55 protein-coding genes and 4 pseudogenes (1 of these 59 running past the window's edge) are annotated in these 57671 nt (G+C 41.1%); 19 read left to right on the plus strand and 40 right to left on the minus strand.

Going from position 1 to position 57671, the window contains the following annotated elements; genetic code table 11:
- From OVN21_RS08535 to blpC, 4 genes are all read left to right on the plus strand, one after another.
- Nucleotides 1-217 (plus strand): hypothetical protein (locus tag OVN21_RS08535; protein WP_267248071.1); only part of this gene is annotated, 217 nt, incomplete at its 5' end.
- A 32-nt stretch (nucleotides 218-249) separates the two neighbouring features.
- On the plus strand, nucleotides 250-2403 hold the full coding sequence (gene blpA / locus OVN21_RS08540) for a peptide cleavage/export ABC transporter BlpA (protein WP_267248072.1): 2154 nt from the start codon (nucleotides 250-252) through the stop codon (nucleotides 2401-2403).
- 10 nt (nucleotides 2404-2413) lie between these two features.
- Complete coding sequence (locus OVN21_RS08545) at nucleotides 2414-3775, plus strand: bacteriocin secretion accessory protein (RefSeq protein WP_267248073.1); 1362 nt, start codon at nucleotides 2414-2416, stop codon at nucleotides 3773-3775.
- 56 nt (nucleotides 3776-3831) lie between these two features.
- The gene (blpC, locus tag OVN21_RS08550; RefSeq protein WP_267248074.1) at nucleotides 3832-3990 is read left to right on the plus strand and encodes a quorum-sensing system pheromone BlpC; all 159 of its coding nucleotides are present in this window, start codon (nucleotides 3832-3834) and stop codon (nucleotides 3988-3990) included.
- A 299-nt stretch (nucleotides 3991-4289) separates the two neighbouring features.
- Here the strand turns inward: blpC and OVN21_RS08555 are convergent, their stop codons facing one another.
- The 3 genes from OVN21_RS08555 to OVN21_RS08565 are packed head-to-tail and all read right to left on the minus strand — an operon-like array spanning nucleotide 4290 to nucleotide 6724.
- Entirely contained in the window at nucleotides 4290-5630 is a 1341-nt protein-coding gene (locus OVN21_RS08555; RefSeq protein WP_267248075.1) for a sensor histidine kinase, read from the minus strand.
- 13 nt (nucleotides 5631-5643) lie between these two features.
- Nucleotides 5644-6381, minus strand: a complete 738-nt coding sequence (locus OVN21_RS08560) for a response regulator transcription factor (protein WP_267248076.1) — start codon at nucleotides 6379-6381, stop codon at nucleotides 5644-5646.
- A 4-nt stretch (nucleotides 6382-6385) separates the two neighbouring features.
- Nucleotides 6386-6724 (minus strand): LytTR family DNA-binding domain-containing protein, encoded by a 339-nt coding sequence (locus OVN21_RS08565; RefSeq protein WP_267248077.1) that lies wholly within the window; start codon nucleotides 6722-6724, stop codon nucleotides 6386-6388.
- 276 nt (nucleotides 6725-7000) lie between these two features.
- Between OVN21_RS08565 and OVN21_RS08570 the strand changes: the two genes are divergently transcribed.
- On the plus strand, nucleotides 7001-7330 hold the full coding sequence (locus OVN21_RS08570; protein ID WP_267248078.1) for a helicase BlpT: 330 nt from the start codon (nucleotides 7001-7003) through the stop codon (nucleotides 7328-7330).
- 167 nt (nucleotides 7331-7497) lie between these two features.
- Here OVN21_RS08570 and OVN21_RS08575 read toward each other — a convergent pair whose 3' ends face one another.
- Both OVN21_RS08575 and OVN21_RS08580 read right to left on the minus strand, forming a co-directional pair.
- Nucleotides 7498-8547: an ABC transporter permease gene (locus OVN21_RS08575; protein WP_267248079.1), complete on the minus strand. Its 1050-nt coding sequence runs from the start codon at nucleotides 8545-8547 to the stop codon at nucleotides 7498-7500.
- Entirely contained in the window at nucleotides 8544-9275 is a 732-nt protein-coding gene (locus OVN21_RS08580; protein WP_267248080.1) for an ABC transporter ATP-binding protein, read from the minus strand. Before OVN21_RS08580 ends, OVN21_RS08575 begins: the two co-directional genes overlap by 4 nt.
- Nucleotides 9276-9342: 67 nt before the next feature.
- On the opposite strand from OVN21_RS08580, the gene OVN21_RS08585 reads away from it, so the two are divergent.
- Both OVN21_RS08585 and OVN21_RS08590 read left to right on the plus strand, forming a co-directional pair.
- Nucleotides 9343-9753, plus strand: a complete 411-nt coding sequence (locus tag OVN21_RS08585; protein ID WP_267248081.1) for an HIT family protein — start codon at nucleotides 9343-9345, stop codon at nucleotides 9751-9753.
- 9 nt (nucleotides 9754-9762) lie between these two features.
- Nucleotides 9763-10050, plus strand: coding sequence for a hypothetical protein (locus OVN21_RS08590; protein WP_267248082.1), 288 nt, complete (start codon nucleotides 9763-9765; stop codon nucleotides 10048-10050).
- Between the two features lie 437 nt (nucleotides 10051-10487).
- On the opposite strand, the gene dnaJ is transcribed toward OVN21_RS08590, so the two are convergent.
- From dnaJ to OVN21_RS08650, 12 genes and pseudogenes are all read right to left on the minus strand, one after another.
- Entirely contained in the window at nucleotides 10488-11624 is a 1137-nt protein-coding gene (gene dnaJ / locus OVN21_RS08595) for a molecular chaperone DnaJ (RefSeq protein ID WP_267248083.1), read from the minus strand.
- 204 nt (nucleotides 11625-11828) lie between these two features.
- Nucleotides 11829-12449 (minus strand): annotated as a pseudogene (locus OVN21_RS08600) (DJ-1/PfpI family protein).
- A 303-nt stretch (nucleotides 12450-12752) separates the two neighbouring features.
- On the minus strand, nucleotides 12753-14576 hold the full coding sequence (gene dnaK / locus OVN21_RS08605; protein WP_267248084.1) for a molecular chaperone DnaK: 1824 nt from the start codon (nucleotides 14574-14576) through the stop codon (nucleotides 12753-12755).
- Between the two features lie 385 nt (nucleotides 14577-14961).
- Nucleotides 14962-15486, minus strand: coding sequence for a nucleotide exchange factor GrpE (gene grpE / locus OVN21_RS08610; protein ID WP_267248085.1), 525 nt, complete (start codon nucleotides 15484-15486; stop codon nucleotides 14962-14964).
- A 26-nt stretch (nucleotides 15487-15512) separates the two neighbouring features.
- The gene (hrcA, locus tag OVN21_RS08615) at nucleotides 15513-16547 is read right to left on the minus strand and encodes a heat-inducible transcriptional repressor HrcA (protein ID WP_267248086.1); all 1035 of its coding nucleotides are present in this window, start codon (nucleotides 16545-16547) and stop codon (nucleotides 15513-15515) included.
- Nucleotides 16548-16707: 160 nt separating this feature from the next.
- Nucleotides 16708-17220 carry a DUF2812 domain-containing protein gene (locus OVN21_RS08620; protein WP_267248087.1) on the minus strand — a complete coding sequence of 171 codons (513 nt, stop codon included), beginning with the start codon at nucleotides 17218-17220 and terminating at the stop codon, nucleotides 16708-16710.
- Between the two features lie 34 nt (nucleotides 17221-17254).
- Nucleotides 17255-17830: a DUF2812 domain-containing protein gene (locus tag OVN21_RS08625; protein WP_267248158.1), complete on the minus strand. Its 576-nt coding sequence runs from the start codon at nucleotides 17828-17830 to the stop codon at nucleotides 17255-17257.
- On the minus strand, nucleotides 17830-18150 hold the full coding sequence (locus OVN21_RS08630) for a PadR family transcriptional regulator (RefSeq protein WP_267248088.1): 321 nt from the start codon (nucleotides 18148-18150) through the stop codon (nucleotides 17830-17832). The genes OVN21_RS08625 and OVN21_RS08630 overlap by 1 nt, the downstream gene beginning before the upstream one ends.
- 112 nt (nucleotides 18151-18262) lie before the next feature.
- Nucleotides 18263-19609, minus strand: coding sequence for a type I glutamate--ammonia ligase (gene glnA, locus OVN21_RS08635; protein WP_267248089.1), 1347 nt, complete (start codon nucleotides 19607-19609; stop codon nucleotides 18263-18265).
- A 36-nt stretch (nucleotides 19610-19645) separates the two neighbouring features.
- On the minus strand, nucleotides 19646-20002 hold the full coding sequence (gene glnR / locus OVN21_RS08640) for a transcriptional repressor GlnR (RefSeq protein WP_267248090.1): 357 nt from the start codon (nucleotides 20000-20002) through the stop codon (nucleotides 19646-19648).
- A 76-nt stretch (nucleotides 20003-20078) separates the two neighbouring features.
- Complete coding sequence (locus OVN21_RS08645; RefSeq protein WP_267248091.1) at nucleotides 20079-20606, minus strand: FUSC family protein; 528 nt, start codon at nucleotides 20604-20606, stop codon at nucleotides 20079-20081.
- 135 nt (nucleotides 20607-20741) lie between these two features.
- Nucleotides 20742-21941 carry a phosphoglycerate kinase gene (locus OVN21_RS08650; RefSeq protein ID WP_267248092.1) on the minus strand — a complete coding sequence of 400 codons (1200 nt, stop codon included), beginning with the start codon at nucleotides 21939-21941 and terminating at the stop codon, nucleotides 20742-20744.
- 236 nt (nucleotides 21942-22177) lie between these two features.
- Here OVN21_RS08650 and OVN21_RS08655 point away from each other — a divergent pair, with 236 nt between their 5' ends.
- A complete protein-coding gene (locus tag OVN21_RS08655) occupies nucleotides 22178-23809 on the plus strand; it encodes a Na/Pi cotransporter family protein (RefSeq protein ID WP_267248093.1) in 1632 nt (543 codons plus the stop codon).
- Nucleotides 23810-23904: 95 nt separating this feature from the next.
- Here OVN21_RS08655 and OVN21_RS08660 read toward each other — a convergent pair whose 3' ends face one another.
- Both OVN21_RS08660 and pepA read right to left on the minus strand, forming a co-directional pair.
- On the minus strand, nucleotides 23905-24201 hold the full coding sequence (locus OVN21_RS08660; protein WP_267248094.1) for a bacteriocin immunity protein: 297 nt from the start codon (nucleotides 24199-24201) through the stop codon (nucleotides 23905-23907).
- A 20-nt stretch (nucleotides 24202-24221) separates the two neighbouring features.
- Nucleotides 24222-25286 carry a glutamyl aminopeptidase gene (pepA, locus tag OVN21_RS08665; RefSeq protein ID WP_267248095.1) on the minus strand — a complete coding sequence of 355 codons (1065 nt, stop codon included), beginning with the start codon at nucleotides 25284-25286 and terminating at the stop codon, nucleotides 24222-24224.
- A 236-nt stretch (nucleotides 25287-25522) separates the two neighbouring features.
- Between pepA and OVN21_RS08670 the strand changes: the two genes are divergently transcribed.
- From OVN21_RS08670 to OVN21_RS08685, 4 genes are all read left to right on the plus strand, one after another.
- Nucleotides 25523-26482 (plus strand): ABC transporter permease, encoded by a 960-nt coding sequence (locus tag OVN21_RS08670; RefSeq protein WP_267248096.1) that lies wholly within the window; start codon nucleotides 25523-25525, stop codon nucleotides 26480-26482.
- A complete protein-coding gene (locus tag OVN21_RS08675) occupies nucleotides 26472-27428 on the plus strand; it encodes an iron chelate uptake ABC transporter family permease subunit (RefSeq protein WP_267248097.1) in 957 nt (318 codons plus the stop codon). The genes OVN21_RS08670 and OVN21_RS08675 overlap by 11 nt, the downstream gene beginning before the upstream one ends.
- Nucleotides 27425-28177, plus strand: coding sequence for an ABC transporter ATP-binding protein (locus OVN21_RS08680; protein ID WP_267248098.1), 753 nt, complete (start codon nucleotides 27425-27427; stop codon nucleotides 28175-28177). Before OVN21_RS08675 ends, OVN21_RS08680 begins: the two co-directional genes overlap by 4 nt.
- 97 nt (nucleotides 28178-28274) lie before the next feature.
- The gene (locus OVN21_RS08685; RefSeq protein ID WP_267248099.1) at nucleotides 28275-29246 is read left to right on the plus strand and encodes a siderophore ABC transporter substrate-binding protein; all 972 of its coding nucleotides are present in this window, start codon (nucleotides 28275-28277) and stop codon (nucleotides 29244-29246) included.
- Nucleotides 29247-29356: 110 nt separating this feature from the next.
- Here OVN21_RS08685 and yidD read toward each other — a convergent pair whose 3' ends face one another.
- The 11 genes and pseudogenes from yidD to OVN21_RS08740 form a co-directional block, all read right to left on the minus strand.
- Complete coding sequence (gene yidD / locus OVN21_RS08690) at nucleotides 29357-29599, minus strand: membrane protein insertion efficiency factor YidD (RefSeq protein ID WP_267248100.1); 243 nt, start codon at nucleotides 29597-29599, stop codon at nucleotides 29357-29359.
- On the minus strand, nucleotides 29599-30321 hold the full coding sequence (locus OVN21_RS08695) for a pseudouridine synthase (RefSeq protein ID WP_267248101.1): 723 nt from the start codon (nucleotides 30319-30321) through the stop codon (nucleotides 29599-29601). The genes yidD and OVN21_RS08695 overlap by 1 nt, the downstream gene beginning before the upstream one ends.
- Nucleotides 30308-30877 (minus strand): SMC-Scp complex subunit ScpB, encoded by a 570-nt coding sequence (gene scpB, locus OVN21_RS08700; RefSeq protein ID WP_267248102.1) that lies wholly within the window; start codon nucleotides 30875-30877, stop codon nucleotides 30308-30310. Before scpB ends, OVN21_RS08695 begins: the two co-directional genes overlap by 14 nt.
- A gap of 18 nt (nucleotides 30878-30895) precedes the next feature.
- Complete coding sequence (locus OVN21_RS08705; protein WP_267248103.1) at nucleotides 30896-31624, minus strand: segregation/condensation protein A; 729 nt, start codon at nucleotides 31622-31624, stop codon at nucleotides 30896-30898.
- Nucleotides 31624-32358, minus strand: coding sequence for a site-specific tyrosine recombinase XerD (gene xerD / locus OVN21_RS08710; protein WP_323744059.1), 735 nt, complete (start codon nucleotides 32356-32358; stop codon nucleotides 31624-31626). Before xerD ends, OVN21_RS08705 begins: the two co-directional genes overlap by 1 nt.
- Complete coding sequence (gene cbpB, locus OVN21_RS08715; RefSeq protein WP_267248105.1) at nucleotides 32355-32816, minus strand: cyclic-di-AMP-binding protein CbpB; 462 nt, start codon at nucleotides 32814-32816, stop codon at nucleotides 32355-32357. The genes xerD and cbpB overlap by 4 nt, the downstream gene beginning before the upstream one ends.
- On the minus strand, nucleotides 32813-33334 hold the full coding sequence (locus tag OVN21_RS08720; RefSeq protein ID WP_267248106.1) for a metallophosphoesterase: 522 nt from the start codon (nucleotides 33332-33334) through the stop codon (nucleotides 32813-32815). Before OVN21_RS08720 ends, cbpB begins: the two co-directional genes overlap by 4 nt.
- Nucleotides 33310-34320: a nucleoside-triphosphate diphosphatase gene (locus OVN21_RS08725; RefSeq protein WP_416370420.1), complete on the minus strand. Its 1011-nt coding sequence runs from the start codon at nucleotides 34318-34320 to the stop codon at nucleotides 33310-33312. The genes OVN21_RS08720 and OVN21_RS08725 overlap by 25 nt, the downstream gene beginning before the upstream one ends.
- Nucleotides 34278-35072 carry a glutamate racemase gene (gene racE / locus OVN21_RS08730; protein ID WP_267248108.1) on the minus strand — a complete coding sequence of 265 codons (795 nt, stop codon included), beginning with the start codon at nucleotides 35070-35072 and terminating at the stop codon, nucleotides 34278-34280. Before racE ends, OVN21_RS08725 begins: the two co-directional genes overlap by 43 nt.
- 198 nt (nucleotides 35073-35270) lie before the next feature.
- The gene (locus OVN21_RS08735) at nucleotides 35271-35519 is read right to left on the minus strand and encodes a YneF family protein (protein ID WP_000364987.1); all 249 of its coding nucleotides are present in this window, start codon (nucleotides 35517-35519) and stop codon (nucleotides 35271-35273) included.
- 144 nt (nucleotides 35520-35663) lie between these two features.
- Nucleotides 35664-35777, minus strand: a pseudogene (locus OVN21_RS08740) (alpha,alpha-phosphotrehalase); the annotation flags it as partial.
- Here OVN21_RS08740 and OVN21_RS11195 point away from each other — a divergent pair.
- A pseudogene (locus OVN21_RS11195) lies at nucleotides 35767-36005 on the plus strand (LPXTG cell wall anchor domain-containing protein); the annotation flags it as partial. The pseudogenes OVN21_RS08740 and OVN21_RS11195 overlap by 11 nt on opposite strands.
- A 94-nt stretch (nucleotides 36006-36099) precedes the next feature.
- Here the strand turns inward: OVN21_RS11195 and OVN21_RS08745 are convergent.
- Together OVN21_RS08745 and OVN21_RS08750 are read right to left on the minus strand one after the other, a co-directional pair.
- A complete protein-coding gene (locus tag OVN21_RS08745) occupies nucleotides 36100-37572 on the minus strand; it encodes an LPXTG cell wall anchor domain-containing protein (RefSeq protein ID WP_267248109.1) in 1473 nt (490 codons plus the stop codon).
- Nucleotides 37573-38041: 469 nt separating this feature from the next.
- Nucleotides 38042-39652, minus strand: a complete 1611-nt coding sequence (locus tag OVN21_RS08750; protein ID WP_267248110.1) for a glycoside hydrolase family 13 protein — start codon at nucleotides 39650-39652, stop codon at nucleotides 38042-38044.
- Between the two features lie 152 nt (nucleotides 39653-39804).
- Here OVN21_RS08750 and OVN21_RS08755 point away from each other — a divergent pair, with 152 nt between their 5' ends.
- A complete protein-coding gene (locus OVN21_RS08755) occupies nucleotides 39805-41289 on the plus strand; it encodes a DUF1846 domain-containing protein (RefSeq protein WP_267248111.1) in 1485 nt (494 codons plus the stop codon).
- A gap of 94 nt (nucleotides 41290-41383) precedes the next feature.
- Complete coding sequence (locus OVN21_RS08760) at nucleotides 41384-41866, plus strand: S-ribosylhomocysteine lyase (RefSeq protein WP_267248113.1); 483 nt, start codon at nucleotides 41384-41386, stop codon at nucleotides 41864-41866.
- Nucleotides 41867-41927: 61 nt separating this feature from the next.
- Here OVN21_RS08760 and OVN21_RS08765 read toward each other — a convergent pair whose 3' ends face one another.
- Together OVN21_RS08765 and pflB are read right to left on the minus strand one after the other, a co-directional pair.
- The gene (locus OVN21_RS08765; RefSeq protein WP_267248114.1) at nucleotides 41928-44033 is read right to left on the minus strand and encodes an AAA family ATPase; all 2106 of its coding nucleotides are present in this window, start codon (nucleotides 44031-44033) and stop codon (nucleotides 41928-41930) included.
- Between the two features lie 392 nt (nucleotides 44034-44425).
- The gene (gene pflB, locus OVN21_RS08770; RefSeq protein ID WP_267248115.1) at nucleotides 44426-46741 is read right to left on the minus strand and encodes a formate C-acetyltransferase; all 2316 of its coding nucleotides are present in this window, start codon (nucleotides 46739-46741) and stop codon (nucleotides 44426-44428) included.
- 370 nt (nucleotides 46742-47111) lie between these two features.
- Here pflB and OVN21_RS08775 point away from each other — a divergent pair, with 370 nt between their 5' ends.
- Both OVN21_RS08775 and dinB read left to right on the plus strand, forming a co-directional pair.
- Nucleotides 47112-47630 (plus strand): hypothetical protein, encoded by a 519-nt coding sequence (locus tag OVN21_RS08775; RefSeq protein ID WP_267248116.1) that lies wholly within the window; start codon nucleotides 47112-47114, stop codon nucleotides 47628-47630.
- An 18-nt stretch (nucleotides 47631-47648) separates the two neighbouring features.
- Nucleotides 47649-48710 carry a DNA polymerase IV gene (dinB, locus tag OVN21_RS08780; RefSeq protein WP_267248117.1) on the plus strand — a complete coding sequence of 354 codons (1062 nt, stop codon included), beginning with the start codon at nucleotides 47649-47651 and terminating at the stop codon, nucleotides 48708-48710.
- Between the two features lie 33 nt (nucleotides 48711-48743).
- On the opposite strand, the gene OVN21_RS08785 is transcribed toward dinB, so the two are convergent.
- The gene (locus OVN21_RS08785) at nucleotides 48744-49589 is read right to left on the minus strand and encodes an undecaprenyl-diphosphate phosphatase (protein WP_267248118.1); all 846 of its coding nucleotides are present in this window, start codon (nucleotides 49587-49589) and stop codon (nucleotides 48744-48746) included.
- 59 nt (nucleotides 49590-49648) lie between these two features.
- A pseudogene (locus tag OVN21_RS11090) lies at nucleotides 49649-51550 on the minus strand (DUF2207 family protein).
- A 101-nt stretch (nucleotides 51551-51651) separates the two neighbouring features.
- Here OVN21_RS11090 and OVN21_RS08805 point away from each other — a divergent pair.
- The gene (locus tag OVN21_RS08805) at nucleotides 51652-53217 is read left to right on the plus strand and encodes an ABC transporter substrate-binding protein/permease (protein ID WP_267248123.1); all 1566 of its coding nucleotides are present in this window, start codon (nucleotides 51652-51654) and stop codon (nucleotides 53215-53217) included.
- Nucleotides 53217-53957 (plus strand): amino acid ABC transporter ATP-binding protein, encoded by a 741-nt coding sequence (locus OVN21_RS08810; protein WP_267248124.1) that lies wholly within the window; start codon nucleotides 53217-53219, stop codon nucleotides 53955-53957. Before OVN21_RS08805 ends, OVN21_RS08810 begins: the two co-directional genes overlap by 1 nt.
- Nucleotides 53958-54049: 92 nt before the next feature.
- Here the strand turns inward: OVN21_RS08810 and OVN21_RS08815 are convergent, their stop codons facing one another.
- The 4 genes from OVN21_RS08815 to ilvC form a co-directional block, all read right to left on the minus strand.
- Nucleotides 54050-54265, minus strand: a complete 216-nt coding sequence (locus OVN21_RS08815; RefSeq protein WP_267248125.1) for a hypothetical protein — start codon at nucleotides 54263-54265, stop codon at nucleotides 54050-54052.
- 105 nt (nucleotides 54266-54370) lie between these two features.
- Nucleotides 54371-55267: an SPFH domain-containing protein gene (locus tag OVN21_RS08820; protein WP_267248126.1), complete on the minus strand. Its 897-nt coding sequence runs from the start codon at nucleotides 55265-55267 to the stop codon at nucleotides 54371-54373.
- Between the two features lie 82 nt (nucleotides 55268-55349).
- The gene (ilvA, locus tag OVN21_RS08825) at nucleotides 55350-56600 is read right to left on the minus strand and encodes a threonine ammonia-lyase IlvA (RefSeq protein WP_267248127.1); all 1251 of its coding nucleotides are present in this window, start codon (nucleotides 56598-56600) and stop codon (nucleotides 55350-55352) included.
- Between the two features lie 76 nt (nucleotides 56601-56676).
- Nucleotides 56677-57671, minus strand: partial view of a ketol-acid reductoisomerase gene (gene ilvC / locus OVN21_RS08830; protein WP_267248128.1) — the 3' portion only. It continues 28 nt past the right edge of the window; the window shows 995 of its 1023 coding nt (coding positions 29-1023); its start codon lies beyond the right edge, outside the window; its stop codon occupies nucleotides 56677-56679.

Raw genomic sequence — 57671 nt, forward strand, 5'->3', positions numbered from 1 at the left:
GTCTTGTTGCAACTTTGACAAGTTTAGTATATCATTATTTTTTAATTTTTTTCATCCAAATCTTGAATTGTCATCGAAACGTCTTGAATTAGCTTTTTTATTTCAAGCCACCTCTAAATGTTTAAAAAAAATAATTTCTAATCACTTTTTTACCATTCAGGAAGTTTTAATGACTATTCAAGATTTCATAAAATATGAACTTAGTTTTATGGCATAATATACCTATCCACTATATGAAAGGAATTGCCAATGACTTCTTATAAACGTACATTTGTTCCTCAAATAGATGCGAGAGACTGTGGTGTCGCTGCCTTAGCCTCGATTGCTAAATTCTATGGTTCAGATTTTTCTCTAGCTCACTTGAGAGAACTTGCAAAGACCAATAAAGAAGGGACGACTGCTCTTGGCATTGTAAAAGCCGCTGATGAAATGGGCTTTGAAACAAGACCTGTTCAAGCAGATAAAACGCTCTTTGACATGAGTGATGTCCCCTATCCATTTATCGTTCACGTTAACAAAGAAGGAAAACTCCAACATTACTATGTTGTCTATCAAACAAAGAAAAACTATCTGGTTATTGGTGATCCTGACCCTTCTGTAAAAATCACCAAAATGTCAAAAGAACGCTTTTTCTCTGAATGGACTGGAGTAGCTATTTTTCTAGCTCCCAAACCCAGCTATCAACCCCATAAAGATAAAAAGAATGGTCTACTAAGCTTCCTTCCTCTGATTTTCAAACAAAAATCTCTCATTGCTTACATTGTCCTCTCAAGCTTATTGGTCACGATTATCAATATAGGTGGTTCTTATTATCTCCAAGGAATCTTGGATGAATACATCCCAAATCAGATGAAATCAACTTTAGGAATCATCTCAGTTGGTCTGGTTATCACCTATATCCTCCAACAAGTCATGAACTTCTCCAGAGATTATCTCCTAACTGTTCTGAGTCAGAGATTAAGTATCGATGTGATTTTATCTTATATTCGCCATATTTTTGAACTTCCTATGTCTTTCTTTGCGACACGTCGTACAGGAGAAATCATTTCACGGTTCACAGATGCTAACTCTATTATAGACGCCTTAGCTTCTACCATTCTTTCTCTTTTTCTTGATGTCTCCATTTTGATTCTTGTAGGAGGTGTCTTACTGGCACAAAACCCTAGTCTCTTCCTTCTTTCTCTTATTTCCATTCCTATATACATGTTCATCATCTTTTCTTTTATGAAGCCTTTTGAAAAAATGAACCATGATGTCATGCAAAGTAATTCTATGGTTAGTTCCGCCATTATCGAAGATATCAATGGGATTGAAACCATCAAGTCACTCACAAGTGAAGAAAATCGCTATCAAAATATAGACAGCGAATTTGTAGATTATTTGGAAAAATCCTTTAAGCTCAGTAAGTATTCTATTTTACAAACGAGTTTAAAGCAGGGAACAAAATTAGTTCTGAATATCCTTATCCTATGGTTTGGCGCTCAATTAGTCATGTCGAGTAAAATTTCTATCGGTCAGCTGATTACCTTTAACACACTTCTTTCTTACTTTACAACTCCTATGGAAAATATTATCAACCTCCAAACCAAACTCCAATCTGCGAAGGTCGCTAATAACCGTTTGAACGAAGTCTATCTAGTCGAATCTGAATTTCAAGTTCAAGAAAACCCTGTTCATTCACATTTTTTGATGGGCGATATTGAATTTGATGACCTTTCTTATAAGTATGGTTTTGGACGAGATACCTTAACAGATATTAATCTCACGATTAAACAAGGAGATAAGGTTAGCCTAGTTGGAGTTAGTGGTTCTGGTAAAACAACTTTAGCCAAAATGATTGTTAATTTCTTTGAACCCTACAAAGGACATATTTCCATCAATCATCAGGATATTAAAAACATTGATAAAAAGGTCTTGCGCCGTCATATTAATTACCTACCCCAACAAGCCTATATCTTTAATGGAGCTATATTGGAAAATTTAACCTTGGGTGGTAATCATATGATTAGCCAAGAAGATATTCTAAGAGCTTGTGAATTAGCTGAAATCCGTCAAGACATTGAAAGAATGCCTATGGGCTATCAAACTCAGCTCTCTGATGGAGCTGGTCTGTCAGGAGGACAAAAGCAACGAATAGCCCTCGCTCGTGCTCTTTTAACTAAAGCTCCTGTTTTAATACTAGATGAAGCTACTAGCGGTCTTGATGTCTTGACTGAGAAAAAAGTTATAGATAATCTTATGTCCCTAACTGATAAAACCATTCTCTTTGTAGCCCATCGTCTCAGTATAGCCGAACGAACCAACCGTGTCATTGTTCTTGACCAAGGGAAAATCATTGAAGTTGGTAGTCACCAAGAGTTAATGCAGGCGCAAGGCTTCTACCATCATCTGTTCAATAAATAAGGAGAATGTCATGAATCCTAATCTTTTTAGAAGCGTCGAGTTTTATCAGAGACGTTACCATAACTATGCGACAGTATTAATTATACCTCTTTCATTACTGTTTACTTTCATCTTAATTTTCTCCCTTGTTGCCACAAAAGAAATTACCGTTACGTCACAAGGAGAAATCACCCCTACAAGTGTCATTGCATCCATTCAGTCAACCAGTGATAATACTATCTTAACTAATCATTTAGTGGCAAATCAAGTAGTTGAAAAAGGGGACTTACTCATCAAATACTCTGAAACAATGGAAGAAAGTCAGAAAACTGCCTTAGAAACTCAATTACAAAGACTTGAGAAGCAAAAAGAAGGACTTGGAATTTTGAAACAAAGTTTAGAAAAAGCGACTGATCTTTTTTCTGGTGAGGATGAGTTTGGCTACCATAATACCTTTATGAATTTTACTAAACAAACTCATGATATTGAACTGGGTATCACAAAGACTAACACTGAAGCTTCAAATCAAGCCAATCTTGCCAATAGCAATTCATCAGCTATTGAACAAGAAATCACAAAAGTTCAACAACAAATTGGAGAATACCAGGAGCTGAGAGATGCTATCGTAAATAAAAGGGCTCGCTTACCAACTGGCAATCCACACCAGTCAATTTTGAATCGTTATCTGGTAGCATCACAAGGACAAACACAAGAAACTGTAGAGGAGCCATTTTTATCTCAAATTAATCAAAGCATTGCAGGTCTTGAATCATCTATCGCAAGCCTCAAAATTCAGCAAGCTGGTATCGGAAGTGTAGCAACTTATGATAATAGTTTAGAAACTAAAATTGAAGTACTCCGCACTCAGTTTTTACAGACAGCTTCTCAGCAACAACTAACCGTGGAGAATCAATTAACAGAATTAAAAGTACAACTAGATCAAGCGACACAGCGCTTAGAAAACAATACCTTAACCGCTCCAAGCAAAGGTATAATTCGTCTAAATAGTGAATTTGAAGGTAAAAATAGAATTCCAACTGGTACAGAAATTGCTCAAATATTCCCTGTCATCACAGATACAAGAGAAGTACTAATCACTTACTACGTATCTTCTGACTATCTACCTCTACTAGATAAAGGACAAACTGTAAGATTAAAACTGGAGAAGATTGGAAATCACGGCATTACCATCATCGGCCAACTTCAGACAATTGATCAAACTCCTACCAGAACAGAGCAAGGAAATCTCTTTAAATTAACCGCTCTTGCAAAACTATCTAACGAGGATAGTAAACTCATCCAATATGGCTTACAAGGTCGCGTCACTAGTGTAACTGCAAAGAAAACATATTTTGATTATTTCAAAGATAAAATTTTAACCCATTCTGATTAATTTTCAGATAACACTCTATAACTATTTATTATCTTATCAAAAAGGAGAATCATAACATGGATAAGAATCAAAACCTAACTTCATTTCAAGAACTAACAACTACTGAACTCAACCAAATTACAGGTGGAGGATGGTGGTTAGATTCAATATTGAATATATTAACATCTAATTTATCAAACCAAGCCAATAGGTCTAGAAATTATCAACAAATGTAATCATACAAAGTGGTATTGGATAAAAAACTTGGCTCTATAATATTTGTAGTGGGTAAATCTCCTATAGATATTATGAAGCCTATTTTGTTGTAAAAAATAAGACAGTAACCTCAGGATGGCTACTGTCTAGTCTCATTTCTTCTTAAAACCTTTATTGACTTAATAAATGGTAGAAAAGAACCTTAAAAATCATAAATACACAACCAATCTTTTCGAAACATTCATATTATAAGTTTTATTGTAAGGTTTTAATATATTTATTCTAGTGTTTGATTTTTCAATGATTCTATTATTTGTTATCATTCAATTGATATCATTGTTAAAACCTGACGAAAGACTTGATCTTGACAGGCGGTATTGAGACTGGCATTGGGATAACTTTCCACAATCTTCATAACAGTATAGAGACCAACCCCTCGGTTCTCCCCTTTAGAACTAACTCCAAAAGAGAAGATTTTAAAAACATCTATGCCCTCTTCTTTGATGGAGTTTTCAATGATGAAGGTCTCCTGTGCTCCATTTTTTATAAAGGCGATTGAAACATGAGGTTGACTAGCCTCTGCGCTGGCTTCAATAGCATTGTCACAAAGGATAGACACAATAGTCAGAAAATCAAGCAGGCTCATCCCCTCAACTTGAATCTCCTCAGGTACTTCGACATTAAAGACAATCTTCTTTTCTCTAGCTTTTATAAATTTTCCAGCTAGGAGACTCTTGAGGGCACGGTCCCGAACATTCACCAATCGTCCAAGGTCATATTTATTGTCCTGCAATTTCTGACTGGAATCCTTTAAGACGGAGCCATAGACCTCTTTTATCTGCTCCATATCCTCCTCTTCAATGCCCAGACGTAAACTAGTCAAGAGGTTGCTATAATCATGCCGAAAACTCCGTACTTCCTTGTAAAGTTCCTCTATATGCCGACTATAGCGTTCCATATCTCTGTAGCGCAAGGTCTGCTCTTGGTTCAGTTTCTCCTGAAGTTTTTCCTTCAAATAGGTATCTAGCTTCTTGATAATCCCCATAAAAAAGAGCAAGTAAAACACTAGGATGAGATGGCGAACAGTCGTTGATTGTATACCTTGTACATATTCAAAATAAGACAGACTTTGCATCACTAGATAGTAAGCCCCCATTATCCAGTTAATCCTAGTCAGGGACTTTTGAAAATCTTTATCGAGAATCTCCTTTCTCAAACTAGTAAAATCATAGTCTAACCATTTCAAAAAGGCTAGAGAAATAAAGCAAATGAAAATTTTTATACATAACCAAATAAAAGAGCGGTCATCATACACATGCCCTTGCCCCAAAAATGGAAGCACAAAATAAGAAATACCTCTATAAAAGAGATTCACCAATATCATTGGAAAGAGACCATAAAAGAAAAGGAGTTTTTTAGGAAGTCCTCTTAACAGTAAGAAAGACAAGCCTATGCCGTACAAGGGTTCCACAAAATAAGATAGGTAATTATTTCCTACTATATAGCTAATTGTTACAAAAACAACTGCCAAAAGTATCTTAAAAAGAAAGGCCTTAAAAACTCTCTCCAGAGTTAGAACAATTCCATCCACCTTAAAAAATATAAACAATTCCAATCCAGATATCAAAAACGCATATACTATCTTCCAAACTAATTCCATTCCATCACCTCACTCAGTGCAAGTTATTGATAGCTTCAGACACTTCCCTGACCTTATAACGCGCGATCAGACAGCTTCCACCATTGGGAAAGAAAAGGAGTTTTTCTTTCTTATCCAAACGCACCACATTAGCTGGATTGATGAGAAAAGAGCGATGACTCTGCAAGAGACGAGGTTCCTGCTTGAGAATCTCCTCCAAACTCGCTGTAAATTCCAGTCTATCTGTCTCGCTATAGAGAATGACATGATGGGGGCTGGGAGACGTTTCGAGATAGTAAACCTCTTTAAAGGGATACTGGAATTGAGCAAATTTTGATTTAAAATAAAAGCAATCTTCAGCTAGACTTTTACTGTCTTGACCATTGGCATAGAGGAGGGCTGTCTCGATACGAGATTCAAACTCCTCTGCCGAAAGGGCCTTATCAATATAGTCTAGAGCAGACACTTGGTAGCGAAAGGACAGGGGCATAAACTCCGAGTGAGTCGTCACAAAGACAATCAGGGCATAGGGGTCTCGATCCCGAATCTTTCTAGCCACTTCCAGCCCCTTCATCTCCTCATTTCGAATCTCAATGTCCAAAAAGAATAGCTGATGTGCTCCCTTCTCATGCACCTCTGCCAGCAGTTGGTCTGGCTTGCCAAAAACTTCAAAAGAACTCGGAATGATATGATGTTCTTTCAAGAGTTTCTCAATCGTCGTTTCAATCCTAGTCTGTTGGGAAAAATCATCTTCTAAAACAAATATTCTCATCTTCTTACTCTCCTTCTTTCAACCATTTTTGACGAATTTCTCTATAACGACGTCTGGCATACTTGACAGCGTATTGACCTTCTTCTCCAAGAAAAAGGATTCTTTCTTTAAAATCAATCGATTTTAATTTATCAAGATTGACCAAACGATTTCTATGACATCTCATCAAGGTTTCCCCATATTGGTTCTCAAGATTACTTAAATTTTGAACCATATTAAAACTAGCTTCTTCTGTAACAATCTGTACGGTATGGGCTTTAGTTGGATGTGTTTGGATATAGTAGATATCGTCGACGTTTACTTTATAGACGGTTTTCTGTGTCTGAATAATCATATGTTTCATTGGATTCTCCTCCTAAGAAAAGAATAACAGAAAAGTTCTAGCACAAGCACACCCAATCCTAAACAGTCTTTGAAAGCTCCTAAAAGGATTATTTTTCTACAACATCATGATAAGCTTACAACTATTTTATCATAAAATTCACTCAGCGCAATTCAAGACATTTCAATGACAATTAAAGATTTGAGGCTAAAAAAAGCCAAAAAAGTGATAGACTGACAGTATCAAAATACAATTGCTAGAAGTAAGACTGGCACCCAGATTAGAGGAGGAATCATCATGACAGATACAGACCCCATCGAAAGAGCTCAGACTTTGATTACGGACTTAAACCAAGCCTACCAAGCATGCAAACAGGCAACAGCTGACGACATCCGCTTTCAGGAGCAATTAAACTCTATTCTTGGCTTTCTAGCCAAGGCTGAGACAGTGGATAATCGATTCTTGATTGAACTGGAAAAATTTTACCAGACTTCCAGTCTTCTCTTGGGACTCAGCGCTCTCAATCCAGATGCTCCTACTCGCGCCGCTTGGCGGGCCTATGACCGCTTCCACTTTGACCAAGTCAAGACCAAGTTAATACTCAATGAAAATCAAAGAGCAAACTAGGAAGCTAGCCGCAAGCTGTACTTGAGTACGGTAAGGCGACGCTAACGTGGTTTGAAGAGATTTTCGAAGAGTATAAGTCTCTACGGACCAACCATTATCCTGTAGAAACTAAAAAGAAGCTGAGAGAGACTGAACTCAACTTCTTTTTAGTGTCATATAAGTACGTTTTATTCCTGCATCTGACGTTTCACCTGATAAGGCAGGTACAAGACTTGTAAAACCAAACCAGCACCCAGCAAGGCTAGAAGGGCCAGTTTTTCTTGGAAGGTCACAAGACCGACGACTAATTCCACTACTAAGACCAAACTGGTCAATCCTCGGACTACAGCCTGCAAGCCTTTTTCCTTTTGCCCCTTGTCCAGTGGAAAGAGTTGGGTCAAATACTGGTAGTCAAAGGCGTGATAGAGGGCTAGTAACTGGAAGAGTAAGAGGTAGTTAAACAGGACTACCACTGCTGTCGCAATCCAAGCTTTCTCGATAAAGACCTGCGCCAACAAAGAAAGCAAGAGAAGACGAAGACTGAGAGCAAAAAGATCTCCATTTCGCAGATAAGAACGCAGATAGAGATTTTGCCAAATCTTTCCAGGCACCTTCTGAACAGCCTTTAGGATAAAGTCCAGATAGGCACGACGCTTGACGCTGTTCGAAATTCCCTTGACCTGGGTAAAGAGAGCAAAGAAACGAAGCAAGACTTGCTTGCGCTTGCTTTCTTGGGAAATGACATAGTCCCAGTCCAGTCTAGTTTCCGTGAAAAATTTGCTAGCCTTTTGACGAAAGAGCAGATATTTCCCTCCCCCCAATAGGAGTACATAGATGAGAAAGACTGGAAAACCATAGCCCATGGCTAAAAATAAGGGCGCAAATAACAGCAAGAAAAGAGTCTGAACAAAAAGCCAAAAAACTAGGGAAATGCCAGTTTGACGCTTGAGATGGAGTTTGATTTTTTCTTCGCCAACCAAAAGAAAGAGCTTATCAGGAGCCTCCATATAGGTGGCAATTCCACCCCAAAGCAAAAGTAAAATAGAAGTAATCCCTACAAACAAAAGGATAGGCCAATGATTTTCAGGAAAATGTTGTAAGAGTTGACTGTACTGGTAGGCTAGAAAGCCCAACAGGACAAGCAGGAACAAAATAAAGTGGTCATTGAGAACATAGCGTAGATAACCGACACACTCCTTACGAAAAGCCTGCTTTCTCTTTAAAAACAAGTCTTTCATAGTTCCTCCTCTTTGGTCAGAGCCAAGTAAATATCATTCAAACTAGCCTCAGGCATGTCAAAGGCTTCGCGCAGTTGCAGGAGATTTCCCTTAGCATGCACCTCACCCTTGTGGAGAATGACAAAGGCATCACACATCTTCTCCGCCGAGTCCAACACGTGAGTACTCATGAGAATGGACTTGCCCTTTTGCTTTTCCACTTCCAAAAGCTGAATCAAGTCTGCAATAGCCAGCGGATCAAGACCAAGAAAAGGCTCATCCACGATGAAGAGACTCGGATCCACCACAAAAGCACAGATAATCATGACCTTCTGCTTCATCCCTTTAGAGAAATGAACTGGAAACCAATCCAATTTTTGATCCAGACGGAACATTTTTAACAAGGGCTCTACTCGATCAAAAGCGACCTTTTGCTCAATACCATAAGCCATGGCAACCGTTTCGATATGCTCTCTGAGGGTTAACTCCTCATACAGGCTGGGCGTTTCTGGAATGTAGCCAATCTGCTTGCGGTAACTTGTCGCATCTTCTTGCAGGGTCAAGCCATTGATATTGATGGAGCCACTATAAGGTGTCAACAGACCAATAATCTCATTGATTGTCGTCGATTTACCAGCGCCATTGAGACCAATCAAACCGACCAACTGCCCACTTTCAACAGTAAAGGACACATCTTTCAAGACAGGGACATGAACATAGCCACCTGTCAGGTTTTTAATTTCTAACATATTTTCTCCAAATCTGGTATAATGTAGCTATATTATATCAAAATTCAATACAGTAGAGGTAGATTTTATGTCAGATTGCATTTTTTGTAAAATCATCGCAGGGGAAATTCCTGCATCAAAAGTATATGAAGATGAGCAGGTTCTTGCCTTTCTTGATATCTCTCAAGTAACGCCTGGGCACACCTTGGTCGTACCAAAAGAGCACTATCGCAATCTTTTGGAAATGGACGCTACTAGCGCCAGCCAACTCTTTGCCCAAGTGCCAACAATTGCTCAAAAAGTCACGAAAGCTACCAAGGCTGCCGGCATGAATATCATTGCCAACTGTGAAGAAATCGCAGGTCAAACAGTTTTTCATACTCACGTTCATCTCGTGCCTCGCTACAGTGCCGACGATGACCTCAAGATTGATTTTATCGCCCACGAACCAGACTTTGACAAACTCGCTCAAGTCGCTGAAACCATCAAAAACGCCTAAGGAGTTGCCATGAAATTATCCAATTTACTGCTATTTGCAGGAGCTGCAGCCGGAAGTTATCTGATCACAAAAAATCGCCAAACCATCACAGATGAAGTCTTGAATACCACTGACCGCGTTCAAGCTATCAAGGACGATGTGGATATTATCCAAAATAGCCTGCAAATCATCAACCAACAAAAAGAACTCACCAAAGAATACCAAGAAGACCTAACTTACAAATTTAAAGTCTTAGAAAAAGATATCCAGACCAGACTAGCTGTGATAAAAGAAATGCAGGAAACTGAAGATAAGTAAAAGAGCCCGACGGCTCTTTTTGAAAACGTAAACAAGTTATATCCCATCAACTATACATCATAATTTAGGCAACTCATACTCAATAAAAATCAAAGAGCAAACTAGGAAACTAGCCGCAGGTTGCTCAAAACACTGTTTTGAGGTTGTAGATAAGACTGACGAAGTCAGTCACAGATATACGACAAGCCGACGCTGACGTAGTTTGAAGAGATTTTTGAAGAGTATTATTCACCGTTTCATAACTAAATCGAATACTTTCCCAGACTTTCCACCGTAATGAAAACAGCTGAAACAGCTTGGTTTCAGGTGTCCGGAAACTTTGAGACCTAGGCTCAAAGTTTAGGTATAGAACTTCAAAGAAGGTCGCTACCGTCCGTCATTACTTAGGAAAGTCTTAAAAAATCTATAAACAAAAAGAGCCACTCGGCTCTTTTTGTTTATTCTCCATCAAAGGCATCTTTTATATGGTCAAAGAAACCTTTTTTCTTTGGATTGACTTTTAAATCACCTGCAGCTGCGAATTCTTTCAAGGCTGCTTTTTGACGGTCGTTCAAACCTGTCGGTGTTACGACATTAACTGTAACGTATTGGTCACCAACTGCACCACCACGAAGGCTCGGCGCTCCCTTACCACGTAGGCGGAATTTCTTGCCAGTCTGAGTGCCCTCTGGGATAACCAATTCAACATCACCATGAACAGTTGGAATATCAACCGTATCACCAAGAGCTGCTTGGACAAAGTTGAGGTTCAGATTGTAGAAGATAGTGGTTCCTTCACGTTCAAACTTATCACTAACTTCTACTGAAACCACCACATACAAGTCACCATAAGGTCCGCCGTTAAAGCCTGCTTCACCTTGACCAGCTAGGCGGATTTGTTGGCCTGTTTCCACACCAGCAGGAATCTTCACATGTACGCTATGAGCTTGTTTTTCATGACCTGTACCGTGACAAGTTGTACATGGATCTTTGATTTCTTTTCCGCGACCATGACAGACATCACAGGTTACTTGGCGGCGCATCATACCAAGAGGAGTCTGCGTATCGACGTTAATAACACCAGCACCATGACAGCGTCCACAAGTGACTGGACTTGTCCCTGGCTTAGTACCAGATCCATTACATGTACGACAGCTTGCTTCACGGTTGTACTTAACTTCTTTTTCTGTTCCGAAGATAGCTTCTTCAAAGGTCAAATTCACACGATACTGGAGGTCATCACCTTGACGAGGGGCGTTTGGATTGCGCGAAGCACCGCCTCCGCCAAAGAAACTTGAGAAAATATCCTCAAAACCACCGAAGCCACCTGCTCCGTTGAAACCGCCGAAACCACCAGCACCGCCAAAGTCACTGTTGGCACCAGCAGCACCGTATTGGTCATAGGCAGCACGTTTTTGGTCGTCACTTAAAGTCTCATAGGCTTCTTGAACTTCCTTGTACTTTTCCTCAGCTCCAGGTTCCTTGTTGATATCTGGGTGGTATTTTTTGGAAAGCTTACGATAAGCCTTTTTGATTTCGTCTGCAGAAGCGTTTTTTGACACCCCCAGACGATCATAAAATTCAGTATTGTTCATTTAAGATACCAAGACCGTAAAATTCGACTGAAAAATAGGAAATCTGACGCAGGAGCGATGCTCCTAGACAGATTTATCTTTTTTCCGAGAATTTAGAGCGAGTTCAATTCCTTTCTTTCATATTATGTCTATTATGTCAAAAATTTAGAACCCGTGTTCAGTTGCGAACACCCTTGTTCCTTTCTATAATTTATAAGTAAATCATTAGAGGGTATGTTTCACTTCATCAAACTCTTCATCTGATAGAGTAAATATCAAATCCTCCTCTGTGTACTCGTTTTGTTCTTTAAAATAGTTGTCCGTATTCTCTGCCAACCCTAAATTTAGAATCACTTTTCTTGCAAACTCTTGATGTGCAAAGCCTATAGCCGTAATGATATTTTTATCTTGCACAACCACTTTGGGTTGGAAATTCTCACGTGGAAGAAATTCAAAATAGTCAAAGAAGTTTTGCCAAATTCCACCTGTAAATTTCGTGTCGTTCAACAAGCCTGCTTTCGCCAATAAAAGAGGCGCTGAAGAAATGGCTGCAATTAGGATATCTTGCTCATTAAGACTTCTCAAAAACGAGATCAATTTCTCATCTTGTAGAGCAGGAACTATATTTACCATTCCTGGCAAAATCACACAAGAATACTCTTCTATACGTACTTGATCCAATGTTTTCGTCGGTTAACAGGACAAACCATCCTCAGAGACCACCATCGAATGATCTGAAGCTGCATAATCAATCGTGATGTCAAAAGACAGAGCTAAAGTACTTGTTAAAGAGGCTATCTCATAAAGAGAAAAATTAGGATAAATGACACAAAGTACTTTTTTCATAAGCTACACCCTCTATTTTATCGAAAAACAGAGGCTGGTTTGCAACCTCTGGATTTCTTACTATCATTACGACGTTCAAAAACAAAGTCGATTATACTTTTTTGAACTAGTAAGGCATTTAGGTCAGTCGCCATAGCGATTGCCGTAGAAGGACAATCACTTTAGTGATTAGTCATTCTTGACGAATTAGGCTTAATCGAGCACGCCCTAACCTCTTGGTGAAAAAGACAAATCTTCCTAGAAGCTAAAGTTTCTGCGTCAGATTTCCTATTTTCACTGTGAGGTTTTAACGGGCTTTGCATCTTATTTCTCAGTAAACTCTCCGTCTACGACGTCATCGCCTGCGTTTCCTGTTGCTTGTGAGCCTTCTGCTCCTGCTTGAGCTTGTTGGGCTGCTGCAGCTTGTTCGTACATTTTAACTGCAAGAGCTTGAGCTTTTTCGTTAAGAGCTTCAAGTTTAGCTTTCATATCTTCAAGATTGTTAGCTTCTTGAGCAGCTTTCAATTCATCAAGAGCTGATTGTGCAGCATCGCGTTCTGTATCGAAGCCTTTACCTTCAGTTTCCTTGATTGTCTTTTCAGTCGCAAAGATTGCTTGGTCTACTTCGTTACGAAGGTCAACTTCTTCTTTACGTTTCTTATCTGCTTCAGCGTTAGCTTCTGCATCTTTCATCATGCGGTCGATTTCTTCGTCAGTCAAACCGGAGTTCGATTGGATGACAATTGTTTGTTCTTTTTGAGTTCCAAGGTCTTTGGCCTTAACAGATACGATACCGTTCTTGTCGATGTCAAATGTTACTTCGATTTGAGGAATTCCACGAGGTGCAGCTGGGATATCAGTCAATTGGAAACGTCCAAGAGTCTTGTTATCTGCTGCCATTGGTCGTTCACCTTGAAGAACGTGGATATCAACGGCTGGTTGGTTGTCTGCTGCAGTTGAGAAAACTTGTGATTTAGATGTTGGAATAGTAGTGTTGCGATCAATAAGTTTTGTGAAGACACCACCCATTGTTTCGATACCAAGTGACAATGGTGTTACGTCAAGAAGGACAACGTCTTTAACATCACCAGTGATGACACCACCTTGGATAGCAGCACCCATAGCAACAACTTCATCAGGGTTAACTGATTTGTTTGGTTCTTTACCAGTTTCAGCCTTAACAGCTTCAACAACGGCTGGGATACGAGTTGAACCACCAACTAGGATAACTTCGTCAATATCTGACAAGCTCAAACCTGCATCTGAAAGGGCTCGACGAACTGGAACTTTTGTACGCTCTACAAGATCACGAGTCAAATCGTCAAATTTCGCACGAGTCAAGGTCATTTCTAAGTGAAGAGGTCCAGATTCACCAGCAGTGATAAATGGCAAGCTGATTTGTGTTGAAGTTACACCAGAAAGGTCTTTCTTAGCTTTTTCAGCTGCATCTTTCAAACGTTGCATTGCCATCTTGTCAGTAGACAAGTCGATACCGTTTTCTTTCTTGAATTCTGCTACCAAGTGGTCGATGATTTTTTGGTCAAAGTCATCACCACCGAGTTTGTTATCCCCTGCAGTTGACAATACATCGAAGACACCGTCACCCAATTCAAGGATAGATACGTCAAATGTACCACCACCAAGGTCGAATACCAAGATTTTTTCTTCTTTGTCAGTCTTGTCCAAACCGTAAGCAAGGGCTGCTGCAGTTGGTTCGTTGACGATACGTTCTACTTCAAGACCAGCGATTTTTCCAGCGTCTTTAGTTGCTTGACGTTGAGCATCGTTGAAGTAAGCTGGAACTGTGATAACTGCTTTGGTTACTTTTTCACCAAGATAATCTTCAGCGTAACCTTTCAAGTATTGAAGAATCATAGCTGAGATTTCTTGTGGAGTGTATTCTTTACCATTTGCAGAAACTTTTTCAGAAGTCCCCATCTTAGATTTGATAGAGATCACTGTATCTGGGTTTGTAACTGCTTGACGTTTCGCAGCATCGCCAACGATGATTTCGCCGTTTTTGAATGATACTACAGATGGAGTTGTACGGTTTCCTTCTGGGTTTGCGATGATTTTGCTTTCAGTTCCCTCAAGAACTGCAACTGCTGAGTTTGTTGTACCTAAGTCAATACCGATAATTTTAGACATGTGTTTTTCTCCTTGTTATTTTAATTCTAATTTTGATTTTTGATATTTCCCTTAAGTGGTGGGGACGTTAGCAACTCCCTTCGGAATTTCATCACTTATTTTTGAGCCTATTGTCTCAAAAATCCCCTGTTTCAGTAGCAAAAGCTACTGAAACTTTCACTACGGCGGGCAATATCTTCCTTGCAAGCCTCTGGCTTGCTTTTTATCTTTCTTTCATAGTTTAGTGTCGTTTCGGACAAGCTTTCTATTATGTATGTTGCAACCGTCAGAATTGCCTAATCGAACACGCCCTAAGCTCTGGGTAAAAAAGATAGATTTTCTTGTGTTCATCGAACACTTCGTCAATCTCCTATTTTTACTGTGAGCTTTCTACGGGCTTTGTATCTTAGTTATACACTACTACCATTGCTGGGCGTAGAATGCGGTCATGGAGTTTGTAGCCTTTTTGAAAGACTTGGGCGATGGTATCTGCTGGGTGGTCATCGTCTGCTGGGAGAGTTTGAATGGTCATATGATAGTTATGGTCAAATTCACCATCAGCTGCGATTTCTTCGATCCCTTCTTCTTTCAAGGCATGTACCAAGCTCTTTTGTACCATCTCCAATCCTTTTTTGACATCGTCTGTCAAACCTTCAACTGCGAGTGCACGTTCAAGGTTATCCAAAGAAGGGAGAATTGCTTTTGCCAAGTCTTGGCTACGATAACGTTGCAAGTTTTGGCGCTCTTCATTGGCACGGCGTTGGATATTTTGCATTTCTGCATGAGCGCGAAGGTATTTGTTTTCGAACTCATCTGCACGTTCATTTGCCAAGTCCAACTCAGATTTTTCAGGAGTTGTTTCTTCAGCTGTTTCCACAACTTCCTCTTCTTGAACTTCTTCTACTTCTTCATTTTTTATATCTTGAGCCATTTTCGCCTCCTTTAATGATTTCAATCTTAATGTACTTCGTAATGATTACTGCTGAGGTAGCGGTAAAAATCTGTCAACTTCATGGTTAAAACACGATTGACTACATTGATTTGGTTGATTAGCTGTTGGTAATCCAGATTGACCGGACCAATAATCGCTAGACTTCCAACTCCCCGATAAGGAATGAGAAACTTGCTACTAATCACCGCTAAGTCAGCTAGACAGGATTCCTGACTGTCCGCAACACGGACATTTTGCATCTGGTCTTCATGCAACCCCTCACGAATCTCCAAGGCCACCTTTTGTGGCTGCTCAAAGAACTGATAGGCTGCCAGATTGGCAAAATTCAAGAGATTGACCTTGCCCGCTACCACGATGTTTTCGTTGAACATTTCTTTAAAAATGTGTTCAAAGAGACCCATGACATTGTCCGTTGTTGTGAAGTAGCGCTGGATAATCTGCGGAATTTCCGTCCGAATCTTGTAGTGAATATCTAGAACGGTGTGACCGAGGAAACGTTCCTGAATAATTGCCTTAAGTTTCAGCAAATCTTCCTGCAAGAAGTTCCTTGGAATCAGAAATTGACTGGTAACCGTTCGCGACTCGTCTAGGGTGAATACTGCCAGGGCTGTATGTTGCCCCAAAACAACGATATCAAAGGCTGTCAAACGTTGCCTGCTTGGCTCAACATCCAGTGCTACTACCGTACAGCCACTCAGGTCTGTCAGTAGATTTGCAGCCTCTTGCAGAACATCCTCCAATTTGAAGAACTCCTGATCAAAGGCTTTGACAATCTCATAGACTTCATTTTCAGCCAGTCGGTCAAAATCCAGTGAGTGTTTCACATAGTACTGAAAACCAGCAACACTTGGCATCCGACCACTTGAAGTATGAGCCTTCTCAAGCAAACCTTGCTTTTCTAGAGCCGCCATATCATTACGAATGGTTGCACTGCTAGAGTTAATAGACTCTTGCAGCACCTTGGATCCGACAGGTTCGTGCGTTTTGGTAAAGATGTCAATGATCAGATTTAGAATATCCTGCTGACGCTCTGTAACCATCTCATCACTCCTCTCTGTCCGATCAATTAGCACTCAATACACTCAAGTGCTAACTCATGATTCTATTATACACCCTTAGAAGAGAATGTCAAGACAAAAACTCAAAAAATTAGCACTCTTTTGCCAAGAGTGCTAAAAATCAGTCTGAAGACCTAGAACCTTACCTTCCATCTACTTGGTATTTCCTTTTAAGTCTGAAAAAACCAAGGATTAGATAAGAAATCAGAAAGGCATATAAAAGAAAAATAATAAAGAAAGACATAGACAGCTCTTCTTTAAATAAACTCATACAAACAACAAGACCACCCGAGAAAGTAGCTGTACAGGAACGAAGTCTAGATTGCATAACTTCCCATCCAAGACTCTTACTCATATAAACTTGATCCTCTGAAAGTATATCAGAAGCCGATTTACGAAGAATTGAACAAGAACCTGCTCCTATCAATCCCCAACCTCTATTTCTAAAATCTTGCAATTCATGCTGATACTTTTTAAGAAATCTAGAATCATAGATACGGTAGATGACATCGTCCGGTTGACATTGGTCAAAATAGAAAAAATCAAAACGACTAGTTCTATACTTCCAGCCTTTCAAGTGCATCTCATGCAAATACTCTTCTTCCTTGTCCAAATCAAGAATAGTGAAAATTCGAAATTGCTTTTTATTTATCATGACTTCTCCTCCAATTTTGAGCATACCTATCCTATCATAAATCTGATAATTCCTTCTTTTTATGCCATAACTTCCAGCTAATATAGGAAGCTATTAACAAAAGGATTAAAGACAAGAAAACATCTAGCCCGACCGCAAGTAAACTCCATAGACCATACGCATTACTTCTATTGAGCAATTTAAGTAAGAATGGTATATGTATGGCTAGCAAAAGTAAAACAGGTACTAATCGCAGTCTTAAAATGCGATTAACCACAGCTAACTTCCCAGCAGCGTCATTATAGATTTCAAATTCTGCATCCGATTCAATTTCAGAATGCGCTTTTCTAAAGTAAGAAAAACTATTAAAGTCTGTAATATGCTCCCAGCCACAGTCTTTAAACAGTTGTAAATAGGAGGCTCTCTCTGATTTTTTCATTGGATAAAAATCCAACTGATAATACACTTGCTCAGGTTGACACTTTTCAAAGGTATACTTAACCGTAAACAACAAGATAGAATAGCTTACTTTTCTAAGTTTCCAGCCCTTGGCATGCATTTCTCTAAAGTATAAATCATCCCTCTCATAATCCGCAATTGTAAAAATTCGGTAAACACTTTTCTTTTCCATCATCCTTCCTCCCGACTATTTCTGTAAAGTCGTTCAATACGTTTCAATTCTATCTCCAAAACCTTTCGTCCCAAGTCTGTGATGTGATAAATTTTCCGTTTTTCCTCTTCTCGGACAAAGGAAATCAAACCATCCTTTTCCATTTTTGACAAGGTTCCATACATAGTTCCAGGACTAATTGAAACTTGCGAACCTGTCATCTCCTTGACCTTTTGTGTGATACCATATCCATGGTTCTCCTTCTGTAGACAAAACAAGATATAAAAACCCGTTTCAGTCATGGGAAAGTAAATACGCCTGATCTTATCTTTTAATTCCATTTAACCACACCTCCTATTTAATTTGATATATCGAACTTCGTTATATGAACTATATCACAGCTCGATATAAAATACAAGAAAAAGACTGCCCTTAGGCAATCTTTCTTCTTTATTAGTAAAGGTCTAAATAATTATCAACTTCCCATTGTGAAACAAAGGTCGCATAGCTAGCCCACTCGATACGCTTAGCTTCAAGGAAGCTAGTATAGATGTGATCTCCTAGGGCAGCCTTAACCACTTCATCTTCAGTCAAAGCCTTCAAAGCGTTGTGAAGAGTTGATGGAAGGTCTGTAATTCCAGCTTCCTTACGCTCTTCTGCTGTCATGATGTAGATATTTTCTTCAATAGGAGCTGGTGCTTCGATTTTATTTTCAATACCATGCAAACCAACTTCCAAAAGAACAGTCATAGCGATGTATGGGTTTGCCATCGGATCCACTGAACGCAACTCAAGACGAGTTCCCATACCACGTGAAGCAGGCACGCGTACAAGTGGTGAACGGTTGCGACCAGCCCAAGCAATGTAAACAGGGGCTTCATAACCTGGAACCAAGCGTTTGTATGAGTTCACTGTTGGATTCATAATGGCAGTATAATTGTAGGCATGTTTAATCAAACCACCAAGGAAATGGTAGGCCGTTTCTGACAACTGCATCCCTTTTGGATCATTTGGATCAAAAAAGGCATTATTTCCTTCTGCATCAAACAAGGACATATTACAGTGCATACCTGATCCGGCAATACCAAATTTTGGTTTGGCCATAAAGGTTGCGTAAAGGCCATGTTTGCGAGCAATGGTTTTAACAACAAGCTTAAAGATTTGAATCTTATCACAAGCACGGAGAACTTCATCATACTTAAAGTCAATTTCATGTTGACCAATCGCAACTTCGTGGTGACTTGCTTCTACTTCAAATCCCATTTTGGTCAAGACATTGACAATCTCACGACGTGTATTGTCCGCAAGGTCAGTAGGCGCCAAATCAAAGTAGCCACCCTTGTCATTTACTTCAAGTGTTGGATCCCCATTTTCATCCAGCTTAAATAGGAAGAATTCTGGTTCTGGACCAAGGTTGAAGGACTTGAATCCGACTTCTTCCATGTGACGAAGAGCACGTTTCAAATTGCCACGAGGGTCACCTGCAAATGGTTCACCTTCTGTTGTATAGACATCACAGATCAAACCTGCAACACTTCCATTTTCATCTCCCCAAGGGAAGACTGTCCAGGTATCCAAGTCTGGGTACAAGTACATATCTGACTCATTGATACGTACAAAACCTTCAATAGAAGATCCATCAAACATCGCCTTGTTTGACAAGACTTTATCTAACTGTTCATCTGTAGCAGGAATTTCGACGTTTTTCATGGTTCCCAAAATATCTGAGAACATGAGACGAATAAAGGTAACATTTTTTTCCTTGACTTCACGACGAATATCTGCAGCTGTGATTGGCATGAGTTTTCTCCTTAATGTATGACTACTTGCGGTTGCCTAACCGCGACCAAAAGGTGACTGTACTAAAGCAAAGCGACCCTGTTGGAGGAGTTCATTGTGAAGTGCACGACGCACCTCAGTCTGACTCACCGCTTTCTTGGATTTCGCTTCACGTTCAGCATATTTTTTCTTAATGGCAGCGATATTATAACCTTCAGAGATATAATCTTTGATTTCAAGCAGACGATCCATGTCATTCAAGGAATACATGCGGCGGTTCCCTTCGTTTCGATCAGGTTTGATCAACTCTTGATCTTCATAATAACGAATCTGACGCGCCGATAGATCGGTCAACTTCTTAACACTGCCGATAGGAAAAACAGCCATATTTCGGCGAAATTCTCTTTCCTTCATTTACAATTTCCCTCTTCCTGTCTATTATAGTCTAAAAAAAGACAAACGTCAACGAATAATGTCATAAAATGTAACATTATTTTCTTTTTTTCTCCCAAAAGAGTTTCAGTTGCTCAATATCATAATTCACAAGGATTGCGACAAAAACTCCCATAAATGTTTCAAATACACGCGCAAATACGTACAAAATTGTTTCACCGATCGGTATTGATAGGGTAATGATTAACATAGCCGCTACACCACCAATAACTCCTGCCTTATTGTTCATGGCAACATTTGTCATAATGGTTAACATGGTGCAGATTGGGACAAGCACCAAGGTCACCCAAAAAGCCTCGTGGAAAAAGGTATTTAATAAGAAGAAGACCAAGGCATAGAGGCCTCCGATACTATTTCCTAGAATACGCGAAGTTCCGAAATGAACACTCTTATCAAAACTCTCTCTCAGACTAAAAACCGCTGTCAAAGCACCGATTTGAAGACCTTTCCAGCCAAAAAAGCCAAAAATCAAGAGAACTAGAAAAACAGCAATACCTGTTTTAAAGGTTCGCATACCAAGTCTGAACTGGGATTTATCGAATTTATATTTTTTAAAATAACTCATAATCTCAACTTTCTATTTCCATTTTATCATAAATCGGTGATTTTTATGAGTAATAGGTGAGAGGAAGCGTTTTTATTTTAAGCCAAAGAAAAGAGGAACTTCCATTCCCCTCTTCTTTGATTCATTTAGTAAATCTTATTTTTCTGTCAAGGCTGCAAGTCCTGGAAGAACTTTACCTTCAAGAAGCTCCATTGAAGCGCCTCCGCCCGTACTAATCCATGAGAACTTGTCTGCGCGACCAAGGTTGATGGCTGCAGCAGCTGAGTCACCACCACCAATGATTGATTTAACGCCTGATTGTTTCACGATAGCGTCCATCACACCGATTGTACCAGCTTGGAAGTCAGGATTTTCAAATACACCCATTGGTCCGTTCCATACAACTGTCTTCGCACCAGTTAATTCTTGATCGAATTTAGCGATAGATTTTGGACCGATATCCAAACCAAGGAAACCTGGATCTACTGCTTCACCTTCAGTGTCTTTCACTTCAGTGTAGTCGGCAAATGCGTTTGCTTCTTTTGAGTCAACTGGCAAGATCAATTTGCCGTCTGCTTTTTCAAGAAGAGCTTTCGCAACATCCAATTTGTCTTCTTCTACAAGTGAGTTACCGATTTCGATGCCTTGAGCTTTGTAGAATGTGTAAGTCATCCCACCACCGATAAGGACTTTATCAGCTTTTTCAAGCAAGTTTTCGATAACACCAATCTTGTCTGAAACTTTTGAACCACCAAGGATGGCTACGAATGGGCGTTCTGGAGCTTCAACTGCTTCTTGGATGTAGGCAATTTCGTTTTCAAGAAGGAAACCAGCAACTGCTTTTTCAACGTTTGCTGAGATACCAACGTTAGATGCGTGTGCACGGTGAGCTGTACCGAATGCATCGTTTACGAAGATACCATCTCCAAGTGATGCCCAGTATTTACCAAGTTCAGGATCGTTTTTAGATTCTTTTTTGCCGTCAACATCTTCGTAACGAGTGTTTTCAACCAAAAGAACTTGTCCATCTTCAAGAGCGTTGATAGCTGCTTCCAATTCAGCACCACGCGTAACACCTGGGATAAATTTAACTTCTTGTCCCAATTTAGCAGTCAAGTCAGCAGCTACAGGAGCAAGTGATTTACCTTCTTTGTCTGCTTCTTCTTTTACACGTCCAAGGTGAGAGAAGAGAATTGCACGTCCACCTTGTTCAAGGATGTACTTGATAGTTGGAAGAGCTGCAGTGATACGGTTGTCGTTTGTAATCACGCCATCTTTAACAGGTACGTTGAAGTCAACACGAACGAGAACTTTTTTCCCTTTCAAGTCAACGTCTTTAACAGTCAATTTTGCCATTAGATATGACTCCTTCTTTTTTTATACGTGTTAATTATATCACACTTTGGAAATATAAGGAAAGATTACACAAGATTTTTCGATATTTAATCTTCATGTCATGCTAGAGTAGATTATTTTTTCCTTTTCTCACGAATTTTCTTTCTAAAATCTTAGCTTAACACTTGTTAGATTTACTTTTATCCTTTAGAATAGAATGGGAGAAATTCCGTTATTATTTTTCGGAGGAAAAAGAAATGTCCATTAATTGGCAGGAAATTTTATTTCACTTTTTAGGTGGTCTGGGACTATTCTTATATAGTATCAAGACCATGGGAGACGGTTTGCAACAAGCTGCTGGAGATCGCCTTCGTTTTTACATCGATAAATATACTAGCAATCCTTTCTTTGGAGTTCTGGTTGGTATCGGGATGACTGCTCTAATTCAGTCTAGTTCTGGTGTAACAGTTATCACAGTTGGCTTGGTCAGTGCAGGTCTCTTAACCTTACGTCAGGCTATCGGGATTGTCATGGGTGCTAATATCGGGACAACTGTCACATCTTTTCTCATCGGTTTTAAACTAGGTGACTATGCCCTACCTATGCTCTTTATCGGTGCTGTCTGTCTCTTCTTTACGAAAAATCGTACAGTCAATAATATCGGACGCATCCTCTTTGGTGTCGGTGGTATCTTTTTTGCCCTCAATCTCATGAGCGGCGCAATGGCTCCACTCAAGGATTTACAGGTCTTTAAAGACTATATGATTGAGCTAAGTAAGAATCCTGTTTGGGGTGTCTTTGTTGGTACCGGCTTAACCTTGCTGATTCAAGCTTCTTCGGCTACCATTGGGATTTTACAAAACCTCTACGCCAGCAATCTGATTGACCTACAGGGAGCTTTGCCAGTTCTATTTGGCGACAATATCGGGACAACCATTACAGCCATCATCGCTTCTTTAGGGGCTAATATTGCAGCTAAACGGGTAGCAGGAGCTCATGTTGCCTTCAACGTTATCGGAACAGTCGTCTGCGTTATTTTTCTAGTTCCTTTTACAGCCCTGATTCATTGGTTTGAATCCACGTTAAATCTAGCACCGGAAATGACCATCGCCTTTGCTCACGGAACCTTTAATATTACCAACACCATTGTCCAGTTTCCATTTATCGGAGCTCTGGCTTACTTTGTAACCAAGATTATTCCTGGAGAGGACGAGGTTGTCAAATATGAACCCTTATATCTTGATGAGCATTTCATCAAACAAGCCCCATCGATCGCTCTCGGAAATGCGAAGAAAGAACTCCTTCACTTAGGAAATTATGCTTCTAAAGCCTTTGACCTTTCATACAACTACATCATTGACCTCAATGAAAAGGTTGCTGAAAAAGGTCACAAGACGGAAGAAGCCATCAACACCATTGATGAAAAATTGACTCGCTATCTCATTACTCTTTCAAGCGAAGCTCTTAGCCAGAAAGAAAGTGAAGTGCTCACCAATATCCTGGATTCATCCCGCGATTTGGAAAGAATTGGGGACCACGCAGAAGCTCTTCTCAACTTGACTGACTACCTTCAACGTAAAAATGTTGAATTCTCTGAAGCTGCTTTGCAAGAATTGGCTGATATCTATCAAAAAACCACCGGCTTTATCAAGGATGCCCTTGATAGTGTAGAAAACAATGATATTGAAAAAGCTCAAAGTTTGATTGAACGCCATAAAGAAATCAACAATATGGAACGTGTTCTCAGAAAGACCCACATCAAACGCCTCAACAAGGGTGAGTGTTCAACGCAAGCTGGGGTCAACTTTATCGATATTGTTTCCCACTACACTCGTGTATCAGACCATGCTATGAATCTAGCTGAAAAGGTCATTGCTGAACAAATCTAAGAACAAAGAAGCTATCCTGAATGGGATGGTTTTTCTTCTCCTAACCAAGAATTGCTTTTCTGTCATATAGAAAAATGCTTTGATTCACAATGGAATCAAAGCATCTTAAAGAGTTCACCAAACATAATAGCAGAAACTGCAGTGCCCCTGTACTTAGCTTCTTCTCTTTTGATAAAGCGAGCTAAGTTGATTAACTCAGGTGCCGGATGTTTGGGATTTAGGAGCAATTCACGATTGACCAGGCCTGAGAGACGAACTGCCAGTAATTGCTCATTTGTAGTAGGCAGTTTTTTAGCAGTCTCTAGGAGAGCAGCAACTAAATCTTCACTTAAGCCCTGACGGGCATGGTTATAAAGATCTTTTATAAGGCTTTCTAAGTTTGGTTCTGCCATCCCTACCACCTCCCTTATGTTTAATAATTTTTAATCAAATCAACAGTTGAACGGTCCAATTTTTTCACCAAGGCTTGCAAGAAAGCTTGAGCTTCTAGGAAGTCATCCATCGCGTAGAGGGTTTGGTGAGAGTGGATATAACGAGCGCAGACACCGATAGTTGTAGATGGGACACCGCCATTTTTCAGATGAGCTGCTCCAGCGTCTGTTCCGCCTTTTCCACAGTAGTATTGGTACTTGATACCAGCTTCTTCAGCCGTTGTCAAAAGGAAATCCTTCATTCCTGGGAGAAGCAAGTGACCTGGATCATAGAAACGAATCAAGGTTCCATCCCCAATCTTGCCTTGCCCACCATAGACATCACCTGCTGGTGAGCAGTCAACTGCGAGGAAGACTTCTGGGTCAAACTTAGCTGTAGAAGCATGAGCGCCACGAAGCCCAACTTCTTCTTGGACATTGGCACCAAGATAGAGTTCATTTCCAAGCATTTGACCTGACAAAGCTTCAGCAAGCTCGCTTACCATGAGGACACCGTAGCGATTGTCCCAAGCTTTTGAGATGATATTTTTTTCATTGGCTGTCAAGATAGCGGAACTATCAGGGACAATCGTATCACCCGGACGGATGCCGAAGCTTTCTGCCTCAGCCTTGTCCGCAAAACCACCATCAAAAACAATATCTGCAATGGATGGTATGGTTGGTCCACCCTTTCCACGAGTCAAATGTGGAGGAACAGAACCTGAAATCACAGGAATTTCATGACCATCACGAGTCAAGAGTTTAAAGCGTTGGCTGCTAACGACCATAGGGTTCCAGCCACCAATTTCAACGACACGGAATGTACCGTCTGGCTTGATCTCGCTGACCATAAAACCAACTTCGTCCATGTGGGAAGCGACCAAAACACGCGGTGCATCGGCAGCTTCTGAATGCTTGATACCGAAAACACCACCCAAGCCATCTGTCACCACTTCATCCACATGCGGTGTCAACTTTTCACGAAGATAAGCACGGACAGGTGCTTCATGACCTGAGATCGCAGCAAGTTCTGTCACTTCTTTGATTTTTGAAAATAATGTTGTCATTTCAGTTCCTTCTTTCTTTCATCCATTTTACCACTTTTTATAGGAGAAAGATAGTGGGAAGGTAGATTGGTTTGTACCCAGTTTTCCAATAAAAGAGAGAGGCAGATATTATTTCAGGAATTTTTCTTTCTTTTTACATTAAATTGTCAGAAAATTTATTGACAGATTAAAGAAATCGTGATACAGTAATATCCGCAGGTATCTTTAGATACCAATTCTGCATGAAAGGACGGGGTATGAAACTTTCTCATTATTTAATCGGCTTACTTCTACTCCTAGTCTTTCTCTCTATTAGCATTGGGACCAGTGATTTTTCATGGGGAAAACTCTTTGCTCTGGATCATGAAACTTGGCTTCTCCTTCAAGAGTCCCGTCTTCCAAGAACCATCAGCATTCTCCTGACAGCCTCCAGTATGAGTATAGCAGGCCTCCTCATGCAGACCATTACTCAAAATCAGTTTGCTGCTCCGAGTACAGTCGGAACGACAGAAGCCGCCAAACTGGGAATGGTATTGAGCCTCTTTGTCTTTCCGTCTGCTAGTCTGACTCAAAAGATGGTCTTTGCTTTTGTTTCATCCATCGTATTCACCCTCTTCTTCCTAGCCTTTATGACCATTTTTACTATAAAGGAAAGGTGGATGTTGCCTCTGATTGGGATCATCTATAGTGGAATTATCGGTTCTATCACAGAAGTTATCGCCTACCGTTTCAATCTGGTTCAGAGTATGACTGCTTGGACCCAGGGGTCCTTCTCCATGATTCAGACCCATCAGTATGAGTGGCTATTCTTAGGCCTCATTATCCTGATAGCTGTTTGGAAATTGTCCCAAACCTTCACCATCATGAACCTGGGCAAGGAAACCAGTGAGAGTTTGGGGATTTCTTACTCCCTACTTGAAAAACTAGCCCTCTTTCTGGTGGCTCTAACGACAAGTGTCACCATGATTACCGTTGGCGGCTTACCATTTCTTGGAGTTATCGTTCCCAATCTTGTCCGCAAGCGCTATGGAGATAATCTAAGTCAAACCAAACTCATTGTCGCTCTGGTCGGTGCCAATTTAGTTCTGGTTTGCGACATCCTCTCTCGAGTCTTGATTCGGCCCTATGAGCTGTCTGTCAGTCTCCTACTAGGAATCATCGGTAGTCTTGTCTTTATTTTACTGCTATGGAGAGGGGGGCAAAAAGATGCAGTCTAAAAGCAAACATACCAAGCTCTTCTGCCTTCTCATTATTCTGGCCATCGGAGCTTGTCTCCTCTACTTTTGGCCCTTCACCCAGCTGTCTACCTTTGCCTGGAAGCTACGTTCCCAAAAAATCATCGTTTATCTCTTGGTAGCCATCGCGACAGGGATTTCGACCATTAGTTTTCAAACCTTGACGGAAAATCGCTTTCTAACGCCAAGTATTTTGGGAATCGAATCCTTCTATGTCTTGCTACAGACCCTGCTACTGATATTTGAAAGCAAGTTTCTACAGCTTGGAAAGTCTCCTGTCTTAGAATTTCTAGTCTTGCTTCTGCTCCAATCCCTCTTCTTTCTCGCCTTACAAGGCTACTTGAAGACGCTGATGAAGCAAGACCTGGTCTTCATCCTGCTAATCTGTCTAGCCCTCGGAAGTCTCTTTCGAAATATCAGTACCTTCCTCCAAGTCCTGATGGATCCAAATGAATACGATAAACTGCAGAACAGTCTCTTTGCCTCCTTTCAGCATCTCAACACTTCCATCCTAGCCATCGGTTCTCTGATCATCCTCGCTTTGACAATCTTTTTCTTTCGAAAAGCAGTCGTTCTGGATGTCTTGCACCTGCAAAGAGAAACGGCTCAGATACTGGGGCTTGATGTTGAAAAAGAACAGAGAGAGCTCCTCTGGGGCATCGTGCTTTTGGCTTCAACGGCTACTGCCTTGGTAGGGCCTATGGCCTTCTTCGGCTTTATGCTAGCCAATCTCACTTACCTGATTGTCAAAGATTATCGGCACAAGTTACTCTTTATCGTGGCTATTCTGATTGGATTTATCAGTTTGACCTTGGGGCAAGCCCTCATCGAACGAGTATTTGCTCTGGAAATTCGCATCAGTATGATCATTGAGAGTGTGGGTGGCTTCTTATTCTTTATCTTACTATACAGGAGGGCTCGTCAGTGAAACTGGAAAACATTGACAAATCCATTCAAAAACAGGATATTTTGCAAGGCATTTCGCTTGAAGTCAGTCCTCAAAAACTGACAGCCTTTATTGGTCCAAATGGTGCTGGAAAATCGACTCTCCTCTCCATCATGAGCAGACTAACCAAGAAAGATCAAGGAGTTCTCAGTATCAAAGGACGTGAAATCGAGAGCTGGAATTCGCAAGAACTGGCCAAAGAACTCACTATCCTAAAGCAGAAGATCAATTACCAAGCCAAATTGACCGTTGAAGAACTGGTCAGCTTTGGACGTTTTCCCTACAGCCGTGGTCGACTGAAGGCAGAAGACTGGGAAAAAATCCGAGAAACTCTGGACTATCTGGAACTGACCAACTTAAAAGACCGCTACATCAATAGCCTGTCAGGGGGGCAACTCCAGCGCGTCTTTATCGCTATGGTACTGGCCCAGGATACGGACTTTATCTTGCTGGACGAACCACTCAACAATCTCGATATCAAGCAAAGCGTCAGCATGATGCAGATTCTTCGACGACTGGTGGAGGAACTCGGTAAGACCATTATCATCGTCCTCCACGATATCAACATGGCTAGTCAGTATGCAGATGAGATTGTCGCCTTCAAGGACGGCCAGGTCTTTAGCAAGGGAACGACATGTCAAATCATGCAAGCTGACCTGCTCAGTCAACTTTATGAGATTCCCATCACGCTAGCTGATATCAATGGCAAAAAGCTCTGTATCTATAGCTAGCTATTCTGAACTCATGTTAGAGAACCCTCTGTCTCTTAGCTAACAAGCCTATCTAAGAGCCCCTTACATCGTTATCACATTTTAAAAAGGAGAAATCATGAAAACATCCCTTAAACTTTACCTCACTGCCCTAGCGGTCAGCTTCTTGCTCCTACTTGGTGCATGTAGTACAACCTCAAACTCAAGTACCAGCCAGACGGAGACAAGCACTTCTGCTCCAACAGAGATAACCATTAAAAGTTCACTAGACGAGGTCAAACTTTCAAAAGTACCTGAAAAGATTGTGACCTTTGACCTCGGCGCTGCGGATACTATTCGCGCTTTAGGATTTGAAAAAAATATCGTCGGAATGCCTACAAAAACTGTTCCGACTTATCTAAAAGACCTAGCGGGAACTGTCAAAAATGTTGGTTCTATGAAAGAGCCTGATTTAGAAGCCATTGCTGCTCTTGAACCGGATTTGATTATCGCTTCACCACGTACACAAAAATTTGTAGATAAATTCAAAGAAATCGCCCCAACCGTTCTCTTCCAAGCAAGCAAAGACGACTACTGGACTTCTACTAAGACCAACATTGAATCCTTAGCAAGCGCCTTTGGTGAAACTGGTACACAGAAAGCCAAGGAAGAATTGGCCAAGCTAGACAAGAACATCCAAGAAGTCGCTACTAAAAACGAAAGTTCTGACAAAAAAGCCCTTGCTATCCTCCTCAACGAAGGAAAAATGGCTGCCTTTGGTGCCCAATCTCGTTTCTCTTTCTTGTATCAAACTTTGAAATTCAAGCCAACTGATACAAAATTTGAAGACTCACGTCACGGACAAGAAGTCAGCTTTGAAAGTGTCAAAGAAATCAACCCTGACATCCTCTTTGTCATCAACCGTACCCTTGCCATTGGTGGTGACAACTCTAGTAACGACGGTGTCCTAGAAAATGCCCTTATCGCTGAAACACCTGCCGCTAAAAATGGTAAGATTATCCAACTAACACCAGACCTCTGGTATCTAAGTGGAGGCGGACTTGAATCAACCAAACTCATGATTGAAGACGTACAAAAAGCCTTGAAATAAGCTACTTTAAACTCAATCACATCTTTACATGATAAAACGCATCCTATCAAGCTCACTCAAACCTGATAGGATGCGTTTTTATCATTTCACTAAAATATTTTTACCTAGCCTCATTTTTCTTCTTGATTCCGTTTGAGGGAAAAATGGTCTGGGACGGGGTCCTTACCTGTTTTCGACCAAGGATGGCAACGTAAAATCCGTGCCAAGCCCATCAAGACACCCTTGAAGCTATATTTTTCAATAGCCTCAATCATATAGTTGGAACAAGTAGGCTCAAAGCGACAAGAGGGTGGAAAGGCTGGCGAGATAAACCGTTGGTAAAAGCGCACAGGCGCTACTAAAATTCGTTTCATTATTTCTTGGTTACAGCCATGGTATGTAGTTGGCTAATTTCTTTTTTGTTAAGGCGACGAGATTCACCTGGACGGAGACCTGTCAAGTCTAGATGTCCAAAACGTGTACGAGACAGTTTATCTACTTGGAGACCGACAGCTTCAAACATTTTTTTAACCTGATGGTTACGCCCTTCGTGGATGGTCAACTGTACCACAGAGCGATTTTTAACTGGATCCACTTTGAGAATTTCATAAACAGCTGGCTTTGTTTTCTTGCCATCAATTTCAAGACCACGGGTCAAGGGGCGGAGATTGTCCTTATTGGCCACACCTTTAACACGCGCAACATAAACCTTGTCAATCTCATTACGGGGGTGAATCATCTCGTCTGTAAAGTCCCCATCATTGGTCAAAATCAAGACACCCGATGTATCCCAGTCCAAACGTCCAACTGGGTAAATGCGCTCTTTTACATTGGGCAAAAGATCGACAACCGTCTTACGACCCTTGTCATCTGTCACACTGGAAATCACACCGCGCGGTTTGTTTAGCAGATAGTAGACCTTTTCTTCGTTGTAGATGGGCTGGCCTTTAACTTCGACTTTGTCACCTGACTTGATGGTCGTTGCGAGTTCTCGCACCACTTGTCCGTTGACAGTCACCAAGCCTTGCTTGATCAACTCTTCTGTTTTTCTCCTACTGGCCACACCTGCGTGGGCAATATACTTATTGATTCTCATCTTCTTCTATCCTTTCACCAAATAATTGGCTTTCTTGGGCTTGAATCTCAAGCTCATCAATCACTGGTAATTCTTCCAAATGGTTAATTCCCATGTAATCTAGGAAATAATCCGTAGTCACATAGAGGTTGGGACGCCCCAAAACTTCTTTTTTCCCGTCTTCTCGTATCAAGTCAAAGGCCTGCAACTTTGCCAATGCTCCACTAGAGTTGACCCCACGAATAGCATCAATTTCTATCCGCGTAATCGGCTGCTTGTAGGCAATGATGGACAAGGTCTCAAGGGCAGCCTGAGACAGACTCTGGTTGATTGGAGCCTTGGAGTATTCCTTCAAAATTGCTGCAAATTGAGGCTTGGTGACCAATCTGTATGCACCACCTGTCTCAATCAGAGCCAAACTGGAATCTGGGTCCTTTTCATACTTCTGGGCTAACTTTTCTAAACTCTGTTGGATGCCTGTGGGGGGCAGAGAGAGGAGTTCAGCCAACTGGCGGACTCGAATCCCATCTTCACCCGCTACAAACAAGAGCGCTTCTATTTTTGCTAAAGTACTCATCTTTCCTCTCTATCAAGTCTAGCTTTGTGCCACTTGACTTTCTTCCTTCTTTTCCATGAGATAGATATCTCCGAAACTCTCCTCTTGCAATAGGACCAGCTCCTGGGTTTTGATTAACTCTAGGGTTGCCAAAAAGAGGGTAATGACCTCTTGGATATTCTGGGCTTCCTTGAACAAATCCTGTAAGCGCAACTGCTCTCGTCCAGTCAAGGACTCTTTCACGATGACCATCATATCCTCAATCTTATACTCATCCCGCAGAATAGTCGTGTGATTTTGTGCAAACTCCTCTTTTTTCTTGGCTAGGATATTTGAAAAAGCCAGAAAGAGGTCAATGGTCGTCTTGTCATGCACAAGCTCCGCATCTTCGTAAATCAACTCTGTCGGTGCTTTGGAATAGTACTGAGCCCGTTCTTGGTGCTTAACTTCCAAGTGCTCCCCCAAGAGCTTGAACTTGCGGTATTCTTCGATTTGAGAGAGAAGATCCTGCTCCAGGTCATCCTCCAAGTCTGTCACTTCGGCCACCTTTGGAAGAAGCTTGCGACTCTTGAACAGCATCAGCTGGCTAGCCATAACCATATACTCGCCCGTCACTTCCAGACGCATGGCCTGCAGGGTTGAGATATAGGCTAGATATTGTTCGATGACTTCTGTGATAGGCACATCGTAGATATCCATCTGGTACTTAGAAACCAGATGCAAAAGCAAGTCCAGAGGCCCTTCAAAATCTTTTAATTTAATATCCATTATCTATATTTTTCTAAGGTCAGGACTGTTTTTAATCCTAATTTTTTTGCAATTTCGTACAAATCGACCTTGTTTTCTATTTGTCTTAGAATGAACTGTTCCCGCAAGGCTTGAGCGGATAAGATTGGGAAACCTTTCTCCTTGATAAAGGACTCCAGCTGACGGAAGGCCCACTGACGAGAATAAGCTTTCCCTGCCCTTTCAAAAAGATAGGTCTGCCCCATCAAGGGTTCTAGCTCTGAAAGCAAGGTTGTGGGAATAGTGACAATCCTCTGTTGGGAAGCCTTCTTGATTCGCAACACCTGAAAATCCAGATTGATGTCCGCAACCTTGAGAGCCAAAATCTCGCTTGGCAAGAGTCCCATTTCTAGGATTAAGAGCGCTAGCAAGCGTCCCTCTGGATAGTCACTTTCTTGCCAAAAAGAGTCTAGATTTAACAGTTCTGGTTTTTCAGTCTTCTTTTCAGCTTGCTTGGCTAATTCCAAACGATAAAAGCTATCTACCTCTCTTTTTCGATAGAGAAAGTAGAGAAATTGGTTACAGGCCGAAAGTTTTCGCTTCTGGGCGCTGATTTTTAGATTGGCTAGCTGGGCTTGGTAAATCTTGAGACTGGTCTCCGAAATCCGCTCACCCACAATGTCTAAAAATTGCTCTAGATCATACTTATAGGACATCCTGGAATTGGCAGACAAGCCCTGCTTTTCCTTTAAAAAGTCTGAAATCCTGTCTCTCATTTGCATCGAACCTCATAGTCCTTACTAAAGTCATGCAAGAGAGCATTGACAGCCTTGAGGATAGATTTGCGCGTGATGATTCCTTGAAAAATCCCTTCATCATCTACGACTGGCAAGAAGGGTTCATCCACCAGTTTATGGAGGACTTCAGTGATGTTATAGTCTGGAGCGACGACTGCCACATCTGTCTTGGTCATATGGACGATGTCTGTCTTTGCCATCTGCTCATCCGTCAAACCTTGCTCCATTTGATAAGCCAAAATGTCTCTCAGACCAATGGTTCCGACAAAGCGTTTGTCAAAGGTCACAACAGGGATACGGGTATAGGTAATTTGACTCAACACCAAAATTGCATGGTCAGCGTTATGGGTATCAATCAAGGCTGCTAGATTCTCAGCAGGGGTAAGAAAAGTCTCTTCCTGCTCCAATAAAAATGCTTCAAATTCCTTGGCAATCATCGAGTAAACTCCTTGGACAAGCCTGGATAAACCTCATGATCACGTGTCAAAAAGTCTACTTTGAAATAGCTGTCATCAATCTCCACACGGGCATAGAGGCATTCTCTGATGGTTCCTCGTGGCTGGCTGATGGAGCCTGGATTTAAAAAGAGTGTTTTTCCTTCCATCCAAGCATTTGGCACATGCAAGTGACCATAGAGGCAGATATCGGCATCTTCTTCCTGAGCCCAGTAGTCCAACTTTTGAAAGTTGAAATTGATATCCAACAAGTGTCCATGGGTCTGGATGATCTTGGTAGGACCAAGTTGAGTTACCAAACGTTCTGGGTAACCAGCATAAAAGTCCATGTTGCCTTTAACGACATGGATACCCTCCCAGATCGTAGAGTCTGGACGGAGTTCTGAGTCACCATCGTGAAAAATGGCGTCAACTTTGCCCACATAGCGATCACGGATTTCTTCCACAATCAAGCTATCGCCATGAGAATCGCTCATTACAATGATGGTTTGCTTTGCCATGATGGAAATACCTCCAAAAGTTTCTTAACGGCTAAGGCACGGTGAGATTGGCTATTTTTTTCTTCCAGGGTTAATTCAGCTGCTGACTTTCCTGTCTCTCCCACAAGGAAAAGCGGATCGTAGCCAAAACCATTTTCACCCTTGGGTTCAAAGTTGATATAACCTGACCAGTCAGCTTCAACCACCAAGCTTTCCTTGTTTGGACTAGCTACAACTAGGGTTGTGTGGAACTGGGCTGAACGGTCCTTGAGTTCAAAGACCATGGCCAATTCGTGCAAGAGTTTGGCATTGTTTTCTCGGTCAGTTGCTCCCACACCTGCAAAACGGGCTGACCAAACACCTGGCAAGCCACCGAGGGCATCGACTTTGAGACCTGAGTCATCTGCTAGCACCATCTTTCCTGTTAACTGTGAAATGGTTTCTGCCTTGAGGCGGGCATTTTCTTCAAAGGTCATGCCTGTTTCAGCTACTTCAGGCAAATCAGGGTAGTCATTGAGATTTTCCACATCGTAGCCTAATTTGTCAAAGATAGCTCGGAATTCCTTGGTCTTGCCCTCGTTGCGAGTCGCAATCAACAAGCTTTCTCTGACCTTGTTCGTTTCAAAGAAGGCTTGAACATCGACCCCTTCTTTAGGTAGTTCGACATGCAAAAGCTGTCCATTTTCAACCAATAGCAGAGCCCCCTGACGTTGGATGACTTCTAGATTGCGGCCTGCTTCAGCATTTAAAATCTCAACGATAAAGGAGAGCAGACGAAACTTAGAAGACCAGCGCATCACTGTTATTGTAATCGGAAAGCCATTTTCTTCGTCACGAAAAATCCGCGCCAAATCCATAAAATCAAGCTCGAGAGGATCTTTGATAAGGCTATAGATGCCTCCATAGACATCCCAGACACCGATATACCAGTCTTGGTCATCCTTGTATTCATAAATTTTATTTGTCATAATTCTACATGCTCCACATGAATCTCTTTTTCCAACCATTCTGCTCCAATCTGGGCAAAACTTTGGCTATTGGCTGTTGTGTAAAAACGATGTTGAAGAGGTCCCGCATCTCGGCTATGATTGATTTCAAAATAGTTGAGCAAAACCGAGATATCCCGTACACACTCTGCCCCACTATCGATGAGCTGAACCTTAGGCCCCATGACATTTTGGATGATAGGGCGAAGGAGTGGGTAATGAGTACAACCCAAAATCAGGCTATCCACCTTTCCAACCAAGGGACGCAGGGTTTCATAGACCACTTTCTTGGTGACACTGGTCGACAGGGCTCCAGACTCCACCAAGGGGGCAAACTTGGGACAGGCCAAACTTTCCACCTGTAAATCCGGATCCAAATCATGGATTTTCTGACGGTAGATGTCTGATTGTACCGTCATGGGTGTTCCAATCACTCCGATTTTCCCACCTTGACTGGACTTGATAGCTGCCGAAGCTCCTGGCAAAATCACACCTAGGACAGGAATATCTAGTTGGGCCTTGATTTCTTCCCAGACGACCGCAGTCGCAGTATTACAAGCAATGACAATCATCTTGACATCCTTGGTCAAGAGAAAGTTGACCAGCTGCCAAGTATATTCACGAATTTGCTCAGCAGGACGGGGACCATAGGGCGCCCGTGCCGAATCTCCAATATAGACGATTTTTTCATGGGGAAGTTGGCGCATGAGCTCACGAACAACGGTCAAGCCCCCGACGCCCGAATCCAAAAAACCAATTGGTCGATTATCCATACAGTCTTCTTTCTAGTCTTTTTCTGATTGATAGTTCATTATAATTATTGATCCGTATGAACTGAATGACATCCTAATTAACAACTATCTCTCTTAATCATAATCAAATATCAATAGAATGCAAGGAAAAAGTCTCATCCCTAAACCATAACCAACATAGTGAGAAGTCTGGAACTTTCATCCCAGACTTTTCCTTATCTATTTTTTCTTTTTATTGTTAGCAAGGGCTGCTTTTTGTTGGCGGATGATTTGGTGGTAAACTTGTTGTACCTTGGCTTCGCTTGGTTTTTGGCCATTTGCACTCAAGAGAGCACGAACTGCCTCAGCGTTCAAACGTGGATTGTCAGCGAATTCTTTTTCGATTTGCTTACGAACCAAGTACATTCCTCCAAGAGCTCCTCCTAGAAAAGCTAGCACAATCAATACAATTGCTAAAAGTAAATCCATTCTTTTTCTCCTGTTTCTTTTTGAGTCTTCTATATTATACCATAAAGTGACTTTCCTGACTAGTTTGTTTTACGCTTTCAAGAAGGGCAATAGGCGACAAAAAAGGAGCCCTGCTTTTCTGAGAAAAAGAGCTCCTTGCTGCGTTTAATTTACATAAATAGCCAGTGTTTGATAGGGCTTGAGTAGAATTTTTTCTGATACTTCTACATCTTCATAGTTTGAAATCAGAATTTGTCCATTCTGATAAGCTGCTGGAACAACCTCTAACACAGAGAAAAAACAACTACTTCAGATGCAGAAACCTGGATACATGAGGCTGAACAGCTTTCAGCTAGTCCTCGTCTTGCGAAAGTTGAAAATCATTCTCCTAAAGAACAGCTTCCAGCAACAGGAGGAGCGTTCAACCCACTCCTCTTCTTAGCAGACCTCAGCCTAGCCCTTACAGCCACTTTTATGGTAAAAGGGAGAAGGGAGGACTCCAACTAACTTTTAATCACACAAAAACAGGATGAAAATCATCTTCATCCTGTTTGATTTTACTTAAAGCCCTGATAGACTGGACAAATGGTAGAAAAGTGCTCTAATTTTTACGTTTAACAAATGGAAGAGCACCTAGGAATAATCCTAAAAAGCCTAATGAAGCAAGTGCGACATTGTCCTTAGCGCCAGTGCTTGGAAGTTCTTGTTTACCTGTTTTTGCACCTGGAGCTTGATAAGTCTTATCTCGGTCAGTTCCTGCGAAAACTGGAGGATCAACTCTTGGAGGGTTTACGCCTGGAGGGTTTACGCCTGGAGGGTTTACGCCTGGAGGGTTTACGCCTGGAGGGTTTACGCCTGGAGGGTTTGCTCCCGGATTTGAAGAATCATTATGGTCAGGAACCTCATGCACTGGAGGCAGGTTGTTCATCAATGTCTCAAGTGCTTTCTCTAAATCTGCTAAGCGAGCTTTCAAACCTTCAAGGTAGTAATCTTCAGCTCCATTCTCTTCACCAGATTTAATCTGTTCTTTAATTTCCTCAATTTCTTTTAAGATTTTTTTAATCTCAGGGTTATGTGCACCAAATTCAGGAACCTCATGCACTGGAGGCAGGTTGTTCATCAATGTCTCAAGTGCTTTCTCTAAATCTGCTAAGCGAGCTTTCAAACCTTCAAGGTAGTAAGCTTCAGTTCCATTCTCTTCACCAGATTTAATCTGTTCTTTAATTTCCTCAATTTCTTTTAAGATTTTTTTAATCTCAGGGTTATGTGCACCAAATTCAGGAACCTCATGCACTGGAGGCAGGTTGTTCATCAATGTCTCAAGTGCTTTCTCTAAATCTGCTAAGCGAGCTTTCAAACCTTCAAGGTAGTAAGCTTCAGTTCCATTCTCCTCACCAGATTTAATCTCTTCTTTAATTTCCTCAATTTCTTTTAAGAGTTTTTCCTTCTCAGACTTAGGAGTATTTTGTTCTTTTGTTAGTTTGTCTAGTCGGATACGAGCTTTTTCTGCTTTTTGTTTAGCTTCTTCTGCTTGTCGTTTAGCTGCTTCTAGTTTTTTAGTAAGTTTTGGTGCTTCTTCTGCTTTTTTCTTAGTTGCAGCCAAAGCATCTGGCTCAGGAATTACCATTGCTCGAACTTCATCAAATTTAGCTTTTGCCTTTTTTTCTTGTTTCTTAGCTTCTTCTATCTTCTCATCTGCTAGTTTTCTTGCGGCTTGGTCTTTAGCTTGTCCATAGTCTCGATACGCTAGTTGAAGTGTTTTCGCTGCCTCATTCAACTCTTTAGACGCTGCTTTTTCTCGCGCGCCTTTCTCCTCAGTTTGCTTCTGACCATCTTCATACCTTTTCTGAGCAGCTGTTGCCTCATCTAAAGCTTTTTGAGCCTCTTCTACTGCTTTGTTCGCATCCTCAACCTGTTTCTTCGCTGCATCATAGTTTTTCTCAGCTTCAGCTTTAGACTGACTAGCTACGGGAGCCTCATCTGCTCTAACCACAGCAGGCTGAGAAGTAACAAAACCAGCTCCTAATATTGCTGCACTAGCTAGGCTAGTTACTATCACTTTTTTTCTATCCATTTGGATCACCTTTTTTCTTTTTATTAACATCATGTATCATAGATGCTATGAATATTATACCCCCCCCCCCCTAAATTTTTGTCAAGTATTTTTAACGATATTTTACATTATTTTTTAATGAAAATTCTATCAATGAAGTTAGCCACCCAGCCTTCCTAAAAGTGAGCTATTTCAACTAACTTATCCTTATTCCAGGATTTCATTTGATAAGAGTCTTGAAACTGTTAGACTGGCGAGTCAAGGCCAAGAGTAACCTTAGTCAGAACAGAAACAAACACTATCAGCCATTAACAATGGCTCATTTGCAGCTTATTACCCTATAAGGAAAACTCTTAGGAAGAGCAATATCATACTGGTTTAAAGATTTTTTACTTTCTCTAGTTTTAAAAAAAGATTGAAGAAAATTGCCCAAAACGGACTTTTTCTTCAATCTGAATCTCAAACTCAAAAAACTTGAGGTTTTCTCATTTTAGTCAGTCATTTCTACACAGAAAGCATCCCATGGAGCCAAGATTTGTTTTTCAAAGACTTCTTGAGCCACAGTGTTTTCAATCAAGACTGATTTGACATTTCCTTCTACTACAAAGACTTGCTCTTCATTGGACAAGTTAGCCACAACTAAGAAACGACGGTTGCCATCTTTACGGATATAGGCAAAGACCTTGTCAGCCGTATCAAGCAACTCAAAGTCAGCTCGAATCAGCCAGCTGTTCTCCTTACGGATTTGAACCAACTTCTGATAAGTATAGAAAATAGAATCTGGATTTGCCAGTGCTTCTTGAACGTTGATTTCTTCGTAGTTTGGATTGACTGCCAACCACGGTTGACCTGTTGAGAAACCAGCATTTTGGCTCCCATCCCATTGCATCGGGGTACGGGCATTGTCACGTCCAATGACACGGATGCTGTCCATGATTTCTTCCAGCGAAACACCTTTTTCAAGAGCCTCACGCGCATAGTTGAGGGATTCAATATCTTCTACTTGGTCCAGTGTTTCAAACGGATAGTTGGTCATCCCAATCTCCTCACCCTGGTAGATATAAGGGGTCCCTCTCATGAGATGGAGCAAGATTGCAAAGGCTTTGGCAGATTTCTCACGATATTCTTGGTCGTTTCCCCAGATTGAGACGATACGAGGGAGGTCATGATTGTTCCAGAAGAGGGAATTCCAACCGTCCTCAACTCCTAATTCTGTCTGCCATTTATTGAAAATCTCTTTCAACTTAGCGATATTCAGCTCTTTTTGGTAGTGCCATTTAGGTTGACCTTTCTGATACTGAAGACAGATGTGCTCAAACTGGAAGACCATAGACAATTCTTGTCCCTTTGGATCCGAGTAGAGCTTGGCAATCTCGGGCGTAGCTCCCCAAGTCTCCCCTACTGTCAGGAGATTCTTATCTCCAAAGGTGGCTTGGTTCATCTCCTTGAGATAGGGATGGAGCATGGGACCATTATTGACTACCTTCTCGTCAGGAATTTTCCCAATCATGTCAATGACATCCATGCGAAAACCACCGATACCTTTATCAATCCAGAAGTTCATCATCTCATAGATTTTCTGGCGCAGTTTTTCATTCTCCCAGTTGAGATCCGGCTGTTTCTTGCTGAAAAAGTGGAGATAGTATTGGCCTGACTTTTCATCGTATTCCCAAGCAGATCCGCTAAAGATAGAATCTAGGTCATTGGGTTCATCCCGCCAGATATAGTAGTCTCGCTCGGGACTGCCGGGATTTTCACAGGCCTCGACAAACCAAGCATGCTCATCTGAGGTATGATTGACCACCAAGTCCATGATGATACGAATATCACGCTTCTTGGCTTCTGCGATCAGTTGGTCCATGTCCTCCATGGTTCCGAAAATAGCTGCAATGGCTTGATAATCGGCAATATCGTAGCCATTATCATCCATGGGGCTGTCATAAACAGGAGAAAGCCAAATCGCTGTGATTCCTAACTTGGCTAGATAGTCCAACTTACTGGTAATACCTGGCAAATCGCCAATTCCATCTCCATTACTATCCATAAAACTCTTGGGATAAACTTGATAGACTACGGCATTGTGCCACCATTTTTCTTGCATCTTCTTACCTCATTATTTTCATAATCTATAGTCTATAATAGCGCTTTTCGGAATTATGTGCAAGCGTTTGCTTAATCTTTTTAATTTCTTTTTTAGCTCCGTAGTTTTCTAACTTCCAATTTTTTATTATAATAGCAGTCAGAGGTAAAAATATGAAAAAACAAGCTTTTAGTTCTGAACAATATTTGAATCTACAGCGCGACCACATCTTGGAGCGAATTAACCAATTTGACGGCAAGCTCTATTTGGAGTTTGGCGGCAAAATGTTAGAAGATTTCCACGCTGCTCGTGTACTTCCTGGTTATGAGCCTGACAACAAAATCAAACTCTTGCAAGAATTGAAAGAGCAGGTTGAAGTTGTGATTGCCATTAACGCTAGCAACATCGAACACTCTAAAGCACGTGGTGACCTAGGTATTTCTTATGACCAAGAAGTTCTTCGCTTGATTGACAAATTCAATGAGCTGGGAATTTTTGTTGGTTCCGTTGTCATCACACAGTACGCTGGTCAAGCGGCTGCAGATGCCTTCCGCAACCAACTTGAGAAAAACGGGATTGATTCTTATCTTCATTATCCAATCAAAGGATATCCAACAGATATGGATCACATCATTTCCCCAGAAGGCATGGGGAAAAACGACTACATCAAAACCAGTCGCAACTTAATTGTCGTAACCGCTCCTGGACCTGGTTCTGGAAAATTGGCCACTTGTATGTCAAACATGTACCACGACCAACTCAATGGTATCAAGTCTGGTTACGCTAAGTTTGAAACCTTCCCCGTTTGGAACCTTCCCCTTCATCATCCGGTCAACTTGGCCTACGAGGCTGCAACCGCAGACCTTGATGATGTCAACATGATTGACCCCTTCCATCTCCAAACCTACGGAGAAACCACTGTCAACTACAACCGTGATATCGAAATCTTCCCAGTGCTAAAACGTATGTTAGAACGTATCCTCGGGGAATCTCCATACGCTTCTCCGACAGACATGGGGGTCAATATGGTTGGTTTTGCTATTACTGATGACAAGGCTGCTATCGAAGCCTCTAAACAAGAAATCATCCGTCGTTACTATCAAACAGTTCTTGATTTTAAAGCTGAAAAAGTTGGCGAAGCTGCTGTCAAGAAAATTGAGTTGCTCATGAACGACCTCGGTATCACACCTGCAGACCGTAAGGTTGCTGTTGTTGCACGTCAAAAAGCAGAAGAAACTGGCGGACCAGCCCTAGCCCTTGAATTGCCAAGTGGGGAAATCGTGACTGGTAAGAACTCAGAACTCTTTGGCCCTACAGCCGCTGCTCTTATCAACGCCATCAAGAAATCAGCTGACATTGCTGAAGAAGTAAAACTAATCGAGCCTGAACTTGTCAAGCCAATCCAAGGTCTTAAAATCGATCATCTCGGTAGCCGCAATCCACGCCTCCACTCAAATGAAATCCTGATTGCACTTGCCATCACAGCTACAGAAAATCCTGATGCTGCGCGTGCTATGGAAGAGCTTGGCAACCTCAAAGGAAGCGAAGCCCACTCAACCATCATCTTGACAGATGAAGACAAGAATGTCCTTCGCAAATTGGGTATCAATGTAACCTTTGACCCTTACTACCAATACGACCGCTTGTATCGCAAGTAACTATTTGAACCTCTCCATCCTCGGAGAGGTTTTCTCTCTGTCTCAACAGTGCCCTTTATGTTATAATGAAAGAAGAAAACTGAAAGGATTTACCATGTCAAAAGAAGTTATTGTTGAAAGTTTTGAACTTGACCACACTATTGTTAAAGCACCCTATGTTCGCTTGATTGGGGAAGAAACAGGGCCAAAGGGAGACATCATCTCCAACTTTGATATTCGCTTGGTACAGCCAAATGAGGACTCTATCCCTACCGCTGGACTTCACACTATTGAGCACCTCTTAGCCAAACTCATCCGTACCCGCATTGACGGCATGATTGACTGTTCGCCATTTGGTTGCCGTACAGGCTTCCACATGATTATGTGGGGACGCCATACCAGCGCTGAAATTGCAGCTGTTATCAAGGATTCGCTCAAGGAAATCGCTGAAACCACTACTTGGGAAGATGTCCCTGGAACAACCATCGAATCTTGCGGAAACTACAAGGACCACAGCCTCTTTTCTGCTAAAGAATGGGCGAAACTCATCCTGAAACAAGGGATTTCAGACGATGCCTTTGAACGCCATGTGATTTAAACACAAAAAAGGAACCAGTTTTTTTCAGCTGGTTCCTTCTTTTTATTCTCAAAATCTTGAGTTAGGCTTTTTCACGAATGACCAAAACGCCATCTTCCATATCTGCTTCCAAATGTTTGGCATCTAGATGATCCAAGTGGAAGTCTGTCACCTTATCACGAATTTCTTGTTCAACCACGCGACGGAGAGGGCGAACACCCATGACTTCGTCATAACCTTCTTCTGTGATATAGTCCTTAGCTGCTTGACTGACTACCAAATCAATGTCTTTCTTAGCCAAGGTTTGGTTGACTTCAGCCAACATCAAATCCACAATCTTAGAAAGGTCTTCCTTATTCAAGTGTGAGAACTCGATAACTGCGTTAAAGCGGTTAAGGAACTCTGGACGGAAGAATGGTTTCAAACGATCCATTAATTCTGGTTTATCTGCATCTTCCGTCAAGTTGGCTTCATAGCCAAATCCAGCATTTGATGTCGCGATAATGACAGTATTTTTAAAGTTAACGGTATTTCCTTGACCATCTGTCAAACGACCATCATCCAAGACTTGGAGGAGAAGGGTGATTACTTGAGGATCAGCCTTTTCAATTTCGTCCAAGAGAATGATAGAGTATGGATTGCGACGAACACGTTCTGTCAAGGTATTGCTATTGTCATCATAGCCCACATAACCTGCTGTTGTACCGATTAGCTTAGATACGGCTGTGCGGTCACTGTATTCAGACATATCCAAACGGATAATCGCATCCTTGGTTCCAAACATATCGAGCGCCAATTGCTTAGCAAGCTCCGTCTTACCAACCCCAGTTGGTCCTACAAAGAGGAAGCTGCCGATTGGGCGATTGCCTTCATCAAAACCAGCACGGTTACGACGGATGGCACGAGCCACAGCTTCAACTGCCTTGTCTTGGCCAATCACCTTGTCTTGCAAGCGATGAGCCATATCTTTCAATCGTTCGATGTCTGACGCTCCCATTTGTGATACTGGAATACCCATCATTCGTTCTACAGATTCAGCCACATCGTTGACACTTGCAGTCACCTTCATATCTTCTGTGTGGTTTTCGATTTTCTTTTCTAATTCTGCAATGCGTGTTTTATAGTTTAGAGCTGCTTCAAAATCTTCTGCTTCAACTGCTTTTTCTTGCTTGTCTTTTTCTGCCTCAATTTCACGTTCAACAGCATGCACATCTGTTACAGGATGTTGAGCTGCCAAGTGAGCTGCCGTAACATCAACAAGGTCGATAGCCTTATCTGGCAAACTACGTTGAGGAATATACTGAACAGAATAATCCACTGCTGCTTTCAAAACTTCGTCTGGCAAGATGACATTGTGGTGTTGTTGATAAAGGTCACGAATTCCTTGAAGAATTTTAAAGGTATCCTCTGCTGAAGGAGCATTGACCTTAACTTCGTTGAAACGGCGAGCAAGTGCTGCATTCTTCAAGATGGTGTTACGGTATTCGTCTTGAGTCGTTGCCCCAATAACCGTCAACTCACCACGAGAGAGAGCTGGTTTGAGAATATCTGCAAGACCTTTAGAACCACTATCGCCTCCGATTGAGCCAGCGCCGAGAATTTGATGAATTTCATCAAAGAAGAGGATAATACTCCCTGCTTCTTTCACTTCGTTGACTAGGTTTTGAACATTTTTTTCAAAGCTACCACGGTATTGAGTACCGGCCTCGAGACCTGAGATATCAATGGAAATAATTTCCTTGTTCTTAATGGCAGCTGGAACATCTCCGTTCACAATAGCTTGTGCTAGACCTTCGACAACGGCTGTCTTACCAACACCTGCATCTCCGACAAGTACAGGATTGTTCTTGGTACGACGTGAAAGGATTTCAGATGTTTCTTGAATTTCCTTGTTTCGTCCGATAACAGGATCCAACTTGCCCTCACGAGCTTCTGCGGTCAAGTTACGACCTAGTTTAGCAAGGATACCGTCTTGTTTCATACCTGAAACCTGTTGTTGCATTTGCGCATCAGATTCTGTATTTCCTGGCAATTGACCAGTTGCACGATAATGGGCAAATTCCTCAGGTGTCACTTCTCGTCCATTAATCAAGTAGCGACGGTTTTCAGAACTATATCCTCGCATACCACCCATCAATTGGTTAAATAAATCATCCATGTTGTTAAAGTTATTAAAGTTGTTGTTCATATTCTTTACCTCTTTTGTTAATTATTTACGATCTCTGATATTGACTATCTTTGACCTTTGTGTTAAAAATTTTAGACTAGCTACCTTGCTACCCTAAGAATAATTCCTGATTTTTCTTTTTTAAATAAGCCTTTTATCATTTTCTTTTCAAACTCTGTTAGATTTAACATAGTCCTCACCCCTTTCTAGGCTATCTATTATACATTTTCAAGAAATAGATTTATTGAAAATGAGGTTTTCTAAGGAAGTCATTTTCCTTATGTTTCTACTATACCACTTTGGTCAGTAAAAGTCAATAAGTTTCTGACCAAATTTGACTATTTTTTAAAAAGTTTTTAAAACACAAGAAAACCAGTTAGATCAACTGGCTTTCTTTCTATTCTAGTTGAATATTAGCTCAAGGCGTCATCCATTGAGAGAACCTCGTGGAAGACACGTTGTGTCAATTCAGTTTTTTGTTCTGGAGTGAGGTATTTAGTGTTTACACAGTATCCAGAGATACGTACGATAACGTCTTCACCTGACATGATCTTTTCGTAAACATCGTTCAAGTCCATAACGTTCAAGTTAACGTGTTGTCCACCGTTTTCAAAGTAACCATCAAGGATTGTTACCAAGTTATCAACTTGTTCGTCACGAGTCTTACCAAGAGCGCGAGGTGAAACTTGTGTAGTCAATGAGATACCGTCAGCTGCGTAACTAAAGTCAAGGCTAGAAAGTGAGTTCAAGTTTTGCAACCATCCGCCTTTAGCTTTGTTAGATGGGTTAGCACCTGGTGAGAAAAATTCAAGTTTAGACAAGTTCACAGACCCATCTTCGTTGAGATATACACCTTTGTGGACTGGTGAGTTACCAGTTTGTTTAGAGTAAGCAACGTTAGATGTGATGGTCAAAAGTGATACTGTAGCTTCTGCGTTCTTGTAGAGTTTGTGGCTACGTAGACGAGTAGTGTAAGCTTCGATCAACCATTCTGCCAATTCGTTTGAACGTGGGTCATCTTCACCCCAACGTGGGTATTCACCGATTGTTTCGTAATCGTAGATGTAGCCATTTTCATCACGGATTGGTTTAACTGTAGCGTACTTGATAGCTGACAATGTATCAACAGTGTTGGCAAATCCACAGATACCGAATCCCATGTTGGCACGTTGTTTAGTTGGCAAGAAGGCCATTTGAACAGCTTCGTAGTTGTACTTATCAGTCATGTAGTGAATGATGTTCAAAGCATCTACGTAAGTGTCAGTCAACCAGTCAAGAGATTTTTCAAAGTTCGCTTTAACTGATTCGAATTCAAGAACTTCGTCACGGATTGGTTCGATGTCAAATACTTTGTAGTCTTTGTGAACATCGTCGTAACCACCGTTCAAACCAGTAAGAAGGGCTTTCAATACGTTTACACGAGCACCGAAGTACTGGATGTTATGGCGTTGTTCTTCATTTTCTGGGTCAAGTGGAGATACACAGCATGAGATACAGCTCATTTCACCATATCCGTCTTTAGCCATTGTTGTTACACCTTCGTATTGGATAGAAGAGTGTTTGTGGCTCATATGCATACAGTAGCGACGGAAGTTGTATGGCAATTTATCAGTCCAAAGAACTGTCAAGTTTGGTTCTGGAGAGTTACCGATGTTGTCAAGAGTGTTCAAGAAACGGTAGTCCATCTTAGTAACACGGTGACGACCGTCGTTACCCATACCTGCCATAGAAGTTGTGATAAAGGTTGGGTCACCTGAGTACAATTGGTCATAAGCTTTAGTACGAGCAAATTTAACTGTACGAAGTTTCATAACGAAATCATCAACGAATTCTTGGATTTCTGATTCAGTAAATGTACCACGAGCAAGGTCACGTTCTGCAAAGATGTCCAATACGATTGGCACACGTCCTAGAGATGTAGCAGCACCGTTGATAACACGGCAGACAGACATGAAAGCGATGTTAACCCATTGGATTGCTTCTTTAACGTTCATCGCTGGTTTGCGAACGTCAACTCCGTAAAGGTCACCCAAGCGAACAACTTGTTGCAATGCTTGGTATTGAAGGTTGATTTCTTCACGAAGACGGATTGTTTCTTCATCGATTTCTTCGATTGCATTCCAGTCGTTTACTTTTTCTTGCATCAAGTAGTCTGCACCGTAAAGAGCAAGACGTGCGTAAACACCGATGATACGTCCGCGTGAGTAGGCATCTGGAAGACCAGTTACAGTGTGTGCGTGACGAGCGCGACGAATGTTTGAAGTGTAGGCACGGAAGATACCGTCGTTAACTGTTGTTACATATTTAGTGAAGATTTCGTGAACAGCTGAGTCTGGTTCGTATCCATTTTCTTTCAAAGTAGTTTCAGCCATACGGATACCACCTTTTGGCATGAAATTCAATTTGAAGAGTTCATCGTTTTGGATACCGAAGATCACTTCGTTTTCTTTGTCAATAAATCCAGCAGGAATATCAGCAATAGATGTTGGACGAGTGTCCATTGGGAAACGAGTTTCTTCGTAGTGTGCTTTTGTTTCTTCTACGATTTTTTTGATGTGAAGCGATCGTTCTGTTGGGCCAGCAAGGAAGCTTTCGTCTCCATCGTAAGGTGTGTAGTTAGCTTGAACGAAGCGAGAAATACTTGCTTTTTCTTTCCAATCTACGCCTTTGAAGCCTTCCCAAGCTTTATCAAAAATATCTTGCGCTTCAACAATTGTCTTAACAACCATGTTAATGTCCTCATTTTCTTTCTAGTAACAACTATCTGTTACATTCATAAATCAAGTATACCACATGGTAACCGATTTCAACAAGGAGAAAACAGCCTTTTTAGCGCTTTCTTTTATAATACAGTTTGACAAATAGGGTTATCTGTGTTATAATTTTGAAAAGTTAAATGAAAACAGGAAAAGAGTCTAATAAACTTAGATAGTTTATAAAGTTAAGGGGGACTTATCATGAAAAAAAAGTAAAAATATTACGGACTTTGATTTTCTGCGGTTAGCCTTGTATACTACTGCTGCCTTTTTATTTGAATTATTACTGGTGACCGTGGAAGGATTTTGGGGGATTTCACTTTATCATGCAACAAGGTTTCAGATGATTGCTCACTGGATAGTGACTAGTTTGGGCTGGTTTAGTTTCGGTTTCGGTATTATTGCTCTGACTAAAAAACAAACTGGCTTTGACCTTTTGAAAACGGAGAAAAAAACTGTGTCTGTTTGGCAATGGTTGGCGATTGTCTTGAGTTTTATCCTTATTACACTTGTCCAATACTGGGATTGGAAGGGTTTCAAAATTTTGATTGAATTGCAGCATTTCGGTTGGTTGAAGTTTCTATTTCAATATATCTATTATGCTGCTGATAGTTTCCTGATTTCTATGGTACTGGTTTTCGGACAAAAAGCTTTTGAGACTTGGTTTAAAAATTATAAAGTTTCCTATGGCGGTATTCTCTTAGGTTTGACATGGGGCTTGATGCATGTCTTGTCAAAGGGAAGTGTCTTGACAGGAATATTAACTTGTTTGGCTGGTTTTCTATTCGGCAGTGTTTATCTCCTAGTGAATAAAGATTACAAGAAGACTCTCGTCATTGTGACTTGCTTATTTATGCTTTAAAAGATTCTAGGAGACGGCATGTTAATTTTTCCGCTTATCAATGACACATCGCGAAAAATCCTCCATATCGATATGGATGCCTTTTTTGCTGCGGTGGAAATCAGAGATAATCCTAAGTTAAGGGGCAAACCTGTCATCATTGGGAATGACCCCAGACAAACAGGTGGGCGGGGAGTCGTTTCTACCTGTAGCTATGAGGCACGAGCTTTTGGTGTTCATTCAGCCATGAGTTCTAAAGAAGCTTATGAGCGCTGTCCCCAAGCTGTTTTCATTTCAGGAAATTATGAAAAATACAAGAGTGTAGGACTTGAGATTCGAGCTATTTTTAAACGCTACACTGATTTGATCGAACCTATGAGTATTGACGAGGCTTACTTGGATGTGACGGAAAATAAACTCGGTATCAAGTCAGCCGTCAAAATAGCCCGCCTCATCCAACAAGATATCTGGCAGGAGCTACACCTGACTGCTTCTGCAGGCGTCTCTTATAACAAATTCCTAGCTAAAATGGCTAGTGACTATCAAAAACCACATGGTTTGACAGTTATCCTCCCAGATCAGGCTGAGGATTTTCTCAAACAAATGGACATTGCTAAATTTCACGGCGTGGGCAAAAAAACAGTTGAACGGCTTCATGAAATGGGCATTTATACTGGTGAAGACTTATTGGACGTTTCTGAAGTCACTTTAATCGATCGGTTTGGCAGACTCGGTTTTGATCTTTATCGAAAGGCTAGAGGCATTCATAATTCACCGGTCAAGGCCAATCGTATTCGCAAGTCCATTGGCAAAGAAAAAACCTACGGAAAAATCTTGCAAGTAGAAGAAGACATCAAAAAAGAGCTGACTCTTCTCTCAGAAAAAGTAGCTCACAATCTCAGCACGCAGGAAAAAGCTGGAAAAATCATTATCCTCAAAATACGATATGCTGACTTCTCTACTCTAACTAGACGAAAAAGCCTCCCACAAGCAACACAGGACGCTAGTCAGATTTCTCAAACTGCCCTTCAACTCTACGAAGAACTAGCTGAAAAAGAAAAAGGCATTCGTTTGCTAGGAGTCACAGCAACAGGATTTTAAAAAGCTTGAAGGAAGATTCTCTCAAGCTTTTTCTTATACAAATAAACGCACAAAACTATAGAGCAACAAGACACTACCGAGTACGATACGGTATTTACCAAAGAGTGTAAAGTCGTGCTTCTTCACATATCCGGTCAAGAAGCGAATAGCAACCATGCTGACCGCGAAGGCTACTCCCATAGCAACCAAAAGCAGGAATAGTTGTCCAAAACTCAAAAGTTGACCTGCTTTTATAAATTTGAAAATCTTTAAAGCACTAGCCCCAAACATAACAGGAATTCCGAGGTAGAAGGTAAACTCTGTTACGACAGAGCGACTCGTTCCATTTAACAAACCACCGACAATCGTCGCACCTGAGCGGCTCGTTCCTGGGAAGAGGGCGAGGACTTGGAAGAGTCCGATATAGAGAGCTGTCTTGTAGGGAAGCTTTTCAAGTTCTGTAACTGTTGGTTCAATAGCTTGCGCCTTATTTCTTTTTTCAAGATAGATAAAGGCAACCCCATAGATAATCAACATAATAGCAACTGATACCATATTGTGAAAATGAGTGTCAAACCAATCATCCAACTTAAAGACTAGCAATAAAGGCAAGGTCGCAACGAGGACTTTTGACCACAATTGCCAAGTTCGACGGACTTCGACCTCATTTTTACCAGGTTTGAAGGGATTGAGCTTGTTAAAGTAAATCACCATAACCGCTAAGATAGCACCGAGCTGAATGACAACATTAAACATGGACATGAAGGCTTCATTTTGGTCCTTGTATTGTACAAATTCTTCAACCAAAATCAAGTGACCCGTACTTGAAATGGGCAACCATTCCGTAATTCCTTCAACAATCCCAAAAAAGATTGACTTCAAAATTTCAATAAGATACATGTATTACTCCTTTTTCTGTCCTCTATTATAGCATAATTTCAGATTCTGCGATAGATTTTTTAGAAGGCACCAATGCTACTACCACCTCCGCCTCCTGAGAATCCTCCACCTGAAGAACCACTTCCAGAAGATACAGGGTAGTTGCTTGCTGTATTTGCGACCGCTGCATAGTATTTCATCTGTCCAGTATAGGTATGGAGCTGTGTATACCAGCCATAGGCAATGTAACTATCTAAGTCTGGATTCTCAAGATGAATTTGCCGAACTTTCATTAACTGACTGACCTTTTTGGCATAACCAAAAAGAGTTGCATATACCAGAAGGCGATTCCAAAGGACGATACTTTCCAACTCAGCCTTGCCTAGACGGGCGATATTGCGAAGCATGTTTTTAAAACTCTTCCAGTGATAGTAAACCTCTGCCCCTTCATCTGTCAAAACACCATTATCGTAATACCCATATGTTACAGCATAAATTAGCACTAAAATAATGGAAGCAAGTAATCCCAAAAAGAGGAGGTGGAACGAAACAAAACCATACGTGTTCCAACTACAGTAGAAGAATAGCCAGCTCCCTACGGCTGAACCAATTAATCCAATCCACATAGCCAGAGATAGTTTCTTCTCACCCGTACTCAAAGGACGGTAATAATTTGGAATACGCAACACATGCACCTTGTCTTTGACGCGCTTTTCAATGTTAGAGATGCGCCTATCAAACGAACGTTTCAGCTGCTTCCCTATCTCCTGAACCTGCTTTGCATCCTTTTTAGAAACTCCACGATGAATACTTGATGAAACCTGATAATCTGAAAACAGATCCGAAATTACCAACTCTTTCTTATCTGAAAAGCAAAGTATCAGATATTCCTTCTCAAAATTTACCAATCCACTTTCATTTATGATTTTAAGAATTGGCTTTTTTTCCTCTTTCTTAATAGCCCTTAATAGCCAAATGCCCTCTATCTACCAGATCCAGCAAAGTAGCCTGAATGACTCGTTCAAATGTAAAACGACCAAGTCCTTTTACTCCCGGTTTCATTTCGCCCAGTGATAAGGAGTATACACTCTCTGCTAAAACCATTGGCGACCAATCCATAGGTGGCTCATAGAGACGATGGTTCTTAGCAAATTTCTTCTTGGGACTAATTTCTTTTTTGAAACGTTTATAAAAGATTAAACCGATAAACAGAAAAACCGTCAAAACAATTGGAATAAGCCACATCATCACAATCTTGTCCGAAGCTTTTTCACTTGCTATTTCAAGCTCAACTCTTTTAAACCAAATGAGGTTATCAGATACCAAGTCTTGATCCGGAGCTTCTGCAAAAGCACTTCTCGACCAATAAGCATGTAGTTCCACCTGACGATTTCTCGGAAGACCTTTCATCTTGACCTGGTAGAAATCATTTACCTTTTTGACACTAGCTTCCTTAAAGAGTTTTCCTGTATGGAAATAGAGTTTCTCCGCTAGATTTTCAGAGCTGACCTTGAACTCAAACTCTTTAATATCTCCTGAACTATCTGTCAAGGGTTGCCAATTTAACTCCGCTATATCCTTGTATAAGAAGAGAAGATTTGATAGTTTCCAGGTAACCGTCACCCGAACAGTATTTCCAGCATTGTAAATTTTTACCTTGTATAAAAGGAAACATTTTGAATAATTTGCCCATTTTTAGACACTTGAACGGTCGGGTCGGGATCAATGTCAAATCCTTCTGGCATTTTCCCAGCTTTTCCTAGTCCAACTAGCTGGCCATTATAATCATCTCCAAAACGGTAGGTGATTGTTTCCTTAAAAATCGCAGTATTATCTGCATGAATATTCAAATCTCCCCGATAGGATAAGATATCAAAGTCTACTGCAAAAACTAAGCTCGGCATAAATAATAAACAAGCAAATACCAAAGTCACCAGCCATCTTTTTTTCACAATTGATTCCCTTTCAAATCTTTTCACCATTATATCATTTTTTATAAGTAAAGGCTTACTTGTATTGAAAATCTCACCATTTTTAGATACAATAGAGAGAAGTCATTTTTAGACTAGAAATAGGAGAAAACATGAAAAAATTATGCTTATCTATCCTTGCCAGCCTAGCCCTTATCTTAGGACTAGTTAGCCAAGTCCAAGCCGACGAATATTTACGCATCGGGATGGAGGCTGCTTACGCTCCCTTCAACTGGACCCAAGACGACGATGGTAACGGCGCCGTCAAAATCGACGGTACCAACCAATATGCCAACGGCTACGATGTTCAAATTGCTAAAAAGATTGCCAAAGACCTTGGTAAGGAACCTTTGGTTGTGAAAACCAAATGGGAAGGACTTGTTCCAGCCCTTACTTCTGGCAAAATCGATATAATCATTGCCGGTATGAGCCCAACCGCTGAACGCAAACAAGAAATTGCTTTTTCAAGCAGTTACTACACTAGCGAGCCAGTTCTATTGGTCAAAAAGGACTCTGCCTATTCGAATGCCAAATCTTTAGAGGACTTTAGTGGAGCAAAAATCACTTCTCAACAAGGTGTTTACCTTTATGATTTGATTTCCCAAATCCCTGGTGTCAAGAAAGAAACTGCCATGGGAGACTTCGCCCAATTGCGCCAAGCTCTTGAGGCTGGTGTTATTGATGCCTATGTTTCGGAACGCCCTGAAGCTCTAACTGCTGAAGCCGCAAACTCTAAGTTCAAGATGGTCCAAGTAGAACCTGGTTTCAAAACTGGAGAAGAAGATACAGCTATCGCCATTGGACTTCGTAAAGATGACGGCCGTATCAGCCAAATCAATGCGAGTATTGAAACCATCTCCAAAGATGAACAAGTTGCACTGATGGATCGTATGATTCAGGAGCAACCTGCCCAAGCCACAACAACTGAAGAAAGTAGCAGTAATTTCTTCAACCAAGTTGCTAAAATTCTTTCTGAAAACTGGCAACAGCTCTTGCGTGGTGCTGGTATCACACTCTTAATCTCAATCATCGGAACTATCGTAGGTCTCATTATCGGTCTCGCCATTGGTGTCTTCCGTACTGCTCCTCTCTCGGAAAATAAAGCCATTTACAGTCTACAAAAACTAGTCGGTTGGATTCTCAATGTCTATATTGAAATCTTCCGTGGTACACCGATGATTGTTCAATCCATGGTTATCTACTATGGAACTGCTCAAGCTTTCGGGATCAACCTTGACCGGACACTTGCAGCCATTTTCATCGTCTCAATCAATACGGGTGCCTACATGACAGAAATCGTTCGTGGTGGTATTCTAGCAGTTGACAAGGGACAGTTTGAAGCTGCAACCGCTCTTGGTATGACCCACAATCAAACCATGCGTAAGATTATCCTTCCTCAGGTTGTCCGTAATATTCTACCTGCCACTGGTAATGAATTTGTCATCAATATCAAAGATACTTCTGTATTGAACGTTATTTCAGTTGTCGAGCTTTATTTCTCAGGAAATACTGTAGCGACGCAAACCTATCAATACTTCCAGACCTTTACCATCATCGCCGTAATTTACTTTGTCCTCACCTTCACTGTGACCCGTATCCTACGTTTTATCGAACGTTATATGGACATGGACACTTACACTACAGGTGCTAACCAAATGCAAACGGGGGATTTGAAATAATGACACAACCAATCCTTAAAATCAAACACCTAAAAAAATCCTATGGACAAAACGAAGTGCTAAAAGACATTTCTCTCACCGTCCATAAAGGAGAGGTTATTTCCATCATCGGAAGCTCGGGAAGCGGAAAATCAACCTTCCTTCGTTCAATCAACTTACTCGAAACACCTACAGGAGGAGAGATTCTCTATCGCGGAGAAAATGTCCTAGAAAAAGGCTATAACCTCACCCATTATCGTGAAAAGCTCGGTATGGTTTTCCAATCTTTCAATCTCTTTGAAAATCTGAATGTCCTCGAAAATACCATCGTAGCCCAAACGACAGTACTCAAACGTGGCCACTCTGAAGCTGAAAAAATTGCCAAAGAGAATCTTGAAAAAGTTGGTATGGGAGAACGCTACTGGCAAGCCAAGCCGAAGCAACTTTCAGGTGGACAAAAGCAACGTGTAGCTATCGCTCGGGCACTCTCCATGAATCCTGACGCCATTCTCTTTGATGAACCTACATCTGCCCTTGACCCCGAAATGGTCGGAGAAGTCCTCAAAATTATGCAGGACCTAGCTCAAGAAGGCTTGACCATGATTGTTGTAACCCACGAAATGGAATTTGCTCGCGACGTCTCCCACCGTGTCATCTTCATGGACAAGGGAATCATTGCAGAAGAAGGTAAACCTGAAGAACTCTTTACAAATCCCAAAGAAGAGCGGACAAAAGAATTCCTTCAGCGTTATCTCAATTAATAAATAAAGACTGCATTTTGTATGCAGTCTTTTTCGTTTGTAATTATAAAGAAAAGGCAGACTCGATTCAGGAATCTGCCTGTAACCACAGTTCAATCTTCAAATTTTTCATGATTTTTTTCATAGAAATCGATTAAACTAAGAGCTGTTTCAAATGAAATATTTTTAACTTTTGCGCGTCCTTGTGCTAGAGCAATGATAGACATTTCACGCGCATCCGTTTCTTTAGAGATACGGTAACCTGTGATCTTCTTATCACGAACCCAGCTAACAACTGCTTCTACCTTTTCAAAGTTTGACTTAACCATATTCTTCTCCTGAATTATTCTTTACAATTCTTAATTGTATACGTTTTTATTCCATCTGTCAATAAAAAACATATATTCGTCACAATTATATTATTCTGCATATTTTTATTTAGCTTTTAAAGCCGATAATATATGAGTTCTTATATCCTCAACTCCATTAGGATTTGCTGGTAGGAAGATTGTATTATTACCTTCTTTTTCTGCAAAATTATTCAATGTATCTAAATACTGGTTCGTTAATAGGATAGACATGATTTGTTCTTCAGTCAGCTCAACATTAGCTCCCTTTAACTCTTTGATAGAATCAGCCAGCCCGTCAACAATCGCTTTACGCTGCTCTGCAATCCCTACACCATGTAGGCGATCTTTTTCTGCTTCTGCTTCTGCTGCGGTCACGATCTTAATCTTATCTGCTTCAGCAAGTTCTTGCGCTGCAACTCTCTTACGTTGGGCCGCGTTAATTTCATTCATTGATTGTTTTACTTCAGCATCAGGTTCAACCTTAGTAATCAGCGTTTTGACAATGATATACCCATATGTAGACATTTCTTCCGCCACTTGTTTTTGAACTTCTAAGGCGATTTCATCCTTCTTCTCAAACAACTCATCTAGGGTTAGCTTTGGTACAGATGAACGCAAAGCATCTTCAATATAGGATTTGATTTGGGCTTCTGGACGCATCAATTTATAATAGGCATCTGTGACATTGTTTTCATTCACTCGATACTGAGTTGCCACATTCATCGTTACAAATACATTATCCTGAGTCTTTGTCTCTACAACGATTTCACTCTGCAACAAGCGTAGTTGTACTCTTGCCGCAATTCTATCAATCCCAAAGGGAGCCCGCAAATGAATACCACTATTGCTCAACTTTTGGTATTTACCAAAGCGTTCTATAATAGCGACAGATTGTTGTCGTACCACATACACAGAACTAATCGTAATCACTGATGCAATCACCACTAAAATCAATACAAGAAGTAAAATTTGTAAAACCATGGGAATCTCCCCCTTTCATCATCCTCATTATAACACAATCGTTATCATTACGCAAATAATATGATAAGAATTTTATTTTAGTTTAAACTAACATGTTATACAATGTTTCGTTTCCATTCAAATTAATATAAGACGGGTCAAATTTTTCCATTCTACGGATCAAACCTGCATAATCATGCTTATCTGCCAAAGTGATCCCAATTAATACTGGGCCTGTTCCCTTGCTAGCTCGTTTGATATACTCAAATCGTGTGATATCATCATTTGGCCCCAAGATATCATTTACAAACTCACGCAAAGCCCCCGGACGCTGTGGAAAATTGACCACAAAGTAATGCTTGATCCCATCATAAATCAAGGCACGCTCTTCCATTTCTGGCATACGGTTGATATCATTATTTCCTCCAGAAATGATACAACAAATGGTTTTCCCCTTGATATATTCAGCTAAAACTTCTAAAGAAGCAATACTAGCCGCTCCAGCAGGTTCTGCAACAATCCCTTGTTTAGAGTAGAGGTCAATCAAGGTTTCAGAAATCAATCCCTCGTCCACCCCAATCAGCGTTTCAACATTCTGACGGGTCGCTTCATAGGTTAATTGTCCAACCTTCTGCACAGCTATCCCATCAGCAAACTTATCAATCTCTTTGAGTTTAACTGGTCTCCCAGCTTCAAAGGCAGCTTTCATAGAGCGAGCACCATTAGCTTCTACCCCGATCACTTCAATAGTCGGGTTAGTTTCCTTAATATATGTAGAAACACCGGCAATCAATCCGCCACCACCTACTGGTACAAGTACGGTATCAAAATCAATAGACTCTTTACGGGCTTCTTCAAGAATCTCATAGGCGACAGTTCCTTGACCAGCCTGAACATGCGCATCATCAAAAGGATCAATAAAGGTACGATTTTCAGAGACTGTAAATTCTTGAGCTGCTTTGGCTGAGGCATCAAAGGTATCTCCAACTAGTTTAATGGTTACGAAATCCCCACCAAAAAAGCGAACCTGCCCAATCTTTTGTTGCGGTGTTGTGATGGGCATGAAAATAGTAGCAGGAATTTTCATTTCATTACAAGTATAGGCAACTCCCTGCGCATGATTTCCCGCAGAGGCACAGACTACACCACGCTCACGTTCTTTCTTGCTGAGCTGATAAATGGCATAATAGGCTCCGCGAATCTTAAAGGAACGAACACGTTGGGCATTTTCCTTTTTCAAATAAATCTTAGCACCATACTTCTCCGATAAATAATGATCATAATCAAGCGGAGTATTGACTACTACACCACTCAATACTTTGTGGGCTTTCACCACGTCTTTTGCACTTAGCATTGTCCCCTCCTCAAATACTGTTTAAGATAAAAAGCGAGTTAGTCCCCCAACTCGCCTTCACCTTAATTTCTATCAATTAGTTATAGATTTTGAATGCATCATCGTCGTTTTTACCAACGAATGGCATTGCTTTACGCAATTCAGCACCAACTTTTTCAATTTCAAGGTTAGCTGCTTGTTCACGGTAAGCAGTCAATTTTGGACGTCCAGCTTTATAGTCATTTACAAAATCATTTGCAAATTTACCATTTTGGATGTCCGCCAAGACAGCTTTCATGTTTTCTTTAACTTGCTCAGTAATCACACGTGGACCTGATACATAGTCACCGTATTCAGCAGTGTTTGAAATAGATTGACGCATTTTCTTGAATCCACCTTCATAGATCAAGTCAACGATCAATTTCATTTCATGAAGAACTTCAAAGTAAGCCAATTCTGGGGCGTATCCTGCTTCTGTCAAGACTTCAAAACCTGCTTCGATAAGGGCAGTCAAACCACCACAAAGTACAGCTTGTTCACCAATCAAATCTTCTTCAGTTTCTTCTTTGTAAGTTGTTTCAAGCAAACCAACACGAGCTGCTCCAACGCCTTTACACCAGTCCATAGCAATATTTTTCGCATTTCCTGTTGCATCTTGGTATACTGCGTAAAGAGCTGGTACACCAAATCCTTCTTCATAAGTACGGCGCACCAAGTGTCCTGGTCCTTTAGGAGCACACATGAAGACATCTACATCCGCAGGAACTTTGATAAATTCAAAGTGGATGTTGAAACCATGAGCAAATCCAACTGCGTTTCCAGCTTCCAAGTTTGGAGCGATTTCTGCTTCATAAAGTTCTTGTTGGATTTCGTCTGGTGCCAAGATCATGATAACGTCAGCCAATTTAGTTACTTCTGCCACTGTATAAGTGTCAAAACCATCTTCTTTTGCTTTGTCAAAAGATTTACCTGGACGTACACCGATAATGACATCACGACCTGAATCACGCAAGTTTTGCGCATGCGCATGTCCTTGTGAACCATAACCGATAACGGCGATTTTTTTACCGTCAAGCGCTGCTACTTTAACAT

The organism is Streptococcus sp. Marseille-Q5986, from assembly GCF_946902915.1.
Taxonomy (GTDB): domain Bacteria; phylum Bacillota; class Bacilli; order Lactobacillales; family Streptococcaceae; genus Streptococcus.

Excerpts from the sequence above, each read along its gene's own strand:
- blpA (WP_267248072.1), top strand. The coding sequence starts at position 250 with ATGACTTCTTATAAACGTACATTTGTTCCTCAAATAGATGCGAGAGAC.
- OVN21_RS08545 (WP_267248073.1), top strand. The coding sequence starts at position 2,414 with ATGAATCCTAATCTTTTTAGAAGCGTCGAGTTTTATCAGAGACGTTAC.
- blpC (WP_267248074.1), top strand. The coding sequence starts at position 3,832 with ATGGATAAGAATCAAAACCTAACTTCATTTCAAGAACTAACAACTACT.
- OVN21_RS08555 (WP_267248075.1), bottom strand. The coding sequence starts at position 5,630 with ATGGAATTAGTTTGGAAGATAGTATATGCGTTTTTGATATCTGGATTG.
- OVN21_RS08560 (WP_267248076.1), bottom strand. The coding sequence starts at position 6,381 with ATGAGAATATTTGTTTTAGAAGATGATTTTTCCCAACAGACTAGGATT.
- OVN21_RS08565 (WP_267248077.1), bottom strand. The coding sequence starts at position 6,724 with ATGAAACATATGATTATTCAGACACAGAAAACCGTCTATAAAGTAAAC.
- OVN21_RS08570 (WP_267248078.1), top strand. The coding sequence starts at position 7,001 with ATGACAGATACAGACCCCATCGAAAGAGCTCAGACTTTGATTACGGAC.
- OVN21_RS08575 (WP_267248079.1), bottom strand. The coding sequence starts at position 8,547 with ATGAAAGACTTGTTTTTAAAGAGAAAGCAGGCTTTTCGTAAGGAGTGT.
- OVN21_RS08580 (WP_267248080.1), bottom strand. The coding sequence starts at position 9,275 with ATGTTAGAAATTAAAAACCTGACAGGTGGCTATGTTCATGTCCCTGTC.
- OVN21_RS08585 (WP_267248081.1), top strand. The coding sequence starts at position 9,343 with ATGTCAGATTGCATTTTTTGTAAAATCATCGCAGGGGAAATTCCTGCA.
- OVN21_RS08590 (WP_267248082.1), top strand. The coding sequence starts at position 9,763 with ATGAAATTATCCAATTTACTGCTATTTGCAGGAGCTGCAGCCGGAAGT.
- dnaJ (WP_267248083.1), bottom strand. The coding sequence starts at position 11,624 with ATGAACAATACTGAATTTTATGATCGTCTGGGGGTGTCAAAAAACGCT.
- dnaK (WP_267248084.1), bottom strand. The coding sequence starts at position 14,576 with ATGTCTAAAATTATCGGTATTGACTTAGGTACAACAAACTCAGCAGTT.
- grpE (WP_267248085.1), bottom strand. The coding sequence starts at position 15,486 with ATGGCTCAAGATATAAAAAATGAAGAAGTAGAAGAAGTTCAAGAAGAG.
- hrcA (WP_267248086.1), bottom strand. The coding sequence starts at position 16,547 with ATGGTTACAGAGCGTCAGCAGGATATTCTAAATCTGATCATTGACATC.
- OVN21_RS08620 (WP_267248087.1), bottom strand. The coding sequence starts at position 17,220 with ATGATAAATAAAAAGCAATTTCGAATTTTCACTATTCTTGATTTGGAC.
- OVN21_RS08625 (WP_267248158.1), bottom strand. The coding sequence starts at position 17,830 with ATGGAAAAGAAAAGTGTTTACCGAATTTTTACAATTGCGGATTATGAG.
- OVN21_RS08630 (WP_267248088.1), bottom strand. The coding sequence starts at position 18,150 with ATGGAATTAAAAGATAAGATCAGGCGTATTTACTTTCCCATGACTGAA.
- glnA (WP_267248089.1), bottom strand. The coding sequence starts at position 19,609 with ATGCCAATCACAGCTGCAGATATTCGTCGTGAAGTCAAGGAAAAAAAT.
- glnR (WP_267248090.1), bottom strand. The coding sequence starts at position 20,002 with ATGAAGGAAAGAGAATTTCGCCGAAATATGGCTGTTTTTCCTATCGGC.
- OVN21_RS08645 (WP_267248091.1), bottom strand. The coding sequence starts at position 20,606 with ATGAGTTATTTTAAAAAATATAAATTCGATAAATCCCAGTTCAGACTT.
- OVN21_RS08650 (WP_267248092.1), bottom strand. The coding sequence starts at position 21,941 with ATGGCAAAATTGACTGTTAAAGACGTTGACTTGAAAGGGAAAAAAGTT.
- OVN21_RS08655 (WP_267248093.1), top strand. The coding sequence starts at position 22,178 with ATGTCCATTAATTGGCAGGAAATTTTATTTCACTTTTTAGGTGGTCTG.
- OVN21_RS08660 (WP_267248094.1), bottom strand. The coding sequence starts at position 24,201 with ATGGCAGAACCAAACTTAGAAAGCCTTATAAAAGATCTTTATAACCAT.
- pepA (WP_267248095.1), bottom strand. The coding sequence starts at position 25,286 with ATGACAACATTATTTTCAAAAATCAAAGAAGTGACAGAACTTGCTGCG.
- OVN21_RS08670 (WP_267248096.1), top strand. The coding sequence starts at position 25,523 with ATGAAACTTTCTCATTATTTAATCGGCTTACTTCTACTCCTAGTCTTT.
- OVN21_RS08675 (WP_267248097.1), top strand. The coding sequence starts at position 26,472 with ATGCAGTCTAAAAGCAAACATACCAAGCTCTTCTGCCTTCTCATTATT.
- OVN21_RS08685 (WP_267248099.1), top strand. The coding sequence starts at position 28,275 with ATGAAAACATCCCTTAAACTTTACCTCACTGCCCTAGCGGTCAGCTTC.
- yidD (WP_267248100.1), bottom strand. The coding sequence starts at position 29,599 with ATGAAACGAATTTTAGTAGCGCCTGTGCGCTTTTACCAACGGTTTATC.
- OVN21_RS08695 (WP_267248101.1), bottom strand. The coding sequence starts at position 30,321 with ATGAGAATCAATAAGTATATTGCCCACGCAGGTGTGGCCAGTAGGAGA.
- scpB (WP_267248102.1), bottom strand. The coding sequence starts at position 30,877 with ATGAGTACTTTAGCAAAAATAGAAGCGCTCTTGTTTGTAGCGGGTGAA.
- OVN21_RS08705 (WP_267248103.1), bottom strand. The coding sequence starts at position 31,624 with ATGGATATTAAATTAAAAGATTTTGAAGGGCCTCTGGACTTGCTTTTG.
- xerD (WP_323744059.1), bottom strand. The coding sequence starts at position 32,358 with ATGAGAGACAGGATTTCAGACTTTTTAAAGGAAAAGCAGGGCTTGTCT.
- cbpB (WP_267248105.1), bottom strand. The coding sequence starts at position 32,816 with ATGATTGCCAAGGAATTTGAAGCATTTTTATTGGAGCAGGAAGAGACT.
- OVN21_RS08720 (WP_267248106.1), bottom strand. The coding sequence starts at position 33,334 with ATGGCAAAGCAAACCATCATTGTAATGAGCGATTCTCATGGCGATAGC.
- OVN21_RS08725 (WP_416370420.1), bottom strand. The coding sequence starts at position 34,320 with ATGGTTGGAAAAAGAGATTCATGTGGAGCATGTAGAATTATGACAAAT.
- racE (WP_267248108.1), bottom strand. The coding sequence starts at position 35,072 with ATGGATAATCGACCAATTGGTTTTTTGGATTCGGGCGTCGGGGGCTTG.
- OVN21_RS08735 (WP_000364987.1), bottom strand. The coding sequence starts at position 35,519 with ATGGATTTACTTTTAGCAATTGTATTGATTGTGCTAGCTTTTCTAGGA.
- OVN21_RS08745 (WP_267248109.1), bottom strand. The coding sequence starts at position 37,572 with ATGGATAGAAAAAAAGTGATAGTAACTAGCCTAGCTAGTGCAGCAATA.
- OVN21_RS08750 (WP_267248110.1), bottom strand. The coding sequence starts at position 39,652 with ATGCAAGAAAAATGGTGGCACAATGCCGTAGTCTATCAAGTTTATCCC.
- OVN21_RS08755 (WP_267248111.1), top strand. The coding sequence starts at position 39,805 with ATGAAAAAACAAGCTTTTAGTTCTGAACAATATTTGAATCTACAGCGC.
- OVN21_RS08760 (WP_267248113.1), top strand. The coding sequence starts at position 41,384 with ATGTCAAAAGAAGTTATTGTTGAAAGTTTTGAACTTGACCACACTATT.
- OVN21_RS08765 (WP_267248114.1), bottom strand. The coding sequence starts at position 44,033 with ATGAACAACAACTTTAATAACTTTAACAACATGGATGATTTATTTAAC.
- pflB (WP_267248115.1), bottom strand. The coding sequence starts at position 46,741 with ATGGTTGTTAAGACAATTGTTGAAGCGCAAGATATTTTTGATAAAGCT.
- OVN21_RS08775 (WP_267248116.1), top strand. The coding sequence starts at position 47,112 with ATGATTGCTCACTGGATAGTGACTAGTTTGGGCTGGTTTAGTTTCGGT.
- dinB (WP_267248117.1), top strand. The coding sequence starts at position 47,649 with ATGTTAATTTTTCCGCTTATCAATGACACATCGCGAAAAATCCTCCAT.
- OVN21_RS08785 (WP_267248118.1), bottom strand. The coding sequence starts at position 49,589 with ATGTATCTTATTGAAATTTTGAAGTCAATCTTTTTTGGGATTGTTGAA.
- OVN21_RS08805 (WP_267248123.1), top strand. The coding sequence starts at position 51,652 with ATGAAAAAATTATGCTTATCTATCCTTGCCAGCCTAGCCCTTATCTTA.
- OVN21_RS08810 (WP_267248124.1), top strand. The coding sequence starts at position 53,217 with ATGACACAACCAATCCTTAAAATCAAACACCTAAAAAAATCCTATGGA.
- OVN21_RS08815 (WP_267248125.1), bottom strand. The coding sequence starts at position 54,265 with ATGGTTAAGTCAAACTTTGAAAAGGTAGAAGCAGTTGTTAGCTGGGTT.
- OVN21_RS08820 (WP_267248126.1), bottom strand. The coding sequence starts at position 55,267 with ATGGTTTTACAAATTTTACTTCTTGTATTGATTTTAGTGGTGATTGCA.
- ilvA (WP_267248127.1), bottom strand. The coding sequence starts at position 56,600 with ATGCTAAGTGCAAAAGACGTGGTGAAAGCCCACAAAGTATTGAGTGGT.